Below are 54,337 nucleotides of genomic sequence, written 5' to 3'. Positions count from 1 at the left end.
TCGCCTTGCCGCCGCCGACCTTGGCGGCCAGCTTGTCCAGCGCGTTGGCGAGGTCGCCCTTGGTGCCGAGGGAGAAGGCGGCGACGGCGATGCGCGGGGTCCTGCCGGGCGTGACGGACAGGTCGCAGGCGGACCAGATCTCGTCCGGCTGCGTCGGCCCCCACTCCTGCCAGGCGCGGAGGACGTCGGCGGCCTTGGCCCACGGCCAGGAGACGTAACCGGTGACACCGTCCCCGACCCGGCGGGTGCGGAAACGGAGTTCGGTGACGACGCCGAAGTTGCCGTTGCCGGCCCCGCGCAGGGCCCAGAAGAGGTCCGGGTTGCGCTTGGCGTCGCACTCGACGGTCTTGCCGTCGGCCGTGACGAGAGTGGCGCCGGTGAGGTTGTCGCAGGTCAGGCCGTAGGCCCGGGAGAGGACGCCGTGGCCGCCGCCGAGGGTGAGGCCGGAGACGCCGACCGTGGGGCAGGAGCCCGCGGGGATGGTGACGCCGTGGGCCGCCAGGCCGGTGTAGACGTCGATGAGCTTGGCGCCGGCGCCGATGACGGCGGAGGACGAGGTGGGGGTGCGGATCGTCTTCAGCCGCGAGACGTCGAGGACCAGCCGGCCGTCACCGCTCGACCAGCCCGCGTAGCTGTGGCCGCCGTTGCGTATGGAGACCGGTATGGAGAAGCGGCGGGCGAAGGCCAGGCAGGCGGCGATGTCCTGGGTGCCCGCCACGTAGGCGACACCGGCCGGGCGCTGGCCGTCGTAGCGGGTGTTGTAGAGCTGCTTCGCGGTGCCGTAGTCGGCGTCGCCGGGACGGATGAGGCCGCCCTTGAGGCCCTTGCCCAAAGCCGTCCAGTCGGCCGCGCGCACCGTGGCGGCCCGGGCGGCGGTGCGGGTCGCGGTGCCCGCCGAGGTGGCGGGGGCGGCGGTCGCCGTGCCTCCGGCGAGACCGGGCGCGGCCCAGGCCGCCGCCGTCAGTCCCGTCGCCGCCGTCAGCAGAGTGCGCCTGTCCATGGTGCGTTCGCCCCCGTTGTTCCCGTGTGCCCTGATACCTGTTCGTCGTAGGAACAGATGATCAGGTCGGGGGGAACGGTTCCCGCCCGGCGGTCAGGGGCGGCGTGACGAAGGAGGCGGACGGGGTGGATGGGGCGGAGGGGTGGAAAGGACGGACGGGGGGAGAGGACGGACGGGACGTCTGCGGCCAGGCGGTGCCTGATGGCTCTTTGACGATGACGCGGAGCCGGATGGCGATGGCGGTGGCGTCAGCGGCGGTGGCCAGGGTGCCGTGGAAGATGCAGTCGCGCTTGTCCCGCCGGGTGGCGACGGTCCGGTGCTGTTTCGGCTCGCCTGCTTACCGGCGCAGCGTTCCACCGAGTTGCGATGGCGGTACTGCTCTTGGTCGAAGGCTGGGGGCCGGCCCCCGGCACGGCCTCGCCGAAGACGGTTGGCACGCCTGTCGGAGGGCTCGGCGATGGTCGCCTTGATGCCACGTCGTCGCGGGACGACGCGGTTGGCCCGGCCGGAGTAGGCCTTGTCGTCGGGGCCCGATCCGGGCGGGTGCGGCCCGCCGGCCTCCGTGGCCACGGTCAAAGCTCGCATCAGCGGGATGAACAGGCCGCCGGTTCATGGTGCGCGTGGCCCCTGTCGTCGGCGGCGTTGTCGGGCACGGCCTAGTGGTCGGCGTGGGCCAGGTGGGCGTCGGCGTCGGCGCGGGCGAGGGAGCGGGCCCGGCGGGCCGGACCGAGCCAGCCGCAGGTGCAGCGGGCCGTGCAGAAGGCGCCGCGTTCGCTGGTGCTGACGCGGTGGGCGGCGGCGGGGACCGGGGCCTGTGTGGGGTGCGTCTCGGACACACCACCACGCTACCGGCCCGCCGAGGCCCCGTCCGCCGGCTCCCGGGACCGTGACGGCGGCCGGGACGTGGTCGTTGGAAGAGAACGGGTTCCACCAGCGCGCGGCAGGGAGCTGACGGTCATGGCGGTGCAGGGGCACGGACGCAGGGCCGCGGTGGCCACGGCGGTGGCGGGCGGCCTCGCCCTCGGGCTGCTGATGACCGGCTGTGCCGAATCGGAGCCGGGCGCCGAGCCGCGGGACGCGTTCGGCGGTGGTGGGAGCGGAGGCGCGCGGCGGGTGGTGCGGACGGCCGACGCGAGCCGGGCGGGCCGGCCCGGAACGGCCGCCGAGACGCTGCGCGGGGTGCGGGAGGCCCTGGCCCGGGCGGGCGGCGCCCGCGTCCGCACCTCCATGGAGACGCAGAGCGGCGGGACGCGGCTGACGATCCAGGGGGTCGGCGTCTACGACTTCGCACGGCCCGTCGGAAGGCTGACGGTGCTGGTGCCCGAGGACGCCAGGGGTGCCGCCGAACACCGTCCGATCACCGAGGTGTTCACGCCGGGCGCGCTGTACATGAAGAACCGGGGCGCGGGCGTCCCCGCGGACAAGTGGGTCCGCCTGGAGACGGGGACCTTGGCCGACGGCGACCTGCTGACCGGCGGCGCGACGGATCCGCTGGCGGCGGCCGAACTGCTGGGCGGCGCCCGGGAGGTGACCTTCATGCGCGGCGAGGACGTGGACGGCGTCCCCGTCCGGCACTACTGGGGGAAGATCGATCTGGCCGAGGCGGCGCGCCGGGCGCCCGTCCGCGACCGGGCGGCGCTGGCCGCAGCGGCGAAAGGGTTCTCCTCCGGGACCGTGGCCTTCGACGCCTTCCTCGACGACGCGGGACGGCCGCGGGTCCTGCGCTACCGGTTCGGCGTGGCGGAGGGCGCGGAGGGCGCGGGGGGTGCGGAGGGTACGGGGGATGCGCGGAGGACGCAGGGTGCGGAGGGTGCGGGGAAAGGCGGCCCCTCGGCCCGTCCTTCTTCCCGGGGCGCCTCGTCCCGTCCGTCCCCCGGCGCCGGCGCGCCGATGACCGTGGTCTCCACGGTCGAACTCACCTCGTTCGGATTCACGCCCGACATCCGTCTCCCGGCATCCGGCGATATTTATGCGGGGACGGTCGCCTCACCCCGCAAATAGCGGAGCCGGGCCTGATTGGCCATGGAAATGGTCCTTCTGTGCCATGCGCGGCGTGTGTACCGATCACTAATCTGGAAACCGGACCCTCGTAAGACGCCCGGCCGGCCGACCGGCCCGAGGCCCGTACGCCCGTACCGATACGCAAGGCCCGAGGAGGTGAATCACGTGGTTTCCCGGCGCGGTTCGTCCCCCGGTCCGGATCCCGTGGCCCTCATCGAGATCGACCTCTATGGCGAGCTGATGATCGCCGCCACGGGCACGGCCGAGGATCGGCTGAGTCCGGACCGGATCGACGAGGTGCTGAGAGTCGTCCGGACCCACCCGCGCCGGCCGGCGGGGGCGGGCGACACGGACGGCTGAGGCGGGTACGGCCGAGACGGGCGCGGCCCCGATACGGGATGCCCCGCGGCCGCCGGTGGCGTCAGGACCGCAGCAGCCGCGCGATGGCCGCCGTCGCCTCGGCGACCTTGGCGTCGATCTCGTCGCCGCCCCTGACCGCCGCGTCGGCGACGCAGTGCCGCAGGTGCTCCTGGAGCAACTGGAGGGCGAAGGACTGCAGCGCCTTGGTGCCCGCGCTCACCTGGGTGAGTATGTCGATGCAGTAGACGTCTTCCTCGACCATGCGCTGGAGGCCCCTGATCTGGCCCTCGATCCTGCGCAGCCGCTTGAGGTGCTGGTCCTTCTGGTGGCTGTAACCGTGGGGCCCGTGGCTGTGAGCATTGTCGCTTCCGGCGGCTTTGGCGGCTCCGGTGGCCCCGGTGGTCCCCGTGGCTCCGGCGGCCTCGGTCGCTCCGGCGGCTCCGGGAGTGGGGCCGGGCCCGCTGTGGCAGGACGCCGCGGCCGGTTCGCCCGTGCCGGCCGCTGTGGTTCCCGTCGTGGTCATGGCGTCCTCCGTTGTCCCGCGCGTTCCGCGCCGTCGGCCGGCGCGTCGCCGTCCGTTCGGGGGCGGACCGCGGCGTGTCCCGTGATGGTGCCCGGCTTATACCCCATGGGTATACCCCCACCGGGTATATGGTAGCGAAATCCCCGGCGCACGGCCCTGAAGAGGGTGGTACCGGCTTGGTGTGCACTCTGCCCGATGGGCGACACTGAGGGAATGCCAGTTAGCTGTGGCCGGATGATGCGCCTAGCATCAACGAGACCGAATCCGCTGCACCCCGAGGATCCCACGTGCGCTTTCGTCTGACCCCCAGGGAGACGAGCTTCTACGACATGTTCGCCGCGTCCGCGGACAACATCGTCACGGGCTCCAAGCTCCTGATGGAACTGCTCGGTGCGGAGCCGTCCGCCCGGGCCGAGATCGCCGAACGGATGCGGGCAGCGGAGCACGCCGGGGACGACGCGACCCACGCGATCTTCCACCAGCTCAACTCCTCGTTCATCACGCCGTTCGACCGCGAGGACATCTACTCCCTCGCGTCCTCGCTCGACGACATCATGGACTTCATGGAAGAGGCGGTCGACCTGGTCGTCCTCTACCAGGTCGAGGAACTGCCCAAGGGCGTCGAGCAGCAGATCGAGGTCCTCGCGCGAGCCGCCGAGCTCACCGCCGAGGCCATGCCGAACCTGCGCACGATGACCAACCTCACCGAGTACTGGATCGAGGTCAACCGCCTGGAGAACCAGGCCGACCAGATCCACCGCAAGCTGCTCGCCCACCTCTTCAACGGCAAGTACGACGCCATCGAGGTGCTCAAGCTGAAGCAGATCGTGGACGTACTGGAAGAGGCGGCGGACGCGTTCGAGCACGTCGCGAACACGGTCGAAACCATCGCGGTCAAGGAGTCCTGACCTCCGGTGGATACGTTCGCACTTGTCGTGACCATCGCGGTCGCGCTCGGATTCACCTATACCAACGGCTTCCACGACTCCGCCAACGCCATCGCCACCTCGGTCTCGACGCGGGCGCTGACCCCGCGCGCGGCCCTGGCGATGGCGGCCGTGATGAACCTCGCGGGTGCCTTCCTCGGCAGCGGTGTCGCCAAGACCGTCAGCAAGGGCCTGATCGAGACGCCGGTCGGCGACAAGGGGATGGGCATCCTCTTCGCCGCGCTGATCGGCGCGGTCGCCTGGAACCTGGTCACCTGGTACTTCGGCCTGCCCTCGTCCTCCTCGCACGCCCTGTTCGGCGGCATGGTGGGCGCGGCGCTCGCGGGCGGCACGACCGTCATCTGGTCGGGCGTCGTCGAGAAGGTCGTCGTCCCGATGTTCCTCTCGCCGTTCGTCGGCCTGATCATCGGCTATCTGGTGATGGTCGTGATCATGTGGCTGTTCCGGCGGTCCAACCCGCACAAGGCCAAGCGCGGCTTCCGGATCGCCCAGACGGTCTCGGCCGCCGGCATGGCGCTCGGCCACGGTCTCCAGGACGCCCAGAAGACCATGGGCATCGTGGTGATGGCCCTGGTCATCGGCGACGTCCAGGACAAGGACGCCGCGATCCCGCTGTGGGTCAAGCTCGCCTGCGCGATCACGCTGTCGCTCGGTACGTACGCGGGCGGCTGGCGGATCATGCGGACGCTCGGCCGCCGCATCATCGAGCTGGACCCGCCGCAGGGCTTCGCCGCCGAGACGACGGCAGCCTCGGTGATGTACACCGCGTCGTTCATGTTCCACGCGCCGATCTCGACCACGCACGTCATCACCTCGGCGATCATGGGCGTGGGCTCCACCAAGGGCACGCGCGCGGTGCGCTGGGGCGTCGCGAAGAACATCGTGATGGGCTGGTTCATCACGATGCCGGCCGCGGCGGCCGTCGCCGCGGTCAGCTACTGGATCGTTCAGCTCGCGTTCGGTTAGCGCCGGCTCCGCGCTGTGACGGGCCCGCCCCCTGCCACCCAGGGGGCGGGCCCTTTTTCGCCCCGCGGCGGCACCGCCATGCAGCGCCGCGGGGCGAGTCGGTGGGTGCCCCGGTCCCTCCCCTTCGCCGTTTCCCGGGGGGTGAGCCCCCCGGACCCCCGCAACCGCGCGGTCGTCCTCAAACGCCGGACGGGCTGAGTGGTGCGCCCGGCACGAGCGGTGAAGCCGCGATACGGGGGTCCGGGGCGGAGCTCCGGGGAACGGCGAAGGGGGCCCTTGTCGGGAGGGGCCCGGGCCCCGAGGCCTCAGCCGAAGCGCCCCGAGATGTAGTCCTCCGTCGCCTGCACCGACGGGTTGGAGAAGATCCGCTCGGTGTCGTCGATCTCGACGAGCTTGCCGGGCTGGCCCACCCCCGCCAGGTTGAAGAAGGCCGTGCGGTCGGAGACGCGCGCCGCCTGCTGCATGTTGTGGGTGACGATGACGATCGTGAACCGTTCCTTCAGCTCGCCGATGAGGTCCTCGATGGCGAGCGTCGAGATCGGGTCGAGCGCCGAGCAGGGCTCGTCCATGAGCAGGACCTGCGGTTCGACGGCGATGGCGCGGGCGATGCAGAGCCGCTGCTGCTGGCCGCCGGACAGGCCCGCCCCGGGCTTGTTGAGCCGGTCCTTGACCTCCTTCCAGAGGTTGGCGCCCTTGAGGGACTTCTCGACGACCTCGTCCAGCTCGGACTTGCGGATCCGGCCGCCGTTGAGCCGGATGCCCGCGGCGACGTTCTCGTAGATGGACATGGTCGGGAAGGGGTTCGGCCGCTGGAAGACCATGCCGACCGTGCGGCGCACGGAGACCGGGTCGACACCGGAGCCGTAGAGGTTCTCGTCGTCGAGCATCACCTTGCCCTCGACGCGTCCGCCCGGGGTGACCTCGTGCATCCGGTTCAGGGTGCGCAGGAAGGTGGACTTGCCGCAGCCGGAGGGGCCGATGAAGGCGGTCACGGAACGCGGCTCGACGGTCATCGAGATGTCGTCGATGGCCTTGTGGGCGCCGTAGAAGGCGGAGAGGCCGCTGACGTCGATGCGCTTGGCCATGGGGATCACTACTTTCGGGAAATCGAACCGCGTCAGCGGCCGGCCTTGGGGGCCTTCAAGCGGGCGATGCCGCGGGCCACCAGGTTGAGGATCATGACGAAGGCGATCAGCACGAGGGCCGCCCCCCAGGCGCGGTCGTAGCTGGCGTCGTTGCCGTTGGCCCACTGCTCGTAGATGTAGTACGGCAGGGAGGACTGCGCCCCCTCGAACGGGTTGTTGTTGATCACCTGGGAGCCGAAGACCAGCAGCACGATGGGCGCGGACTCGCCGGCGACGCGGGCGACGGCGAGCATCACACCGGTGGCGATGCCGCCGACGGCCGTCGGCAGGACGACCTTGAGGATCGTCCGCCACTTGGGCACGCCCAGGGCGAGGGAGGCCTCGCGGAGCTCGTTCGGGACGAGCTTGAGCATCTCCTCGGTGGAGCGGACCACCACGGGCATCATCAGGATCGCCAGGGCCATCGCGCCGGCGAAGCCGGAGTACCCGTTGTCCAGCACGATGATCCAGAAGCTGAGGATGAACAGGCCGGCGACGATCGACGGGACGCCGGTCATCACGTCCACGAAGAACGTCACGGCCCGCGCGAGCCGGCCGCGGCCGTACTCCACCAGGTAGATGGCGGTCAGCAGGCCTACGGGCGCCGCGATGGCGGTGGCGATGCCGACCTGCTCCAGGGTGCCGATGATCGCGTGGTAGACGCCGCCGCCGGGCTGGATGGTGAGCACGCCGGCCATGGAGTGCGAGAGGAAACCGCCGTCGAGGACCTTGGAGCCGCGGGCGACGGTCTCCCAGATGAGGGAGACCAGCGGGACGACCGCGATCAGGAAGCACATCCACACCAGGCTGGTGGCGAGCCGGTCCTTGGCCTGCCGGCGGCCCTCGACCCGGGCGGCGAGCCCGTAGGTGAGGGCCACGTACAGCACCGCGGCGATCAGCCCCCACTGCACCTTGCCGTCCAGCCCGGCGCCGAGGCCGATCCCGCAGCCGGCGGCGAGGGCGAGGGCGGCGAGGGCGGCCGGGGCCCAGCGCGGCAGGCGGGGCTGGTACAGGCCGGCCGTCGGCCGGGAGACCCCGTCGGCCGCCGTGGCACGGTTCATGGTCACGTCGCTCACGAGAACTCCTTGCGGCGGGCGATGATCATCCGGGCCGCGCCGTTGACCAGCAGGGTGAGGACGAACAGGACGAGGCCGGAGGCGATGAGCGCGTCCTTGCCGGTCTCGCCGGACTCCTTGAAGCTGCTCGCGATGTTCTGGGCGAAGGTGCCGCCGCCCGGGTCGAGAAGGCTGGTGGAGATCAGGAAGCTGGGGGAGAGGACGGTCGCGACGGCCATCGTCTCGCCGAGCGCGCGGCCGAGGCCGAGCATCGAGGCGCTGATGACGCCGGAGCGGCCGAAGGGCAGGACCGCGGTCCTGATGACCTCCCAGCGGGTGGCGCCGAGCGCCAGCGCGGCCTCCTCGTGCATCTTCGGCGCCTGGCGGAAGACCTCGCGGCTGACACTGGTGACGATCGGCAGGATCATGATGGCCAGCAGGATGCCGATGGTGAACAGCGAGCGCGCGGCGCCGTCGTGGTAGGCGAGGACGCCGGTCCAGCCGAAGTACGTGTCCAGCCAGCCGTAGAGCCCGCCGAGGTGCGGGACGAGGAACAGCGCGCCCCACAGGCCGTACACGATCGACGGCACGGCGGCCAGCAGGTCGATGACGTACGACAGCGGCGCGGCCAGCTTGCGCGGCGCGTAGTGCGAGATGAACAGCGCGATGCCGACGGCCACGGGGACGGCGAGGACCATCGCGATCAGCGAGCTGACGACGGTGCCGAAGGCGAGGACCGCGATGCCGAAGACCGGCGGGTCGGCGTTGGCCTTCCAGTCGAACGTGGTGAGGAAGTTGCCCTCGTCGACGGAGAGCGCGTGGGCCGCGCGGACGGTGAGGAAGACCGCGATGGCGGCCATGATCACCAGGAGGAGGATGCCGGAGCCGCGGGAGAGCCCGAGGAAGATCCGGTCGCCGGGGCGGACGGTGGTCTTCGCCGTCCGCACCGCCGGCTGCGGCGGCTGTGCGGCCTGTGTCGTGCGCGTCGTCCGGGCGGGGGCGGGCTGTGCCGCCGAGGGGTCGGGGGTGGCCTGGCCGGGTGGCCGGTCGGCCGGTTCCGAGTTGGCTATGTCCATGTCATTCACGGAATTCTCCGGTCTGCGGGGCCGGACGCGCTGTCGCGTCCGGCCCGTGGCGCGGCGGTGCACCGGATCGTGCGGACGCCCGCGGGGAGCGGCCGCACGGGGGTTCAGGAGAGGCTCGCGACGTTCTCGCGGACCTTCTTGGCGATCTCGGCCGGCAGCGGGGCGTACCCGAGCTGCTTGAGCACGGACTGCCCGTCCTCACTGGCGATGTAGGTCAGGAAGGACTTGGTGGCCGGCAGCGTCTCGGCCTTGTTGCCCTTGTCGCCGACGATCTCGTAGGTCACCAGGGTGAGCGGGTAGGCGCCCTCGGCCTTGGTGGTGTAGTTGAGCTTGAGCGCCAGGTCCTTGCCGGTGCCGGTGATCTTGGCCTCGGCGATGGCCTTGGAGGCGTTGTCCGGGGTGGCCTCGACCGGGGCGGCGGCACCGGTGTTGATCTTCACCGTCTTGATGTTGCTGGCGGTGGCGTAGGACAGCTCGAAGTACGAGATGGCGCCCTGGACCTGCTTGACCTGCGAGGAGACGCCGGCCGAGCCGTCGGCCGCCTGGCCGCCCTTGGGGGCCCAGGCCTTCGCCGGAGCGTAGGGCCAGGAGTTGCCCGCGGCGGCCTTGAGGTACTTGGTGAAGTTGTCGGTGGTGCCGGACTCGTCCGAGCGGTGGAACGCCTGGATCTTGGTGTCCGGGAGCTTGGCGTCCTTGTTGAGCTTGGCGATCGCCTCGTCGTTCCACTTCTCGATCTTGCCGTCGAAGATCTTGGCGAGCGTCTCGGCGTCGAGGACCAGGTTGTCCACGCCCGGCAGGTTGTAGCCGATGGCGATGGGGCCGCCCACCATGGGCAGGTTGATGCCCTGGCCGCCCTTGACGACGTCCTTGGACTTGGCGACCTCCTCCGGCTTCAGCGGCGAGTCGGAGCCCGCGAAGGCGGTCTTGCCCTGGAGGAACTCCTGGATGCCGGCGCCGGACCCGGTGGCCTTGTAGTTGATCTGGATGTCCTTGCAGACGGTCATGAAGTTCTTGACCCACAGGTCCATCGCGTTCTTCTGCGCGGACGAGCCGGAGGCCAGGAGCTGGCCCTTGCCCTCGCACTTGACGTTGGACGCCGACTTGGAGGTGCCGTTGCCCCCCTGGCCGCCGTCGCCGTTGTCGTCCGAGCCGCACGCCGTGAGGACCAGGGCGCCGGAGACGGCGATGGCGCCGAAGGCGACGGCCCGGAGCCGGTTCTTGCGCTGAAGCTTCACTTTCGGGTGTTCCTTCCGGGAGCCGCCGCTGGGGCGGCGTGCGAGAAGTGGGTGGTGCGGTGTCGGGATTCTGCGGTTTCCGGTCGTGCGCGCGGAGCGGCCACACACGGGTGGTGGCCGCGCAGCCCCTGTTCTACGGCCGAAATTAAGCAGATCAGGTGAAGCCGTCGAAGGAGGGAGGTGAACGCGGGGTGAACCTCGGCGGTCAGGGCGGTGGAAGCGATCGATTCGAGCCAGCGCGGGATTCCGGACAACTGTGACGCAGATCTCTGTCCGTTCGCGCGCCCCCATGACACGATCCGTTCCGCGCGTTGCGGCATGTGAGGACGTGGCGTTCGAGTCGCGGAGGTATCCGGTGGGGCGGAACGGCGAAGCCGTTGGTGGCGTGGACAGGGACATCGCGGGGGACGGCCGGGTGAGCAGACCCGGCCCCCGGATGGCGGCACTCCGCCGGGTGGTCGTGGCGACCATGGTCGTCTGCGCCGCCGGGGCCGCGCTCCCGCAGGCCGCCTGGGCCGACCCGTCGCCGCCCCGGAAGAGCCTGGAAGAGGTCCACCAGGAGGTGGAGACCCTCTACCGCAAGGCCGAGTCGGCCACGGACGCGTACAACGCGGCGGACGAGCAGACCCGGCTCCAGGAGAAGAACGTCGGCGACCTCACCAAGCGGGTGTCCGCCGCCGAGGAGCGGGTGCGCGAACTGAAGGAGCGGGTCGGCGAGCTGGCCCGCGTCCAGTACCGCACCGGCGGCCTGGCGCCGTCCACGCAACTGTTCCTGGCCCGTTCGCCCGAGGAGTTCCTCGACGCGATCGACACCACCCGCCGGGGCCAGGACGCCACCCGCCGGCTGCTGACCGAGACCGAGTCGGCCAAGTCGGAGCTGGAGAAGTACGTCAAGGCCGCCGGCGAGCGGTGGAAGCGGCTCAAGGACGAGCGGAAGAAGAAGGACGAGGCCAAGAAGGAGATAGAGGCCCGTCTCGACGCCGCCAGGAAGCTGGAGTCGCGCCTGGAGGAGAAGGAGCGCGAGCGGCTGCGGCAGATCGAGGAGGAGAAGGCCCGGCAGGCGCAGCGGACGTGGCTCGCCTCCGACGCCCTCAAGGGCGTCTCCCTCAAGGACGCCGGCACGGCCACCGAGATCGGCCGCCGCGCCGTCGCGTTCGCCACCGCGCAGATCGGCAAGGACTACGTCTGGGGGGCCGTGGGCCCGGACACCTACGACTGCTCCGGCCTCACCTCCCGCGCCTGGGCGACGGCCGGCCTCGGGATACCGCGCACCTCGCAGGAGCAGTGGCGGCAGCTCCCCAAGGTCGACGTCCGCGACATGCGCCCCGGCGACCTGATCATCTACTTCTCGGACGCCAGCCACGTCGCGATGTACGTCGGCGACGGAATGATGGTGCACGCGCCGCGGCCCGGCCGGCAGGTGACGATGGCGGGGGCGGGCTCGATGCCGATCCTCGGCGTGGTCCGGCCGGGGGCGTGAGGCGCGCTCGGCACGGGGTGTCGGAGCGCGAGGGGGCGTACGGGCGCGCCGGAGGACGGCGGGATCGGCGAGGGTGCGCCGGCTCCGTACCTCGGTACCTGCGCACCGGGCTTCCGCCGGTCTGCTGCGCACTCGGCTTCTGCGCTTCCGCCCCCTCGTCTGCTTCCGACCCGTTTTTGCTTCCGCTTCCGGTTCCGCTTGCGCCGCCGCGGGGCCGGCGTGACCGCCGTCTCGTAACGGGCGTCACTCCGGTCGTCGGCGCCCTGCCGGCAACTCTGGTCGTGTAACGACGGTCACGTAACCCGGGTCACGTAACTACCGCCATACAGGCGGCAACACGTGAGGCGCGCCACGTAACACACGTCACGCGGCGCCCGGTTCGCGCTCCAGACCGGGCGTCGTACGGGTTTCGGGGGAGCGTGCGCTCCCCTCTCGTACGTACGTGTGCGACGTGACGTTTCTCATGACGTTTTCCTCCCGGCCCGCCCCAAAAGCGGCGTTGGCGACGGCATATGACGGAGGCGGGTGGCTCCGTACCATTCCGTTCGCCCGTGGCCTGCCGCTACTGTCGCGTCGGGCGCCGCCGTCGTACGCGGCGCCGCCCTCGGGGGTGGGGCGCCTCCCGGCGATCGCCGGGGGAGGAAGGAAACCGACGTGATGCCCGTATCCGCACCCGGCCCGGTGGCGTCCGCCGCCGGATCGTCCGACGGCGGGCTGACCCTGCTGGTCATCGAGGACGACCCGGCGGGGTCGCTCTCCATGCCCGAGATGGCCGACGAGACCGTGGTGGCCGGCAAGCCGGTCCGCATCCGCACGGCTCGCAACCTGACCGAGGCGGAGCGGCTGCTCACCCACGATGTCCAGTGCATCCTCCTCGACCTCGCCCTGCCCACCGCCGCCGGGGAGGGCGCCGGTGGCGACTCCGCCGCACCCCGCGACGAGCTGGAGACCCTGCGCCGGGTGCTGCGGCTCGCCCCACGGCACGCCGTTCTCGCGCTGACCTCCGAGAACGACGCCGAGCGGGCCGCCGAGGCGGTCCGGGTCGGCGCTCAGGACTACCTCTTCCGCGACGAGCTGGACGGCCGCGTGCTCAGCCGCGCCATCCGCTACGCCGTCGAGCGCAAGCGCGCCGACCTGGCCCAGCACCAGCTCACCGAGTCGCGGCTGCGGGCCCAGGAGAACGCCCGGCTGGAGCGCGGCCTGCTGCCCAACCCCCTGCTGGCCGGCTCCGACCTGCGGTTCGCCGCCCGCTACCGGCCGGGCCGCAGCCGCGCCCTGCTCGGCGGCGACTTCTACGACACCGTACGGACGCCCGACGGCACCGTCCACGCGATGATCGGCGACGTCTGCGGACACGGCCCGGACGAGGCCGCCCTCGGCGTCGAACTCCGGATAGCCTGGCGGGCGTTGACGCTCGCCGGAATGCACGGCGGCGAGCTGCTCGGCACCCTCCAGGAGGTCCTGGAGCACGAGCGCGCCGACGAGGAGATCTTCGCGACCCTCTGCACGCTGGACATCGCCCCCGACGGCCGCTCCGCCGCCCTCTTCCTGGCCGGCCACCCGGCCCCGCTCCTGGCCCGCCCGGGCGAGCCGCCCTGCCTGCTGCCGCAGGACGGCGGCGGCCCGGCACTCGGCCTGCTGCCGGGGGCGTGCTGGCCGCGCCTTGAGGTGGGGCTCGGCGACACCTGGAGCCTGCTGATGTACACGGACGGCCTGATCGAGGGGCGGATCGGCGAGGGCGCGCGGCGGCTCGGGCAGGAGGGGATGGTCGAGATGATCGCCCGTCAGGTGAAGGAGGGGCTGTCCGGCGAGGAACTGCTGGACGCGGCGGTCACCGAGGTCCGGGCCCTCAACGGCGAGGAACTGACGGACGATCTGGCGGTCCTGCTGCTCGACCGCTGAACCCTCCCGGGGCGCTGCCGCGCGCCGAACCCTCCCGGAGCGGAGCCGTTCAACGGCCGCCGTTGTACGGCCCGTACGGTCCGTCGGAGCTGGAGCCCCGGCGGCGCGGACCGCGCCCCGACACCTGCTTCAGCGCCGGGCGCACGTCGACGAAGTAGACGATCGTGGCCACCAGGCCCAGGATCGGCAGGAAGCCCCACACGCCCAGGAACAGGTTCACGGCGACGGTGAGGCCGAGGATGATCAGCCAGAAGCCCTTGTTCTGCTTGTCGGCGGCGCGGTAGGCGTCGTCGCGGTGGACCGCCGCGTTCAGCAAGGCGGCCACGGCGAAGACCAGCAGGCCCAGGGACACAAAGGCCCAGATCGTGTTGAATCCCTGCACCAGCATTGCCGCCCACCTCTTGTCCGTCCGTGCGACGTGTACGGTCCCGTCCGTGCTGCCCACCGTACTCGGGGAACGGCCGGAAGGCGGGGGAGGTGCCCGGATCCCGCCCGTCCCGGCGGCCTGCCTCCGGCGGCCTGCCCCGGAGGTCCGCCCCGGTGATCGGTCCCGGCGGTCCGTCCCCGGGGCCGGCACGCAGCGTCACGAGGCGTGCCGGCCCGTCATATCCGCCTCGTCCGCCCTGCTCCTCGTCCGACGCGGGCGGACTCCTGCCGGATCCGGCTACGCGTCCGACTTGGCGCCGGTGTCGTCGGACTTCTTGGCGGCGGTGGTCCGCCGGGTGCCGCTCTTCCGGGCGGCGGGCTTGGCGTCGTCCTTGGCGTCCTTGACGTCCTTGGAGTCTTTCTCGCCCTTGGCGTCCTTCCCGTCCTCGGCGGCCTGGTCGTCCTTGCCGCTCCCGTCGGCCCGGGCGTCCTTCTCGTTCTTCCCGCTCTTGTCGCTCTTGGCGCTGCCGTCGTCCCCGGACGGCTCGGTGGCCACCGGGATCTCGGCGACCTCGGCCGCCTGCTCGCCGCGCCAGGTACGCACGGCCTCCCGGCCGCGCTCGGCCAGCTTCTCGAAGGTCTCGCCGCCCCGGGCGGCCAGCCCGACCGCCTGCCCGACGCCCTGGAGCGCCAGGTCCTGGGCGGTCTGCCCGAGCTTCTTCAGATCGCCGTCGAGGGAGCCGACGATCTCGCCGACCTTGGCCGTGACCTGGGCCTGGGCCTCCTTGGCCTGCTTGCTCACCCGGCCGCCGAGGTCCTTCGGGTCGGTCTTCCGCAGCTTCTCCAGCCGCTCGGGAGCCTCGGCGACCACCTGTCCGAGCTTCTCGGCGGCGAGGTCGGCGGCACCGGCCGCCGCATAGGCCGTGTCGGTGGCCGCCTTGCGGATGTCCTGGGTGGTGATGGCCATGCGATGGGTCTCCCGTCTCGCGATACGGCCGGCCCCGGAAGGGGTCAGCCGGAGGGCTTGCTGTCGTCGTCCTTCGTCGGCCCGTTCTCCCTGCGGAACGAGTCGTAGATGTCCAGCAGGACCTGCTTCTGCCGCTCGGTGATCGAGGGGTCGGCGAGGATCACGCTGCGCACCTCCGTCTCCTCCCGGGCCCGCTCGTCGAGGATCCCGGCCTGCACGTACAGCGTCTCCGCCGAGATCCGCAGCGCCTTCGCCAGTTGCTGCAGGATCTCCGCGCTCGGCTTCCGCAGGCCGCGCTCGATCTGACTGAGGTAGGGGTTGGACACTCCCGCCGCGTCGGCGAGCTGACGCAGCGTCAACTGTGCGTTGCGCCGCTGCTCGCGCAGGTACTCGCCGAGGTTGCCGACGTTGAGCGATCCCATGCGGCCGATGCTGCCCCATGCTGCTAACTTTTGCAAGCGGCTGCTTGCAGGAGTTGCGCCGGGGTGGGGTGCGGGCCCTGTGACTCGCAGCGATAGTTGTCACCTCGCAGCGTTAACTGTCACTGTGGCCAGACATATCGGTAAGCCGCTACGTCGCTTAGCAACACCTTCGATGGCAGAGCGCGCCAGGCACATCCGCTGACCAGCACGTACACGATGGCTGCGATCAGGCATGTTCGCCGTTCCGCCACCCTGTAGCCGCACCCGGTTCGGCGGGATCAACGGCTTCGCGATCTCCCACAACCTGTCCGGAACGCTCCAACTCCACGTACCCCGCCCCATGCCCGGCTCAGCGGCCGCCCCTCACCGCATAGGACACGGCCTTTGGGCCCGACTCACGAGTTATCGCGCTGTTCCTTCCTCCGGCACACCGTGGAGGGTGCGGTGGTACGCGAGTGCCTCCCTGTCGATCCGGTGTTCCGGTGTCTCACGGAGCACTCCGAGTACCGTGCTGTCTGCCCTGCTCACGACCGTGAGGTCGTCGTTGATGACCAACGTTCCTGCGTCCATGAGTACATGGCAGTTGGGGCACAAGCACAGGAGGTTGTCGATTGCGTCTGCACCTCCGTGAGGCCTCCCCAACGAGCGGATGTGCGCAGCTTCGGCGTATGCGCGGCCAGCCCGTAGCTCGAGGCGGACTCCGCAGACCTGGCACGTGAAGTCGTGGATCTGTTTGACGAGGTTGGCAATGGCCGTGCTGCGGACGACACGCTGGATTGAGAGGGGCGATCGCATACCGCCGGCCACCCCCGACTCCTCGACATCGTCGAGCTGCGGAAGGTTCTCTACACCCTGCTCGGCAGGCGCCCGCCGAACGAGGCGGAATCGCCACACGCGTCGGGTGTCCGGCCCCTGCTCGGACCAGTAATCCTCAACCGTGTAGAGCCCGTCGTAGCGATAAGCCCGGGCGCCGGAGGTGTCCGTGATCCCACGTACCACACGGACGGGGGCTCGAGTGGACGCACTCGTCGCTAGCGCGGCGTTGCCACGGGTAAGTTGCTGATCACCCATCGCCCCCTCGCCGGTGTAGACGATGACGTCACCGTGGTCCTCATCGCTGGTGTGCTCGCCGCCGAGGATGACCGACTCGGCGCCAAGCCTCTCGCTGCCCGCAATGCCGGCCATCAACTGCCGGTGGACACCCGCCCGGACTAGGGCTCTGCGATCGTCGAACCGACGCCCCGGCAGGATGCCCGGCACCGGGCCGATCCCGGCGAAGGAGGGTGGCGTGTCTGCGGCCGGACCCGACTGACCACCTGGCAGGGCCGTCGCCAACTCCCGCACCCGGGCGCGTTCCTCCTTGCGCGCCGTGCGCGCCCGGAACAGGGCTTCCCGGAGCCCCTCCGTACGCGGGGCCCCGCGTACGGCCAGCTCATCCGCCTCGTTGCCGGTTCCGGTCGCAGAGGCCAGCCCGATGAGAAGCTGGTCCAGTCGTTCCGGTGTCGGGAGGGTTCGCCCGCCGAGGTAGGAGTCCAGGGTGCGGGCGCTCACCTCGCAATGGCGCGCCACCGTTTCGGTGGCTGGGCTGCCGCATTCATTCCAGACCGCACGCAGTTCCTCGGCGAAGTCGGCCTCTTCCGGTGTACGGCGTGGAGTGGCAACGCCCATCAGGCGCGATTCCTCCGCAATGGCTTCCTCGGCTGCGCGTCGGCGCTCGTGCCACCGGACCCGTTCCGCCGCAGTGCCGCCCACCCATGCGTCGACGATCAGGTCCAGCGTCTGCACGCTTGGCAGGCGGGTACCACTCAGCGCCGAGTAGACCGCCGTCCTCGACGCGCCGCGCGTGACCGCCGCGTCGACTGTTCCACCCGCTCTTTCGCGGAGCTCACGAAGGGCTCGCGCGAAGGTAGCCAGGGGCCCGTCACCCTTCACAGGGAGAGTCCGGGCCACACTTTCACTGTGATATGCATCACATAACCCTCTCTCCAGCAAGTGATGTGGATCACAAGGAACCTGCCGACACCTAGTCTGACCTGCGGTAACTCTAATGTACCTCAGTCCCGCGATGTTTTCTGCGGGTAAGCAGGTCTGGAAGGTCTGCAATCGTTGCGTCAACGGCCGAGTCTGCTGCTCCGCAACGAGCGACGGCTCCCTGCGCCAACAGGAAGCCGTCTTTGCCCGTAGTCCCCATCTATAGGTACGGAGAACTACATGTCTGAGGGTACGGGGAATGCTCTGCCCGGCGAAGCGGGCCAGGTTATGGGCGAAGCCTTCGGCGCGGAGCCACTGCGGCGCTCCACCCGCTGGCTGGCTCCCGCCGGCATGGCGATGACGAGCACCGGGGCACTCGCCGCCGGGTTCCAGGGCAACATGACCGTGGCCGCGATGTCGGCGGCTCCGGGCTTGATCTTGGGCTCGTTCTTCTTCTTCGGGGTGGTCTGCCCGGCAGTCTGGTCTCGGAAGCCTCAGCGTCAGAAGGCTGCCCTCGAGGTGATGGCCTCACTCCTCGGGTGGCCGTCTCCGCGACGGAGCGCGACCCGACGCCGGGGTTCGGCCCGTTAATCCGCAAGGCCTCGTCAGGGGACAAACGGGTCATCGAATCGACATCGATGTGACCACAGCACCGCAGCCCGGCCACTGCTCAGCGCCCTCCTTGTCTGCCGGATCATGCTCGTCAGAAAACCGCTGGCGGGCCTCCGGCCGTAGCGGATCTTCGGAAGTGGTGACAACTTGGCTGCGAGACGCGCACTGGTGACAAGTACCGCGAGCATTCAGTGACAACTGTCGCTGCGAAACCGATCACGGGTGCCTGGTCGAACCGGCGCTGCGGTGACAGTTGTCGCTGCGAGTCACAGGGCCCTTGACGGGCGGCACTCGGACGGCAGTCCGTCCTTCCGAGCGGGGGCCGCGGCCCGCGCCGCGACCCGCGCAGCGTCGGCGAGCCGCCGCAGCGAGCGGTGCGGCGATGACCTGCCGGTCCCGTCGGCACCATCAGCCTCGGTGACCCCGGTCAGCGGGCCCAGAGGCACGGCGGGCGTCGCGGTGAGCGGTGGGGCTCGGGCGGTGAGGGCGGCGATCAGGGGCTTCTGGCGTGCGAAGGGGGCGGTCGGCGGCCCGGCGAGCGCCGTCCGTCAGGCCTCCTGGCCCTCGGGGGCGGGAACCAGTTTGCGGACGGTCATCGGTTCCGCGAGGACCTCGTCCAGTACCTGGACCACGTGCCGGAAGTGCGGGGTGGCGAAGTGCTCGGCGAGCGCCTCGGGGCTCGTCCACTGTTCGACGACCACCATGCGGGCGGGGTCGTTGGGGTCGGCGTAGGGGCGGTAGGCGAGGCAGCCGGGTTCTTCGAGGGACGGTTCGATCATGGCCTCCAGGGCGGTGCGGAGGCGGTCCTCCCGTCCGGGGGCGGCCAGGCATTCGGCGACGACGAAGAGGGGCATGGCGGGTCTCCTTGGGCGGCGAGCGGCGAGCGGCGAGCGGCGAGCGGCGAGTGGTGAGCGGGGTGCGGTGGGCGGGGGTGACGTGGTCAGGGGCGGGACGGGCCGGTGCCGGCGCCCGTCGTGACGATGGCGTCGGCGATCTCCTCCAGGTCGGCCGGCGTCAGTTCGACCGACGCTCCGCCGATCCAGCCGTCGATCTGCCCGGGCGTGCGGGCCCCGACGATGGCGCCGGTGATCCCGGGCCAGGACAGTACCCAGGCGAGGGCGGTCTCCGCGACCGTGGCGCCGTGCCGGGCGGCCACGGGGCGCAGTGCGTCGGCCAGCCGGAGGTTGGCGGCCAGGCCGGTGGTGAAGTCGTGGTGGCCGGTCCGCCAGTCGTCGGCGGGGAGGTGCGCGACGCGCTCGGCGGTGAACGCGCCGGTGAGCAGGCCGGACTGGAGCGGGGAGTAGGCGATCACGCCGGTCCCGTGGGCGTGTGCCCAGGCGATCTCGGCCGCGGCGGACCGGTTGACGGCGGAGAACGGCGGCTGGACGACGTCGACGTGGGCGATGCGCTCGGCCGCCGCCAGTTGCTCGGCCGAGTGGTTGGACAGGCCGATCGCCCGGACCTTTCCCTCGGCCTTCAGGTCGGCCATGACCTGCCAGTATTCCTCGAGGGGGGTGGCGTTGGGCGAGACGGCGCCGAAGCCGCCGCCCGCGTACTCCAGTGACTCGCCGGTGTCCGGGTAGTGCACCTGGTAGAGGTCGACGTGGTCGACGCCGAGCCGGCGCAGCGAGTCCTCCAGCTCCCGGCGGACACTGGCCGGCTTCATGATCCGGCGCGGCGCGGCCTCCGGGTGCTCCGGGTCCCAGACCAGGCCGGCCTTGGTGAAGAGGTACGGGCGGTCGGCCGCCGGCAGTCCGGCGACGGCCTTGCCGACCAACTCCTCGGCGTGACCGAGCCCGTAGACCGCGGCGGTGTCGATCCAGTTGACGCCCGAGGTGACCGCGTGCCGGATCGCGGCGACCGACTCGGCGTCGTCGGTGGCGCCCCAGCCGAAGCGCCAGCCGGGGCCGGCCACCACCCAGGAGCCGAAGCCGAGGCGGGTGATGTCCATGCCGGTGGTGCCCAGGGGGAGGGTGGGGAGGTGCATGCGGGTTCTCCTCGAACGGGATGTCGTGACGGACGTGTTCCGATGCCGTTCACTCTGGCCGTCGGGTCACGCCCCACCCAGTGGCAGCCGGTGCCTGGGCACGGCGTGACCAGGATCGGACGGCGACACCCGGCGGCGGGGGCGGAATACTCGCCGCATGGCACTGGACAGACGCGCGGAGTTGGGCGAGTTCCTGCGATCCCGGCGGGCCCGGCTGCGGCCCGCGGAGCTGGGGCTCACGGACTACGGCGGGCGGCGACGCGTTCCCGGCCTGCGCAGGGAGGAACTGGCCCGGCTGGCCGGGGTGAGCGTCGACCACTACGTCCGCCTGGAGCAGGGGCGCACCCTGCACTTCTCCGAGGCGGTCCTGGACGCGGTGGCCCGCGCCCTGCGCCTGGATCCCGTGGAGCGCGAACACCTGTACCGCCTGGCGCGGCCCTGGTCCGACACCGGCGGGCCGGACGGGCCGGCGCCGGCCCAGCGCGTACGGCCGGGGCTGCGCAGGCTGCTGGACTCGGCGGAGGACGTGCCGGCGTACGTCGTGGGGCGCAACACCGACGTCCTGGCCTGGAACCGGCTCGCGGCGGCGCTGATCACGGACTTCGGCGCGCTGCCGCCGCGGCAGCGGAACCTGGCCCGCCTGGTCTTCCTGGACGAGGGCGTGCGCGGCCTGTACGCCGACTGGCGCGGCAAGGCGGACGACGTGGCCGCCTACCTCCGGCTCGACGCGGGACGGCACCCGGACGACCCGGAGACCGCGGCGCTGATCGCCGAACTCTCCGCCGCGAGCTCGGAGTTCCGCGAGGCCTGGGCCGAGCACCGGCTCAAGGACAAGACACACGGGCGGTACCGCTACCTGCACCCGGCCGTCGGCGAACTCGACCTGGGCTTCGAGGCGTTCCGGCTCCCCGACGACCCGGACCAGGCGCTGGTCTGCCACACGGTGGAGGAGGGCTCGCCGTCCCAGACGGCGCTGCGACTGCTGGCGGTGTGGGCCCGGGAGAGCCTGCCGGCCGGACGGTGAGGGACGAGTGGGGAGGCGTCGGTCGAGGACGTGCGTGCCTTCGCCCCTGCGGGCTCACCCGCTGCCTCACTCCTTCCCGACGTTCGCCCTGCCTCCTTCCCGACGTTCGCCCTGCCTCCTTCCCGACGTTCGCCCTGCCTCCTTCCCGACGTTCGCCCTGCCTCCTTCCCGACGTTCGCCCCGCGTGAGGCCACCGGTGCTGGTGGTGCGCGCGGGGCGGCGTCCGTTCAGGCCCCCGCCCCCGCCACCGCCACCATCAGCGCCGGCGCCGGCGTCCCGGCCGCGAGCGCGAAGTAGACGCCGGGGAACGTGATGTGGTGGAAGTGGAAGACGCGGGCGCGGAAGTGGGTGATCAGGGCGCCCGTGTGGAAAAGGGCGAGTCCGACGGCCGCAGCGGTCGTCAGGGAGCGGACGCCGAGGAGGCCGAGGAGGAGGCCGCCGGCGCCGGCCGCTTTCAGCGTGGCGCGGTCACGGACCAGCCGGACGAGCGGCCCAGCGGCCGACGCGATCGTCAACGAGTACGGCGTCGCACGCGCCCCGAGTCCGCCGCCCACTGCTACCCGCGGACCGGGGTGGTCACCGTCTCGTCGGCGGGGTCGCGCCCGGCGGGGTGGGGGTGGCGTGGACGCCTGACGACGATGGGGACGCGGCGGTGGAGGAGCTCGTACGGTGCTGCTGGGAGGCGGGGGTGGGTAGCCCCGGGGGCAGTCCCCGTGTCCCCTTTCAGGCGGGGGACGGGCCTGAGCCGTCCCGTCCCGGGAAGAACTCGGCGCTCTGTACGTACTCCATCGCCCGTACGAACTCCGGTTGCACGGCGCGTCGTTCCTTCTCCTCCTCGGTCGGGTCCTCGACCCGGGTCTGGATCCAGTACAGGTTTCCCAGCGGATCGCGTACCCGTCCCACCCGGTCGCCGAAGAACAGGTGGGTGACCTCCGTGACCGACGTGCCGCCGGCCTCGACGGCGCGGCGGTGTGTGGCGTCGGCGTCCTCGACGTAGAGGCGGAGGAAGCCGGGGGTGGGCGGCCAGTCGGGGCGGGCGTCGAACATCATCACCACCGAGTCGCCGATCCGCACCTCCGCGTGGGCGACGCGGCCGTCCGGGCCGGTCAGGCAGGCGAGTTCGGTGGCGTCGAAGGCGCGCTTCATGAAGTCGACCAGCCGTACCGTGTCCGTCGAGACGATCCACGGGGTGACGGTGGCGTAGCCGGGGGGAACGGGGGCGACGGCCATGGGAGCGCCTCCTGGTGACGGGATCTCGGGTCTTGTGACGGCACGTTAGAGGCGATGTAGGTCGGATTCCGTCCGCGATGGGCCGTTGTCCACGGCCCGCTTCCCCGAGGGCCGGTCCGGTCCGGTGGGGTCCGCTTCCACGGCTTCCGTCCCCGCCGCCCGTGCCCCCGCTCGCGCCTCCGCCCGTGCCCTCGCCGCCGTCCGGGTCCGCGCGCCCAACGCCACGGCGACCGCGAGCGCGACCGCGGAGAGCGCCGCCGCGCCGGCCAGCACGCCGTACAGGCCCTCGGTGACGGCTTCGCCCACCGCCGTCCGTACGGTCCCGGGCAGGGCCGCCAGTGATGCGGGGGAGAGGCTGTCGCCCTCGGTCAGCCGCCCGGCCGTCGGGGTGCCGAGGTGTGCCGCGAGGGAGTCGTTCATGCGGCCGGCGTAGACGGCGCCCAGGACGGCGGTGCCCAGGCTGCCGCCGATGGTGCGCAGGAGGGTGACGGTCCCCGTGGCGGCACCCATGTCGCGCGGGGCGGCGGAGGCCATCGTGGCGAGGGTGGCGGCCTGTGTGACGGTGCCCAGACCGGCGCCGAAGACGGCCGTCAGGCCGGAGGCGACGGGCAGCGGGGTGTCCGCGTCCAGGAGGAACAGCAGGAGCGTGCCGGCGAGCGTCAGTCCTGCGCCCGCCGCGGGGAGAAGGCGTTCGTACCGGATCTTCCCGGTGAGGCGGCCGACCGTGAGCTGCGCGGTCAGCATGCCGAGCATCAGGGGGAGCAGCAGCATGCCGCCCCCGGTGGACGACGCCCCGCGCGCGAGCTGGAGATACTGCGGGAGGTAGCTGATGACGGCGAGCATGACGGCGCCGGACAGGAAGCTGAGGATCTGTGCCGCGGTGAAGGAGCGGTCACGGAACAGCCGGAGTGGGATGACCGGTTCCGCCGCCCGCCGCTCGGCCCGGACGAAGCAGGCGAGGGCCGCGGCGGCGATCGCGCCGAGCACGGCGGCCTCCGGGGACAGCCAGGGGTGCCGGGTCCCGGCCTGGCTGCCGAGCAGGGTGAGGGCCAGGATGCCGGTGGTCAGGAGGGTGATGCCGGCGACGTCGATGCGGGCCTTGACGCGTTCCGTGCGCAGCCGCACGCCGGCGGCGGTGGCCAGCAGGACTACCGCCCCCACCGGCAGGTTGACGTAGAACGCCCAGCGCCAGCCGACGTGGTCGGTGAGGAACCCGCCGAGCAGCGGGCCGCCGACGAAGGCCACTGGCATCATGACGGCGATCATCGACTGTGCGCGGCCGCGGTCCTCCGGTCCCACGAGCACCCCGATGACGGAGAGCGCGCCGACCATCAGGCCGCCGCCGCCCAGCCCCTGGAGGGCGCGGAAGGCGATGAGCTGGTCCATGTCCTGGGCCAGGCCGGACAGGGCGGAACCGGCCAGGAACACGACGACGGAGGCGAGGTAGGCGCCCTTGCGGCCGTAGAGGTCGCCGAGTTTGCCCCAGACCGGGGTGGCCGCGGAGGCGGTGAGCAGGTAGGCGGTGACCACCCAGGAGAGGTGGCCGACGCCGCCGAGGTCGCCGACGACGGTGGGCAGGGCGGCGCTGAGGATCTGGCCGTCGAGCGCGGAGAGGAAGATGCCGAGCATCAGCCCGAAGACGCCGAGACGGGGGAACGGCCGGCGCGCGGGCTCCGGTCCGTCCGCCGAGGGGTGGCTCATGAGGGTTCCCTTGGGACGAGCGTGGTGGCGCCCGCGGGACGCGGGCGGGCGGGTGGTCCGGACGGGCCGTCCGGGTGCGGCAGGCCCGGACTCCGGGCGAGCCGGACGAATCAGGCGACGGTGTACGGGGTCTTGCGCCGGGCGTCCCGCAAGGCGTGTCCCCACCAGGCGAGTTGGTCGAGCTGCGCCTTCGCCGCCGCGTCGGCGCTCGGGTCGGTGAGGCGGCCGTCCGCGGTGAAGGGGCCGTCGGAGAGCCGGAAGCTCACGGTCTCCCGCAGGGTGGCGGCGTTGAGCTCGGCCAGGACGAGCCGCAGTTGTTCGACGGCACGCAGGCCCCCGGAGCGGCCGCCGTAGGAGACGAAGGTGACCGGCTTGGCGTGCCACTCGCGGTGGTGCCAGTCGATGGCGTTCTTCAGGGCGGCGGGGAAGCTGCGGTTGTACTCCGGCGTCACGAGGATGAAGCCGTCGGCGGCGGCCAGCCGGGGCGAGACGGCGGCGAGGAGTTCCGCGGACCCCTCGGGGGCGGGGCCGCCGAAGGCGGGGAAGACGGTGGGCAGGGGCGTGTCGACGAGGTCGACCAGGTCGGCCTCCATGTCGTCGCGCCCGGCGAGGTGGTCCGTCACCCATCCGGCGATGAGGGGCCCGACACGGCCTTCCCGCGTGCTTCCGCAGATCACGGCGATGCGCAGGGGGTCGGTGGCGGAAGGGGAGGACGAAGGTGTGGTGTACGTCGTATCCATAGCGATACAACGTACACATCGACGTGTACGTCGTCTACTGTTGATACGTTGTACACGGCAATCGGGGGGCGGAGCGGAAACGGAGCGGGCTGATGTCAGACGAGACCGGAGAGAACGGCACCGGACGGCGCGCGAAGAGCGGCAGGGGGGAGGGCGGCGCCCCCCGGCCCGGGCTCTGGGAACGGCTCGACCGGCCCGCGCCCGCCCCGCGGTCCGCGACGCTCACCCCGCGGCGGATCGCCGCCGCCGCGGTGGCCATCGCCGACGCGGAGGGGCTCGAAGCCGTGACGATGCGCCGGCTCGCCACCGATCTCGGGGTGGCTCCCATGGCCGCCTACCGCTATGTGGACGGCAAGGACGAACTCGTCGCCCTGATGGTCGACTTCGTGCAGGGCGAGGCGGCGCTCCCCGACGCCGCGGAGGACTGGCGGGCGGCCATGCGCGCGGTCGGCCTGCGCACCCGCTCCCTGATGCTCGCCCACCCCTGGATGTCCAGGGTCGATCACCCGTCCCTCACACCCCACGAGTTCGCCGTCTCCGAACGGGTCCTGACCGCACTCGACGGCCTCGGCCTGGACGCCGACACGATGATGGCCGTCTTCCACACCGTCACCGCGTACGCGAACGGTGCCGTCGACGCCGAGATCGGTCTGCTGCGGATGATGCGCAAGCGGGGCTGGACCACCGGCGAGGAGACGAGGGAGGGCCTGGCCCCGGAGATGACCTGGCTCATGAACACCGGGCGGTACCCCGCGACCCGCCGCTACCTGGCCGAGGCCCAGCGCAAGGACGACGCGGCCTGGCGGTTCGAACTCGGCCTGGACTGCGTGCTCGACGGCATCGCCGCCCGGCTGGGCATCTGAGCCGCCCGCCCGGGCGGCCGGGGGCCGGCCCCGGGTCAGGCCGCCGTGCCGGCCGGCGCGTCCGGCGGCAGGACGCGGCGGGCGCCCCAGGCGCCGAGCGGGGCGAGGGCGGCGTTCAGGTCGCGGCCGTCCTCGGTCAGCGAGTACTCGACCTTGGGCGGCACGGTCTCGTGCACCCGCCGGTGGACGATGCCGTCCGTCTCCAGCTCGCGGAGCTGTTGGGTGAGCACCTTCTCGCTCACCCCCGGCAGGGACCGCCGCAGCGCCCCGAACCGGCGGGGCGCGTCCCGGAGTTCCCAGAGGATGAGCACCTTCCACTTGCCTTCGATCACGTGCATGGCGGCGTCGATCGGGCAGTGGTACGGCGTCAGCTTGGTCATGCCCCCATCGTGCCGCAACGCTCCCGCGGCCGCGCCGGTCGGACGGCGTACGGGCCGATCAGGCAGGGTGTGCGCCGGTCGGACGGCGGACTCGGGTCAGACGCCGTACGGGCGCGCCGCCCGGGCCTCGCGGAGCGAGACGGCCCACCAGGTGAGCTGGTCGAGCAGCACCTTGGCCGCCCCGGCCGCCCGGTGTCCCGCCTCCTCGTCGAGGTGGCGGCCGGAGGCGTCGAACGCGCCCCAGGGGCTGTGGAAGCTGACGGTCTCGCGGATGGTGACGGCGTGCAGCTCCGCCAGGACCGGCCGCAGGTGCTCGACCGCCCGCAGACCGCCGGACAGCCCGCCGTAGGAGACGAACGCCACCGGCTTGGCCCGCCACGGGGTCGCGTGCCAGTCGATCAGCGCCTTCAGCGAGGCCGGGTAGCTGTGGTTGTACTCGGGGGTGACGATGGCGAACGCGTCGGCCCGTTCCAGCCGTGGCGACACCGCGGCGAGCAGCTCCGCGTCCTCCGGGTCCGGGCGGGGGCTCAGCCGGGCCGGGAGCGGGAGTTCGGCGAGGTCGAGGACGTCGACGTCGATGTCGTCGCGCTCGGCGAGCCGGGCGCCGAACCAGTCGGCGACGGTCGGGCCGAAGCGGCCGTCGCGGGTGGAGGCGACGATGACGGCGAGGCGGTAGGGGACGTGCGACACGGCTGTTTCTCCGGGCGATGAGGGTGAACGAGGGGGTGGGCCCGGCGTCGTGGGTACAGCGGGGGCGACGGGGCACTGAGGGTGAGCTTGAACCCTCAAGCTTGCTTGAGGTCAAGCCGCGCCCGCGGCGCCCCTCCTTCGTCAGAAGACGTCGGGGCACCAGGGCCGGCGCGGCGTCCGCAGCAGCAGGTCCGCCCGCGCGGCGGCGCCCGGCCGCTCTTCGGTGACGGCCCCGGCCGCCGCCAGCCGCACTGCCGACTCGTCGCCGAGGTACAGGCGGGCCAACTCGCCCGCCCCCAGCGTGAGATTGGCGTCCCGCGAGGTGGACGAGCAGACGGCTCCTTCCGGCCCGGCCTCCAGCAGGTACCGTCCGGCGGCGTACCCGTCAGGGTCGGCGACCTCCAGGACGAGCGAGCCCTCGGTGGCGTACGTCCGTGCCTCCAGCAGGGCCGGCACGTCGAGCGGACGCAGCCACATGAAGTCCGCCTGGGCCGTGATCCGGGCGGCCCGCGGGTCCGGCAGCAGCAGCGGCAGGATGTCGTCGGGCGCGCGGTCGCCGGTGGTGACGGAGGTGATCCAGTCGACGGAGAGCAGGTAGTGCCACAGGGCGCGCTCGGCGGCCGGTGAGACGGCGACGAGGTCGCGCACGACCGCCTTGTTCTCCGGCTGCTTGGCGGTCCACCGCTCCTCGGCGCCGTAGGTGAGCAGGCCGTCCACGCGTCCCTCCGGCGACCGGTAGAGGACGTGGAACGGTTCCTTCCAGCCCGTCGGAAGGGGAAGGTCGCCGGTGGCGAACCGCCACCACCGCTCGGTGCGGTCGACCACGCCGTGGCGCTGGGCACGCAGCCGTTCGTGCAGGGCGGGGCCGAGCTCGCGGACGGCGGCGCCGTCCGCGAAGTCCACCCGCCCGCCGCACCCGGGACCCGCGTACCGCCGGTCCAGCCCGGTGCGGGCGATGTGCACCTCCCAGGCGGTGGTCGAGGTGGCCGCGCCGAAGCCGAACCGCCCGTAGATCGGGTACTCGGCCGCGATCAGGGTCGCGGCGGCGTCCCCGCGCTCCTTGGCGGCGGCCAGGTCACGCGCCGTCATCCGGCTGAGCACCCCGCGCCTGCGGTGCGTGGGGGAGACGGTGACGTTGGTGATCGCGCTCACGGCGAGCGGCGCGCCGCCGGGCACCGTCAGCCGCTGAGGATGGCTGCGGAACGTGCCGACGCAGCGCCCGGCGTCGAAGGCGCCCTGGGTACGGGTGAGGTCCATGCCCGCCGCGCGCACCTCCACCTCGTCCTTGTCGGGCGTCGGTGAGACGAGGAAACCCGTGCGCATGGCGGTGACCCAGGAGCTCAGGTCGCCGTCGTCGATCGTCCGTATGTCAAGTGCCATACGGCGTACGGTAGGCGGCCGCCGCGGCGGAGCGCCCCTGATTTTCGGGGCGCCCCGGTGGTCCCTCGCCTGCGGTCAGAACGCCGCGCGGATCTCCCCGACGCGCTCGCCGCCGCCCAGCAGCGGAGTGTCGGCGATCCGGTCGAGGACGGGCGCCTCCACGCCCATCAGCCGCAGCGCGCGGGCCAGCACCGGACCGAGGGTCCGCAGCGCACCGTCGTCGATCTTGAAGGCCAGGGCCCGGCCGTCCGGCAGTGCCACCGCCTGGACCGCCTCCGCGCCCATCTTCGACAGGGCGCCCGGCACCTCGCGCATCAGCCAGGTGTCGGGGCGCCGGGTGCCGGCCACGTACTCCGGGTGGGCGCGCATCGCGTCCGCCACCCGCCGCTCCGGCGTACCGGACTCGGCGAGCACGAAGTGGCGGAAGGCGCGGGCGAGGCCGGTGAGGGAGACGGCCATCAGGGGTGCCCCGCAACCGTCCGTGCCGACGTGGGCGACACGCTCGCCGCTCGCCTCCTCGACGGCGCGCAGGGCCAGCCGCTGGAGGGGGTGGTCCGGGTCCAGGTACGAATCCACCGGCCAGCCGTTGGCGGCGGACACGGCGATCATGGCGGCGTGCTTGCCGGAGCAGTTCATGGTGACCCGGTCCCGGACCCGGCCCGCGGCCAGGTAGGACTCCGCCTCGACGGGGTCCAGCGGCAGGTCCGGCGGCGTCCGCAGGTCACCCTCGGTGAGCCCGAACTCGGCCAGCATGGTGCGCACCAGATCCAGGTGGAACGCCTCGCCCGAATGGCTGGCCGCCGCGAGCGCCAGCCGCTCCCCGGAGAGGTCCAGGCCTGCCCGGAGGACGGCCGCGGCCTGCATCGGCTTGTTGGCGGACCGCGGGAAGACGGGCGCGGAGGGGTCGCCCAGCGCCAGCTCCACGCTGCCGTCCGCCGCCAGCAGCACCAGCGAGCCCCGGTGCCGGCCCTCGACGAAACCGGACCGGACCACCTCGGCGAGGACCGGGCGGGCCGTGCCGTCGTCCTCCTGGGGTATCTCGGGCAGGGAAGGGGTCGGGGTGGTGCTCATGGGACGGGCCTTCCGGGGGCGGGGACCGCCCCCGGTGGTGTCACGGGAGCAGGTCGTCTACTTGCGCTTCTCCTTCACGGTACCTGCGTGCGATCTCGGCACCGCAATCGTCCGCCGTCCGCTGGAGCTGCCGGCGGCGCTCGGAGACGTGCCGCTCGTACGCGGCGAGCCGGGAGAGCCCCGCGCGCAGCTCGGCGTCCGTCCGGGCGCCCAGGTCCGACAGGCCGACCTCGCCCAGCATGTCCTCCGCCAGCCGCCGGTACTCCTCGGCGTGCGGCGTGCCCAGTGTCACGTGGCGGGCGGAGGCGCGGGGGGCGGACGGGTCGTCCGTGAGGATCTCCGACAGCCGGTCCACCAGCAGCCGGCGGTCGGCCGCCGGGGTGCCGGGCGCCGCCCGGCGCTCCAGCTCGGCCCGGAGGATGTCGATGCGGCCCTGGAGCAGCCGCCGGACGTAGCTGAGGTCGGCCTCCTCCCGCCGGGCCTCCTTGCGCACCGCCCGCAGCTCCGTGAGGCGCAGCTCGCCGAGCTGCCGTACGGGAACGTCCGCGAGCCGCCCGGACCGCTGGCTCGGCGGCCTCGCGTGCAGACTGTCCACGGCGTCCCCGGCTTCCGATGCCTTCGCCCTGAGCGCCTCGAGGGTTTTCTCGGGCGTCTTCTCGGGTGTCTTCCCAGGCGTCTTCTCGAGCGTCTTGAGGTGGTCCTCGATCGGTGTGGTCATGCGGCTCCGTCCCCTCGCGCCGGGTGCGTACGGAACGCTGTGCCCGCATATCGCACCGCCTGCACGCATCGTGCCACTGTGCCCCGCCCGGCCGCAGGCCGTCTCCACCCGAACGGCCCCGAACGGGGGCCGGGCATCATGGACGCCATGCGAGCCGTGGTGCAGAGAGTGAACGGGGCGTCCGTCGTCGTGGACGGCCGGACGGTCGGCGAGATCGTCGGCGAGGGGCTGTGCGTGCTGGTCGGGGTGACCCACGACGACACCCCCGAGAAGGCGGCCCGACTCGCCGGCAAGCTGTGGTCCCTCCGGATCCTCGCCGACGAGAAGTCCTGCTCCGACGTGGGCGCGCCGCTGCTCGTGATCTCCCAGTTCACGCTTTACGGTGACGCGCGGAAGGGGCGGCGGCCCACCTGGAACGCGGCTGCTCCGGGCCGCGTGGCCGAGCCCCTGGTCGACGAGGTGGTCGCTCGGTTGCGGGAGTTGGGGGCTTCGGTGGAGACCGGGGTGTTCGGTGCGGACATGAAGGTGTCGTTGACGAACGACGGGCCGTTCACGGTGCTGCTGGAGGTGTGAGGGGGGAGGCCCCGGTCCCTCCCCCAGAGGGGGCACCCCCACTTCACCGTTTCCTTCGGGGGCTGCGCCCCCGCACCCCCGAAACCGCGCTCCGCGCGGTTGTCCTCAAACGCCGGACCGGCTGTATCAGCCCGTCCGGCGTTTGAGGACGAGCGGCGGAGCCGCGAACAGCGGGTCTGGGGCGCAGCCCCAGGAAGCGGCGAAGTGGGGGTGCCCCCTCTGGGGGAGGGACCGGGGCACCCTACGGCTCGACCACGACCTCCTGCGCCGCCGCCGTCCCCTCTCCCACGATCAGCGCCGCGTCCACCGGAACATTGCGCTTGACGAGCGCAAGCGCGATGGGCCCGAGCTCATGGTGCCGCACGGCAGTCGTCACGAACCCGAGCTGCCGCCCCTCAGGCCCGTCGGAAGCGAGCCGCACCGGTGCCCCGTGCCCGGGCAGATGGACCTCGCTCCCGTCCAGGTGCAGGAAGACGAGACGACGTGGCGGCTTGCCCAGGTTCTGGACCCGCGCCACGGTCTCCTGCCCCCGGTAGCACCCCTTCTGCAGATGAACGGCCGTGCCGATGAGCCCGAGCTCGTGGGGGATCGTCCGGTGGTCGGTCTCCAGCCCGAGCCGCGGCCGGTGGGCCTCGACGCGGAGGGCCTCCAGGGCGAGGGTGCCCGCGGCGGGCCCGTGGTCGGCCGCGAACTCCTCCAGTCGCTCGCGCGGCAGGAACAGGTCGCGCCCGTGGGGCGTCTCGCGGACGACGACGCCGTCGGGGGCCCCGGCGATGGAGCCGGCGGGCAGGTGGACGACGGCGATGTCGTCGGTGCGGTCGGCGACCTCGACGCGGTAGAAGAACTTCATGCTCTCCAGGTAGGCGATCAGCGCCTCCTGGGTGCCGGGTTCCACGTGCGCCCAGACGGTCGTGCCGTCGTCGACGAGGGAGAGGGCGTGCTCGATGTGGCCGTTGGCGGTGAGGATCAGCGCCTCGGTGGCCTGCCCGGGCGGCAGCTCGCTGACGTGCTGGGTGAGCAGCAGGTGCAGCCAGCTCAGCCGGTCGTCGCCGGAGACGGTGACCACACCCCGGTGGGAGAGGTCGACGAACCCGGACCCGTCGGCGAGCGCGCGCTGCTCGCGGAACGGGTCGCCGTAGTGCGCGGCGACGCCTTCGTCCGGGCCCTCGGCGGGGACGGCGCCGGGCAGCGACAGCAGAGGGCTCTTGGATTGACGCAGCATGCGCCCAGCCTACGACCCGCGCGGGCGGGGACGGATGCCCCGTACGGCCCGCCCTGCGATCCGTACGGCCCGCCCTACGGTGCGTCCGGGTCCTTTTCCTTCGTGCTCTTCCCGGCGGAGCAGGAGCCGCACCGGCCGAAGATCGCGAAGTGCTTCATGTCGGTGTCGAAGCCGAACTCCGCGCGGAGCCGCTCGGTGAAGTCGGCGGCCACCGACAGGTCGGCCTCGATGACCCCGGTGCAGTCCCGGCAGACCAGGTGGAGGTGGTCGTGCCGGTCCGCGAGGTGGTACGTGGGGGCGCCGTGGCCGAGGTGGGCGTGGCTGACCAGGCCGAGCTCCTCCAAAAGCTCCAGCGTCCGGTAGACGGTGGAGATGTTGACGCCGCCGGCCGTCTTGCGGACCTCGGTGAGGATGTCGTCCGGGGTCGCGTGCTCCAGCCGGTCGACCGCTTCCAGTACGAGCTGGCGCTGGGGCGTCAGCCGGTAGCCGCGCTTGCGGAGATCGCTCTGCCAGTCGGTGTCCACCACTCCTCCAGTCTAGGCGGGGTCAGTCTTCGCGGACCCCCTTCAGGTAGCCGGCCAGGGCCGCGACGGCGTCCGGGTTGCGCGGGCTCTCCACCAGGTCGACGTAGTCGAGGACGAAGATCCGCTTGTTCTTCACGGCCGGGACGTCGGCCAGCGGCGGATAGGAGAGCAGGAACTTCCGCTTCTCCTCGGCGCTGACGTCGCCGTAGTTGTTGACGACGATGACGTCGGGCCGCCGGTCGACCACCGTCTCCCAGCCGACCGTCGTCCAGGTGTCCTTCAGGTCGCTCATCACGTGGTCGCCGCCGGCCTTGGTGATGATGTCGTGCGGCCCCGCGTAGGCGCCCGCGGTCACCGGCTTGTCGCGGCCGTCGTCGTAGAGGAAGACCTTGGGCCGCTTGCCGTCCGCGGGGATCGCGGCCTGCGCGTCCGCGACCTTCTTCTTGAACCCGGCGACGAGTTTCGCCGCCCGGTCCTCGACGTCGAAGATCTTCCCCAGGGTGGTGAGATCGGTGTAGAGCGCCTCCAGCGGCGGCATCACGCCCCGCTCCTTGCCGCCGCCGCTGCGGCAGGACTCGGTGAGCACGTACGAGCCGATCCCCAGCTTCTTCAGCGCGGCGGGGGTGAAGCCGTCGCCCTCGCCGAAGCCGTAGTTCCAGCCGGCGAAGACGAGGTCGGCCCTGGCGTCGAGGACCATCTCCTTGTTGATCTGCTTGGTGGACAGCCGCTTGACCTTGTCGTAGCCGTCCTTCCACGGGATGTCGTCGGCGCGGCTCGTCTTGTAGGCGGGCGCCACGTAGCCGGCCATGTGGTCCTCCAGGCCGAGGGCGAACATGATCTCCGCGATGCCCACGTCGTTGGTCACCACCCGTCGCGGCGCCTTGTCGTACACCGTCTTCACCCCGCAGTTCTCGATGGTGACGGGGTAGTGGCCGGACGCCGGGGACTTCTTCGCGTCGTCGGGCTTCTCCTCGTCCACCCGGGCGCCGCAGCCCGCCAGGGCGAGGGCTGCGGTCAGGCAGAGGAGGGCGCGGGCGGTTCGCATGGCGGGGCTCCTGAGGAAGGGGATCACCGGGGCAGGCGGTCGAAGAGGAGTTGCGGGACACCGGACACCGGGTGGGGCACCCGGTGCGCCCGGACGCCGAAGACGTCGGCCAGCAGCCCGGACGTCAGCACCTCGTCCGGCGGCCCGGAGGCGACGAGCCGGCCGCCGTGGACGACGTACAGGACGTCGCAGTGGGTCGCGGCGAGGTTGAGGTCGTGCAGCGCGGCGAGCACGGTGAGCCCGGAGTCCCGTACCAGCGCGAGGACTTCGAGCTGCTGGCTGATGTCGAGGTGGTTCGTCGGCTCGTCCAGGACCAGCACCCTCGGCCGCTGGGCCAGGGCGCGCGCGATCAGGACGCGCTGCTTCTCGCCGCCGGAGAGGGTCAGGAAGCCGCGGTCGGTGAGGTGCCCGGCGCCGACCCGTTCCAGGGCCGTCGCGCAGGCCTCGGTGTCCTCGCGGGTGGTGCGGCCGGCCGCCCGCTGGTGCGGCAGCCGGCCCATCGCGACGACCTCGGCGACCGTGAAGTCGAACTCGCTGCCCGACTCCTGCGGCAGCGCCGCCAGCCGCCGGGCACTCTCGCGGGCGGTGAGCCCGCGCAGGTCGTCGCCGTCCAGCAGCACCCGGCCGTGCGTCGGCCGCAGCGCGCGGTAGACGCACCGCAGCAGCGTCGACTTGCCGCTGCCGTTGGGGCCGACGACGCCCACGAACTGCCCGCTCCCGGCCCGCAGTGACACGTCCCGGACCAGTCGGGCGCCGGCCACCTCGACCGACAGGTCCTCGATGTCGACCCGCATCAGGCACCTCCGAAGGTGTAGCCGCGCCGGCGCATCAGCAGGATGAAACAGGGCACGCCGATCAGCGCCGTGATCACTCCGACCGGCAGTTCGACGGGCGACAGCAGCAGCCGTGAGACGACGTCCACCCACACCAGCAGCACCGCGCCCAGCAGCGGCGCGACGGCGAGGACCCGGCGGTGGTCGGCACCGACCAGCATCCGGGTGGCGTGCGGGACCATCAGCCCGACGAAGCCGATGGCACCGCTGACGGCCACCACCGCACCGGTGACGGCCGCGACCACGACGAACAGCACCCGGCGCCGCCGCTCGGGGTCGACGCCCAGCGCGGACGACGTCTCGTCGCCCATGGCCAGCACGTTCAGACCGCGCGCCGACCACAGCAGGTAGCCCAGCCCCAGCAGCACGGCACCGGCCGCGATCGGCACGGACTGCCAGCTCGCCCCGCCCAGGCTGCCGAGCAGCCACATCATCGCCGAGCGGGCGGCGTCGCCCCGGTCCGCGCTGAAGACCATCAGGGTGGTGATCGCGGAGAAGCCGTAGTACATGGCGGTCCCGACCAGGACCAGCCGCAGCGGTGTCATCCCGTGCCCGGTACCGCGGGCCGCCGCGTAGACCAGGGCCATGGAGGCGAGCGCGGAGAGGAACGCGGCGGTGGACAGCGCCCAGACGCCGAGCGAGCCGAGCACGCCGAAGAGGAGCACCGCGTTGGCGCCGACGGCCGCGCCGGAGGAGATGCCCAGCACGAACGGATCGGCGAGCGCGTTGCGGACCAGCGCCTGCGTGGCCACGCCGACGGCGGCCAGCCCGGCGCCGACCACGGCCGCCAGCAGGGCGCGCGGGAAGCGCAGCTCCCAGACGATGGTGTAGGCGGAGACCTCGTCCGCCCCGATCCTGCCGCCGGTGAGCCCCGCGCCGAGGTAGTGGAGGACGCGCCCCCAGCCGATACCGGAGGAGCCGAGGGCGACGCAGCAGAGGAGCGAGCCGAGGAGGGCCACGGCCAGTCCGGCGATCAGGGGTGGCAGCGGGATCCGCCGCGCCGGTGCGGTGGTGCCGGGACCGGGCGGGGCGGGGGCGGTGATCGCCAAGGGGGACACCTTCGGCTCGGGCCGTGGGCCCGGGCAGGCGTGCCCGTAGGAGCCCCGCCGCGCCGCGGGGGGCCTCCCCTCGCAGACCACGGCGAGTTGTCAGGAGCTGACGCCGCCGCGGGTGATCGGGCTCGCAGAACGGGTGCTCTGCCTACCGTTGCGGGTCAGCGCCGGACTTCGACCGGACTTCCCCCGCGGGGCGCTTGGTGCGTACGACAGCCGCGGGCTACGGCTGCTCGGGGTTGTACGGGGTGCCGTCCGGGCGGAAGAAGGAGACGCCGTCCGGCAGGTCGTCCGGCAGGTTCCGCGCCCACTCCTCCAGCTCGGCGACGCCGGCCGTCTTCTTGAGCTGCGCGGACATGTACGGCCGCAGCGGCACCTCGGGGGTGGCCTTCTCGCCGACCCACATCAGGTCGCCCTTGACGTACCCGTAGAGGCGCTTGCCACCGGAGTACGGGCCGGACGCCGCGGTCCGGGCGACCGCGTCGGTGACGATGTCGATCTGCGGCTTCTTGTCGGCGAGCTCGCCGTACCAGACCTCGACGACGCCCTGGTCGCGGATCATGACGACCTCGATCTTGCGGTCCTTGTCGATCCGCCAGTAGCCGCTCTCGGTCTCCAGCGGACGGACCTTGTTCCCCTCGGCGTCGAGCACCCAACTGTGCGAGACGTACTCCAGGAAGTCCCGGCCGTCGTGGGTGAAGGTGACTTCCTGCCCGAAGTTGCACTTCTCGGAGCCCGGGAAGTCGGCGACGCCCGCCCCCTCCCACTTGCCGAGGAGGAAGACGAGGGGCACCAGGTCCCGGTGGAGGTCGGACGGAATCTCGATCATGGGCTCAGCTCAGACGATCTGTAGGGGGTGGTCGGGGAGGCTCAGCGCTGGCCCTGGTACAGCTTCTTCCAGGTCAGCCCGGCGAACGCGAGAACGCCGACGGCGACCAGGACCAGCAGGGTGGTGAAGACTGCCTCAAGCACGAGCGCGCTCCTCGGTCGGAGTGAGGGGTTACGGACCTGCGACGAGTCTAGTCGGCCCGGTCCGGGACGGCGGTGTGAGGTGGTACGGGCTGTGCGGGGTTCCCGGAACGGGCGCCCGGCCTAGAGTGATCCCATGCGGAAGAAGCTCGTGATCAAGGTGACGGCGGGCGCGGACGCGCCCGAGCGGTGCTCGCAGGCGTTCACGGTGGCGGCCGTCGCCGTCGCGAGCGGCGTCGAGGTCTCGCTGTGGCTGACGGGGGAGTCGTCCTGGTTCGCCCTGCCGGGCCGGGCGGCGGAGTTCGCACTGCCGCACGCGGCGCCGCTGCCGGAGCTGATCGACGGCATCCGGGCCGGCGGGGGCATGATCACCGTCTGCACGCAGTGCGCGGCGCGGCGGGACATCGAGGAGAAGGACCTGATCGAGGGCGCGCGCATCGCCGGGGCCCAGGTCTTCGTCGGCGAGATCATGGCGGACGGGGTGCAGGCGCTGGTCTACTGACCGCCGCCTGCCGGCGGCCCCGGACCTCCTGCCGGCCGCTCCGGCGGCGCGCACCGGCCGTCCTGCCGGCGCTTACTGGCCGTCCCGCTGGTCGTCCCGGCGGCGGCGGTCGTCCAGCTCGTTCCACCAGCGGTCGGACTCGGGGTCGCCCGTCTCCTCGTCCCACCAGCGGTCGTCGGGGCCCCGGCGGTTGGCCACGATGGCCGCCACCGGGGGGATGACCATCGCGAACAGGCACATGCCGATCGCGGCGGGCACCGACCACAGCCGCACGACGGCCCAGGCCAGGACGAACATCCCGACGCACGTGCCCATCATGGCGAAGTACAGGTGGCGCCGCCGCGCGTACATGCTTCAACGGTACGGCGGGGGCCGGACGCCGTACAGCGCGCGCGGCCCGTCCGGGGGCGCGCCGAGGGTGCGCCGGAGGGCCGCACCCCGCCATCAGGTCGTCCAAACCCCGGGGTGCGGCCCTCCGGCCGTCCGGCGCGCGAGGGCGCCGTGCTCAGTGGGCGTCGCCCCTATACGGCGATCGCCACCTCCGCCAGCCCGCCCTGCCGGGCGACGACGGTACGGTCGGCGGTCGCGCCCGGGACGAGCGCGCGGACCGTCCAGGTGCCCTCCGCCGCGTAGAAGCGGAACTGCCCGGTCGCGGAGGTGGGGACCTCCGCGGTGAACTCGCCGTCGCCGTCCAGCAGGCGCACGTACCCGGTGACGGGCACCCCGTCACGGGTCACGGAACCCTGGATGGTGGTCTCGCCCGGCTTGGCCGTCGAGGCGTCGGGGCCGCCGGCCTTGGCTCCACACATGCTGCGTACCTTTCCTCGTTCGTGCTGTCGTCGGGCGGATCAGTTGGCGCCGAGCTCGATCGGCACGCCGACGAGGGAGCCGTACTCGGTCCACGAGCCGTCGTAGTTGCGGACGTTGGGCTGTCCGAGCAGCTCGTGCAGGACGAACCAGGTGTGCGCCGACCGCTCGCCGATCCGGCAGTACGCGATGGTGTCCTTCGACAGGTCCACGCCCGCGCCCTCGTAGACGGCCCGGAGTTCGTCGTCCGACTTGAACGTGCCGTCGTCGTTGGCCGCCTTGGACCAGGGGATGTTGCGCGCCGTCGGGACGTGGCCCGGGCGCTGCGACTGCTCCTGCGGGAGGTGGGCGGGGGCGAGCAGCTTGCCGCTGAACTCGTCGGGGGACCGGACGTCGACCAGGTTCAGGCTGCCGATCGCGGCCACCACGTCGTCCCGGAACGCGCGGATCGAGGCGTCCTGCGGCTTGGCCTTGTACTCCGTGCGGGGCCGCCGCGGGACCTCGGCGACCAGGTCGCGGGAGTCCAGCTCCCACTTCTTGCGGCCGCCGTCGAGGAGCCGGACGTCCTCGTGGCCGTAGAGCTTGAAGTACCAATAGGCGTAGGCCGCGAACCAGTTGTTGTTGCCGCCGTAGAGGACGACCGTGTCGTCGTTGGCGATGCCCTTCTCGGACAGCAGCTTCTCGAAGCCCGCCTGGTCCACGAAGTCCCGGCGGACGGGGGCCTGGAGGTCCGTCCGCCAGTCGATCCGGACGGCGGACTTGATGTGGTTCTTGTCGTAGGCCGAGGTGTCCTCGTCGACCTCGACGATGACGGTCTTGGGGTCGCCTGCGTCGATGCGGGCCTGGACCCAGTCGGCGTCCACCAGGACGTCACTGCGGCTCATGCTGTTCTCCTCCGGGGCAGTTGCGAGGTACGCCGACGGGGCGCCGGGCGCCGGCGTCGGCGGTGATGCGGGAGGGAGGCCGGAGCGGCCGGCCGAAGAGGGGACGGGGCCCCTGTCAGGCACGGCGACACAGCATGGCGGCCACGCGGCACAGGTCGACTGCCCGCCGCTTGGTGAGATCCGCCTGTCGCCTCATGGTGCGATCGTAGGGATCCGGTGGGAGGGGTGTCACCGGTGTGTCGCTATGTGAGACAAATTGTCTCGCATTTCAGTCCGCCCGGCGTTTGAGGACGAGCGGCGGAGCCGCGAAAGGGGGTCTGGGGCGCAGCCCCAGGAATCGGCGAAGTGGGGGTGCCCCCTCCGGGGGAGGGGCTGGGGCTCATCCCGCCAGGCGGACACCCGTCCCACCCAGTGTGATCTCCACACCCTTCTCGTTCGTCTCGACCTTCGTGAGCTTGATCCCCCGGGGCAACCCGGTGATCTCCCGCTCGAAATCCGTCTTCGACCGGATCAGCCCCTCCAGTCCCGGCAGATCCGAAGGGACCTTCTCCGCGTGCACCCGCACCCGCGTGTCGCCCACCAGGCTCACCGTGGAGACCACACTCCGCTTCACCACGCCCATCGGCAGCGGGATGCTGCCGGTCACCTTCACCCGGCTGGTGCCGGACGCGTCCTTGCCGCCATAGCCCACGGTGATCCCCTGACCGGCGATGCGGCTCAGGTCCTCGTAGGAGATGTGGGCCGTGCCCGAGGCCCGGTCGGCGACGGCGGAGGTGAAGCTGCTGTCGACACGGACGCCGTGCAGGGTCGCGTCGAAGTCGCTCACCCGGATCGTCTTGTCGCCCGTGCCGGCCGTCACGCCGCCGTCGAGCGAGACCTCGACCTCGTCCAGCTTGGAGTCCGCCACCTGGGTCAGGAACGGGAAGCCCTTGATGGAGACGTCGGGTGTGCCGGACATGTTCTGGCTGCTGCGTATCTTGTCCGCCGCTTCGTTCTCCGCGTACCAGACCGCCACGCGGTCGGCGGCGACGAAGAGGCCGCCCAGGACCACGACGACGATCAACAGGGTGCGTATGGCGCGCATCGGGTGACGTTCCCCCAGGGTCGGTTCGGGCCTTGCCGTTCCGGCGAGCCTACCCAGCCGGTCCTCAGGGCAATGTGGTCATGACGACCTTGAAGACGGAGACGGGCCGCCCCCGGTTCTCCGGGGACGGCCCGCCGTGACGGGACACACGGCCCGCCGGCCGCTCGGCACGGCTCAGAACAGCGCCCGGCCCACCACGTAGACCGCCGGGGCGGCGAGCGCCAGCGGCAGCGCGACGCCCGCGGTCATGTGCACGAAGCGCGACGGGTAGTCGTAGCTGGCCACCCGCAGGCCGACCAGCGCGCAGACGCCGGCCGCCAGCCCCAGCAGGGCGGCGGAGCCCCCGGTGTGCGTCAACTGGCCGCCGAGCACGCCCGCGCCCGCCGCCGCGAGCAGCGCGACGACCGGGGAGGCCATCGACGGCAGCGGCAGCGCCCGGGCCAGGACCGCCACGGCCACCGCGATGCCGCCGACCACCACCGCGTCGCGGTCCGCGGCGAGGTGCCCGGCCGCGAGGACCGCGAGGACGGTCGAACCGCCGGCCGTCGTCAGCCCGTACAACCGCTCGTCCGGCGAGGCGTGGCTGCGCAACTGGAGCACGACCACCAGCAGCAGCCAGACGCCGAGCGTGCCCAGCAGCACCGTGGGAGCCCGCTCGGCCTTGACGGCCAGCAGCCCGGCGTCGGCGACCAGGCCGCCCAGGAACGCCAGCGCGATGCCCTGCCGGGCGGGCCACATGCCGTTGAGCCGGAACCAACCCGCCGCGGTCACCGCCTGGAGCAGCACCACCGGGACGGCCAGTGCCGCCTGGCCCAGGGGCGCGGCGAGGGCCACCAGCGCGGCCAGCACGGCCGTCAGCAGCGCGGGCCGGAAACCGGGCGACAGGATCTGCGGCCGGCCCTCCGCCCTGGCCTTCTCCGCGGCCGTCATCGGCCGCTCCGGCTCCCCGGCCGCGGCCGGCGCCGGGACGGGCGCCGTCTCCGGCCGGCCGCCGGGGTCCGTCGCCGGCGCGGCGGCCGGCGCGGCCCGCCGGTGCCCGGACCAGCCCGGGGCGCCCGTCTCCGGCCCCGGGGCACCGGCCCAGGCGGGGGCCTGGGACCGGTCGTGGGCCCGGTCGGGGGACTGCGTCCCGTACGACGGCTCCGCCACCGGCAGTTGCTGCTGCCAGGCCTGCGTCTCCCAGGTCTGCGCCTGCCACGTCTGCGTCGGCTGGTCGTCGGCGGGGGCCCAGCCCTGCTGCCCGCCGGCCGTGGGCCAGGCCGCCCCACTCTGCGCCGGCTGCTGCGCCTGGGCCTGCGGGTGCTGCGCCTGCGGCCGATGCGGCTGCGCCTGCGGCTGCTGTTGATGCGGCTGCGGCTGCGGCTGCTGCGGGGGGTACGCGTAGCCGTACGCGCCGCCGCCCGTCGTGCCGTCGCCGGCGCGCGGGTCGTAGGCGGCGTATCCGTCGTGGCCGGCGTATCCGCCGTGGCCGCCGTGACCGTCATGGCCGGCGTCGCCGTGGTGCCCGGCACCCTCCTGCCGGCCCTGTGCGTCGTACGCGTCGTACCCGGCGTACGGGTCCCGCGGCTGGTACGGGTCGTGGTACTGGTCGCTCATCGTGCCCTCATCGTGCCGGTGTCACCCTCCTGCGAAGGGCGGGAGCACTTCGACCGTGCCGCCCTCGGCCAGTTGGACCGTGGTGTGCGCGCGGGTGCCGACCGGGTCGCCGTCCACGAGGAAGGAGCAGCGCGCGAGGACCCGCGCGAACTCCGGGCGTTCCGCGTGCCGCTCCCGGGCGGCGGCCAGGGCGTCGGCGAGCGTCGGCGCCGCGTAGGGCTCCTCGGCCGTGCCGGCGGCGGCCTTCGCCGCGGCCCAGTACCGGATCGTGCCCGTCGGCACCGTCCGGTCCCGCGGCCCCGGTCGTGCCGTGTCCGCGATCGCCACGGCCACCCCGCTTTCACGTTTCGGTTCCTGTGTCGGCTGCGTCATCGCCGCTTCTTCCGTCTCCATGATGACGGGTACCGGCCCGCCCCCGGCCCCCGGCCGCGAAATCCGGGCGGAATCTCCGGGAGATCCCGGAGGCGATCTCAGGGGATTCCCCCCGGCACGGTACGGAAACCCGGGGAAATCCCGGGGAGCGGGCGACCCGTGGGCCCACCGGGAACGGTAACGGGGGAAACCGGGGAAACCCGGGGGAAAAAACCAGGGGATCGCACGAACGGCGGTCGCATAGGCTTCTCATGTGCTGGTACGCCTACTTCGAGCTCGACTGAAGAGCTACTCCCGCCCCTTGGCGCTGGTAGTGCTCCTTCAGCTCGTCCAAACGCTCGCGACGCTCTATCTGCCCACGCTCAACGCCGACATCATCGACAAGGGTGTGGTGAAGGGCGATACCGGCTACATCCTCACCACCGGCGGGGTGATGGCCGCGGTGGCCCTCGTGCAGTTGGTCTGCTCGCTCGGCGCGGTGTACGTCGGCGCGCGGATCGCGATGGCCGTCGGCCGTGACCTGCGCGCGGAGGTCTTCGACCGGGTGCAGTCCTTCTCCGCCCGCGAGGTGGGCAGGTTCGGGGCGCCCTCCCTGATCACGCGCACCACCAACGACGTCCAGCAGGTCCAGATGCTGGTCCTGATGTCGTTCACGCTGATGGTGGCCGCGCCCATCATGTGCGTCGGCGGCATCCTGATGGCCCTCAAGCAGGACGTGCCGCTGTCCGGACTGCTGTTGGCCATCGTGCCCGTGCTCGGTGTCGTCGTCGCGCTGATCGTCCGGCGGCTGCGCCCGGTGTTCAAGGACGTGCAGGAGCGCATCGACACCGTCAACCGCGTCCTCCGCGAGCAGATCGCCGGCATCCGCGTCATCCGCGCGTTCGTCCGGGACAAGCACGAGCGCGAGCGCTTCCACGAGGCCAACACCGCCCTCATGGACGTCTCGCTGCGCTCCGGCCGGCTGGCGTCCGTCATGTTCCCGGCCGTGATGCTGATCGTGAACGTGGCCTCGGTCGCCGTGCTGTGGTTCGGCGGGCACCGCATCGACGGCGGCGACATGGAGATCGGCGCCCTCACCGCGTTCCTCAGCTACCTGATGCAGATCCTGATGGCGATCATGATGGCCACCTTCATGTTCATGATGGTGCCGCGTGCCGAGGTCTGCGCCGAGCGGATCCACGAGGTGCTGAGCACCGAGTCCAGCGTGGTGCCGCCCACCGCGCCGGTCACCGAGCTGCGCGGCCGCGGCCACCTCGAACTGCGTGGCGCCGGGTTCCGCTACCCGGGCGCCGAGGAGCCCGTGCTCAGGAACGTCTCCCTGGTCGCGCGGCCCGGCGAGGTCACCGCCGTCATCGGCTCCACCGGCAGCGGCAAGTCCACGCTGCTCGGGCTGATACCCCGGCTCTTCGACGCCACCGAGGGCGAGGTCCTGATCGGCGGCGTGAACGTGCGCGAGGCCGACCCCGCCCTCATCGCCCGCACGGTGGGCCTGGTCCCGCAGAAGCCCTACCTCTTCTCCGGCACCATCGCCTCCAACCTCCGCTACGGGCGGCCCGACGCGACCGACGAGGAGCTGTGGGCCGCGCTGGAGACGGCGCAGGCCCGGGAGTTCGTCGAGGCGATGGAGGGCGGGCTCGAGGCACCCGTCGCCCAGGGCGGCTCCAATGTCTCCGGGGGGCAGCGCCAGCGCCTGGCCATCGCCCGCGCCCTGGTCCGCAGACCCGGCATCTACCTGTTCGACGACTCGTTCTCCGCGCTCGACTACGCCACCGACGCCCGGCTGCGGGCGGCGCTGTCCCGGGAGACCGAGGACGCCACCGTCCTCGTCGTCGCCCAGCGCGTCTCCACCATCCGGGACGCCGACCGGATCGTCGTCCTGGACGAGGGCCGCGTCGTCGGCACCGGAACCCATACCGAGCTGATGGCGTCGAACGAGACCTACCGGGAGATCGTGCTGTCCCAGCTCACCGAGGAGGAGGCCGCGTGAGCACCCCGGCGCAGTCCCAGCAGGCGACGGGACCGGAGGAGCGGCCGGAGTCCGGCGGTGCCCCGGGCACCCCGTCCGCCGGCCCGTCCCTGGAGAAGTCCCCCGGCGGGGAACCCGGCGCGACGTCCGGCACGCAGCCGGGCACGCCCCCGGGGAAGGACGCCCCGGCCCGGCGGGGGCCCGCGCCCGCGTCCGGCATCGCCCGCTTCATGGGCGGCCAGCCGACCGAGAAGTCCGCCGACTTCAAGGGCTCCAGCCGCCGCCTGTTCGCCCGCATGGGCCCCGAGAAGCCCATGCTCTGGGCGGTGCTGCTGCTCGGCCTGGCCAGTGTCGCGCTGACGGTGGCCGGTCCCAAGGTGCTCGGCCACGCCACCGACCTGATCTTCGCCGGTGTCGTCGGACAGCAGATGGCGGCCGGCACCACCAAGGCCCAGGCCCTGGACGCCCTGCGCCGCGGCGGACACGGCAACGTCGCGGACGTCCTGTCCGGCGTCGACTTCACCCCCGGCCAGGGCATCGACTTCGGCGCGGTCGGCACGGTGCTGCTGTGGGTGCTGCTGATCTACGTCGCCGCGTCCGTGTTCGGGCTCGTCCAGGCGCGGGTCGTCACCGCCGCCATCCAGCGCACCGTCTTCCGGCTGCGCCAGGACGTCGAGGAGAAGCTGGGGCGGCTGCCGCTGAGCTACTTCGACAAGCAGCAGCGCGGCGAGATTCTCTCCCGGGCCACCAACGACATCGACAACATCGCCCAGACCTTCCAGCAGACCCTGAGCCAGATGATGGGCTCGCTGCTGACCATGGTCGGCGTGCTCGCGGTGATGTTCTGGATCTCCTGGCTGCTGGCCCTCGTCGCGCTGATCACCGTCCCCGTCTCGATATACGTCGTCACCGCCGTCGGAAAGCGCGCACAGCCGCAGTTCGTGGCCCAGTGGGCGTCGACGGGCCGGCTCAACGGCCACATCGAGGAGATGTACACGGGCCACTCGCTGGTCAAGGTCTTCGGCCGGCAGGAGGAGTCCGCGGCGGCCTTCCGCAAGGAGAACGAGGAGCTCTACCGGGCCGGTTTCAAGGCGCAGTTCATATCCGGTGTCATCCAGCCCGCGATGATGTTCGTCGGAAACCTCAACTACGTCCTGGTCGCCGTCGTCGGCGGTCTGCGGGTGGCGAGCGGCTCCCTGTCGATCGGTGACGTGCAGGCGTTCGTCCAGTACTCGCGCCAGTTCAGCCAGCCGCTGACCCAGGTCGCCTCGATGGCCAACCTCGTCCAGTCCGGCGTCGCGTCCGCCGAGCGCGTCTTCGAACTGCTCGACGCCGAGGAGCAGTCGCCGGACGGTGACGAGCGCGAGCTCGGCCGCGTCCGGGGCGAGGTCGCGTTCGAGAACGTCTCCTTCCGCTACGACCCGGACAAGCCGCTCATCGAGGACCTCTCCCTCACCGTCCGGCCCGGCCAGACCGTGGCCATCGTCGGCCCCACCGGCGCCGGCAAGACCACCCTGGTCAACCTGCTGATGCGCTTCTACGAGGTGGGCGGCGGCCGGATCACCCTCGACGGCACCGACGTCGCGACCCTCTCCCGCGAGGAGCTGCGCTCCCACATCGGCATGGTCCTCCAGGACACCTGGCTGTTCGGCGGCACGATCGCGGACAACATCGCGTACGGCGCCGACGGCGCCACGGCGGAGCGCATCGTCGAGGCGGCCAAGGCCACCCACGTCGACCGCTTCGTCCGGACCCTGCCCGACGGCTACGACACGGTGATCGACGAGGAAGGCGGCAACGTCAGCGTCGGCGAGAAGCAACTGATCACCATCGCGCGGGCGTTCCTCGCCGAGCCGGAGATCCTCATCCTGGACGAGGCCACCAGCTCCGTCGACACCCGCACCGAGGTCCTCATCCAGCAGGCCATGGCCGAGCTGCGCTCCGGCCGCACCAGCTTCGTGATCGCCCACCGGCTGTCGACGATCCGCGACGCGGACGTGATCCTGGTGATGGAGTCCGGGCGGATCGTGGAGCAGGGGGATCACGAGTCGCTGCTGGCGGCGGACGGCGCTTATGCGCGCCTGTACGCCGCGCAGTTCGCGCAGCCGGTGGCGGAGGAGGCGTAGGGAGCCCCGGACCCTCCCCCAGAGGGGGCACCCCCACCTTCGCCGATTCCTGGGGGCGAGCCCCCAGCCCCCTGTGATCGCGGCTTCGCCGCTTGTCCTCAAACGCCGGACGGGCTGAATACACCGGGCGGGCTGAATACAGGGGGTGCGGGGGTGCGCCCCGCAGGAAACGGTGAAAGGGCGGGGCTGGGGCTCTACCCCTCGACCACCCACCGGGCGATCCGCCGCATCAGCCCGTCCGGAGCAGCCGCTTCCGCATGGCCGAACCCAGGTTCGATCCACAGTTCCGTGTTCGCCGGATCCGCGGCCGCCGCCAGCGACCGCGGGTGATCGAGCGGAAAGTACGCGTCCCGATCGCCGTGCACGATCAACACCCGCCGAGGCCCGATCAACCGCACCGCCGCCACCGGCGGCACCGGCACCGGGTCCCACTCGGCGGGGTGCACCCGCGTCCGCAGCGCCCACCGGGCCACCGCCCGGCCGGCCGGGCGCGTCACCGCCCAGTGCAGCCGCCGCATCGGGGCCGTCCCCCGGTAGAACCAGCGGGCGGGCGCGCTCACCGACACCACCATGTCGGCGTATGCCTCCGTGCGCCCCTCGTGCTCTCGGCCGGTCCCCGGCGAGTACAGGCCACCATGGCGCAGTGCCACGGATCCGCCCATCGAGAATCCGACCGTCGCCACCCGCTCGTACCCCAGCCGCCTGGCCCAGTTCACGGCCGCGGCCAGATCCAGGACCTCCCGGTCGCCGACCGTGGAGTGTCCACCCGAACGGCCGTGCCCCCGGAACGAGAACGTGATCACGGCCGTGTGCTGGGCGAACACCTTCGCTGCCCGGCGTAGCGCGGGCCGGTCCAGGGCCCCCGTGAAACCGTGCGCGAGCACGACGGCGGGGGGCCGCGGGCCCTTCCCGGACGGCGGCGGTCCGGGCTGGTGGGCGGCCTCCACCGGCACTCCGTCGGCTGTCAAGAGGACGATGCGATGACCACCCGAAGTGATCGACGAAACACAAGGTCGGGCAAAGTCGTCGGCGCCCGGGAAAGTCATGTGGGCTATTCTGCTGCGCAGAGAGGATCCGGGCAGAGTCGCCCCCGGGTCCTTTTGTGCATTCGGACGTGCGCCCCGCGGACGACCGGGCGCACGCGTGCTTCCGGGCGCGCACCCGCACACTCCCCCAGCACCACGCCTGGGTGGTACCCCCGTCGCAGGGACCGAGGAGGAACCGACGCCATGGGCGAGCGAAGCGCGCACGACAGGAACGGCAGGACCGACGGCAGGCCGGGGGAGAGGACGGACAACGGGGCGGGTGACCGTCGATGAGCTCCCTTCTGCTGCTGACCAACGCCCTCCAGCCCTCCGCCGAGGTGCTGCCCGCGCTCGGACTGCTGCTGCACAGCGTCCGCGTCGCCCCCGCCGAGGGCCCCGCGCTCGTGGACGTGCCGGGCGCCGACGTCATACTGATCGACGGCCGGCGGGACCTCCCGCACATCCGCAGCCTCTGCCAGTTGCTGCGCTCCACCGGCCCCGGCTGCCCGCTGCTCCTCGTCGTCACCGAGGGCGGCCTGGCCGCCGTCACCGCCGACTGGGGCGTGGACGACGTCCTCCTCGACACCGCCGGCCCCGCCGAGGTGGAGGCCCGGCTGCGGCTGGCCATGGGCCGGCAGCAGATCTCGACGGACGACAGCCCCATGGAGATCCGCACCGGCGACCTGTCCGTGGACGAGGCGACGTACAGCGCCAAGCTCAAGGGGCGGGTGCTGGACCTCACCTTCAAGGAGTTCGAGCTGCTGAAGTACCTGGCCCAGCACCCGGGCCGGGTCTTCACCCGGGCGCAGCTCCTCCAGGAGGTGTGGGGGTACGACTACTTCGGCGGCACCCGGACCGTGGACGTCCACGTCCGGCGGCTGCGCGCGAAGCTGGGACCCGAGCACGAGTCGCTGATCGGGACCGTCCGGAACGTCGGTTACCGGTTCGTACTGCCGGAGAAACCGGACAAGAGCGAGAAGACGGACACCCCCGCGCCGGCGGCCGAACGGATGGCGGAGCCGCCCGCGCGGACCCCCGCCGCGGAGGCGCCGTCCCCCGGCCGAACAAAGAGTCCGCGACCGGCCAAACGGTAGGTGGACCCGCGTAGACTGCCGCGCGTGGCCAAGGTGACGCGGGACGATGTGGCGAGACTGGCGGGGACATCCACCGCGGTGGTCAGCTACGTCATCAACAACGGACCGCGCCCGGTGGCACCGGCGACGCGGGAGCGGGTGCTGGCCGCGATCAAGGAGCTCGGCTACCGGCCGGACCGGGTGGCCCAGGCGATGGCCTCCCGCCGGACGGACCTCATAGGCCTGATCGTCCCGGACGCCCGCCAGCCCTTCTTCGCGGAGATGGCGCACGCGGTCGAACAGGCCGCGGCCGAGCGCGGCAAGATGGTCCTGGTCGGCAACTCCGACTACCTCGACGAACGCGAAGTGCACTACCTGCGGGCCTTCCTGGGCATGCGGGTCTCCGGCCTCATCCTGATCAGCCAGGGCCCCAGCGAGCACGCCGCCATAGAGATCGACGCGTGGGACGCCCGCGTGGTCCTCATGCACCGCCGCCCCGACGCCATCGACGACGTCGCCGTGGTGACGGACGACATCGGCGGCGCCCAGCTCGCCACCCGCCACCTCCTGGAGCACGGCCACCCCTACGTCGCCTGCCTCGGCGGCACCGAGCACACCCCGGCCGTCGGCGACCCGGTCACCGACCACGTCGAGGGCTGGCGCCGGGCCATGCGCGAGGCCGGCAAGCCCACCGAGGGCCGGCTCTTCCACGCCCCCTACAACCGCTACGACGCCTACAAGGTGGCCCTGGACCTGCTGTCCGGCCCCGACCGCCCGCCCGCCGTAGTCTGCGCCACCGACGACCAGGCCATCGGCGTGCTGCGCGCCGCCCGGGAGTTGCGCATCGACGTCCCCGGCGAGCTGGCCGTCGCCGGCTTCGACGACGTCAAGGAGGCCGCGCTCACCGACCCGCCGCTCACCACGGTGGCCTCCGACCGGCAGGCGATGGCCCGCTCGGCCGTCGACCTGGTGCTGGACGACGGTCTGCGGTTCGCGGGCACGCGGCGGGAGCGGTTGAAGCAGTTCCCCTCGGCGCTGGTCGTCCGGCGGTCGTGTGGCTGCGGCGGCGAGTAGACCGGCGAGCGGACGACGGCCCGGCCCCCGGCTCCGGAGCGGCCACCACCGGAGGGTGTGCCGTCGCTTCCGCCGTCCGTGAGGCGGCGACGGTCTCGGCCGTGGCCACTGTCGCCTCCCCTCCTTCCGAAGCCCGAACCCGAGTCCGAGCCCGACTCCGAGCCCGGGTCTCGGGCTGAGTTCCAGCCCGAGCCCGCTCCCGGGGCCGAGTCCCGGGCCGCGCTCCAGCCCGAGCCCGATGCCTCGCATCCCCGGTCGTGACCGCCGGGGCCAAGGCACCTGACACGGCCGCCGCCGCCACCGCCGCCACCGTCGGCGAGGTCGCCATGAGCGCCGGTGCCCCCCTCCCGTCCCCTTCACGGTCGCAGCCGTGCCTGGACGAGGGCCTGTGAGCCGTCCGTGCGCCACGCCGGCCGGGAAGCGTCCAGCCGGTCCGTGGTCTCCTTCGGCAGCCCTACGGCGACCTCGGACTTCAGCGTGCGCAGGGCCACGAGCGAGCCGGGCACGCCCGCCACGGCGTCGGAGAACGGGCGGTCGGCCGGCCAGGCGCGGTCGCCGACCAGGCGCCGGTAGTTGAGGTCGCCCTTGAAAACGCACAGGGCGGCCCCGGCGAGGGTGGCACGGAGATCGGCGGGCACGCTGTCGAAGCCGAGGGGCGAACAGTGGAAGGCGTGGGTGGTCTGCCGGAGCCGGCCCGTGGCGGCGGCGTCGTGGAGGCGCCGGGCCGCCCTGCCCGCCTCGTTCCGGAAGGCGGCCATGCGGACCAGGCAGTCGCGGACGTCCGAGGCCGTGGCGTCGGAGACGTAGTACGGCCGCGGTTTGACGTGCAGGACCACGGACGTCGCACGTCCGGTCGTCAGCAGGTGGTCCGCGAGGAGGAGGTCGGCGAGGAGCTCCCGGCCCGCGTTGTCGAGCACCATGTGGACGGCGCCCGGCGGGCGCCGGCTGACGTGTCTCCACAGCGCCTCGACGTCGTCCGAGAGGAGCGGGCCGCCGGGGCCGCCCCCGGCGCCGGTGGAGTCACCGTCCGCGGGGTCGGTGACCGCCTGGACCAACCGGAATCCGAGGTCGGCGCGGTTGCCGTGGAGGGAGGCCAGGACCAGCGCGCGGAACGCCTCGTCGGGCGGCGCGTCGGCCAGTGCGTCGAGCCAGGCGGTCTCGGACTCCAGCCCCGGGTCGGCCAGTTCGGCGTTTTTCATGGGCGCGAACGGATCGACGCCCTGCCACGGCCCGGGGGAGAAGTGGTCGACGCACTCCAGCAGGCGCAGGTAGAAATAGCTCTCCGCCCAGAGGAACGGTGCCTCGCTCCACGGCCGGCCGTAGTGGCGCCGGTCCCGGGCCGTCCACGGGGCGACGGCGGCCGTCTCCGGCGACGGCGGCCGGATCTTGCCCGTACGCGACTCGTCCAGCAGGGCCTCCAGGCGGCCTCGCTGCTCCGGACCGTACGGATTGCCCTCGCACAGCCGGCGGACGAGAGCCGGGTGCCGTTCGTGGAAGACACCCCAGCCGTACCCGCCGGGATCGGCGATGCCGTAGGCGGGGGCCGTGCCGCTCGTGTCCGTCGTCGTCGCCGTGGTCCTCATCGCCGCCATCGTCCTCACTCCTTGATCACTGCGAGCGGGTCGGGCCCGGCCGTTCCGGGGCGTCCCCTGCACTCTCCGCAACATCAGGATGCCCCTCGTCACGCGCTGTATCGCCCGTTCGGACCATGACGGAACCCTGTCAGGGGCGCTCAGGGTCGCGTATGCGCCCCGCGGCCGCCCGGCCTCCGGGACCCTCGTCCGGACCGCACACCCTTCTGGCGAGCTTCTCAGGGCGCACTCAGACTGTTCTCATGAACAGGGAGGACAGTCATACATATGACGACGGAGAACCCCCGCCCGAGCGGACACCAGCACCCTGAGTCCCCCCGCGCCTACCCCGCCCCGCCGGCGCACCCGCCGCAGGGACCGGTGAGCACGCCGGACGGCTCCACCGTCTGGCCCGGCGACCCCTACGGGAGCGGCGCGTACGCCACCGGCGTCCCCCGCCTCGGCCACGGCGGCCAGGGCGGCCCCGGCGGCCACGGAGGGCACCACAACAGCCCCAACGGACCCCTCGGCCCCACAGGCCCCGGCGGTTTTGGCGGGCACGGCGGTTTCGGCGGGCACGGCGGCCACGCCGGTTTCGGCTCCCCCGAGCCGCCCCGCCGCCGCCGAGGCGCCCGTACCCTCATCGCGACCTGCGCCCTCGTCGCCGCCCTGGTCGGCGGCGGGTCCGCCGCGCTGGTCTCCGGGCTGACGGGCGGTGGGGGCGACACGAGCCGGCCGACCCCGGTGCAGAACGCGGCCAGCCGCAGCGCGGGCGTCACCGCCGTGGCGCAGGCCGCCGGCCCCGGCATCGTGGAGATCAAGGCGGCCACCTCCGGCGGCCGGTCCACCGGCTCCGGCGTGATCATCAGTGCGAGCGGCGAGGTGATCACCAACAACCACGTCATCGCCGGCGCGGACACCGTCCAGGTCACCCTGCACGACGGCACCACCAAGAACGCCAAGGTCGTCGGCACCGACCCCGGCAAGGACCTCGCCCTGATCCGGATCGAGGGGGCGAGCGGCCTCAAGCCGGCCAGGCTCGGCGACTCCAGCAAGATCCAGGTCGGCGACCAGGTCGTCGCCATCGGTTCGCCCGAGGGCCTGACCGGCACCGTCACCAGCGGCATCGTGTCCGCCCTCAACCGCGAGGTCACCGTCCCCAAGGAGCAGGGCGGCGGCGGCCGGCAGCGCGACAACGGACCGCGGTGGCCGTTCGAGTTCGGCGGTGAGCAGTACAACGGCGACACCGGATCGTCCAAGACCACCTACAAGGCGATCCAGACCGACGCCTCCCTCAACCCGGGGAACTCGGGCGGTGCCCTCATCAACATGAACGGCGAGATCGTCGGCATCAACTCCGCGATGTTCGCGCCCGGGTCGGGCGGTGGCGGCGGTTCGTCCGACTCCGCCGGCAGCGTCGGCCTCGGCTTCGCCATCCCGGTCAACGACGTCAAGGCCGACCTCGCCGGCCTGCGCGCGGGCGGCAGCGGTGACTGAGCCGCGGGACCGCGGGGGCCGCGTGGGAAGCTGAGGTGCCGGCGGACCGGCCGCCGGCCGCCGGGGTGACCGCCGAGCCGGGGCGGCCGCCGCAGAAGCCGAGGCGCCCGCCGAAAGAACACGTGAGGAACGTCGATGAGCTCCGCCGACCCGTCCGCGTCCACGACCGCGCACGCACCCGCGTCCGCCCGCATCCTGGTCGTCGACGACGAGCCCGCCGTCCGGGAGGCGCTGCGCCGCAGCCTCGCCTTCGAGGGCTACGGCACCGAACTGGCCGTCGACGGCCTGGACGCACTCGCCAAGGTCACGGCGTACGAGCCCGAACTGATCGTCCTCGACGTGCTCATGCCGCGCATGGACGGACTCACCGCGGCCCGCCGGCTGCGCGCCGCCGGCGTCACCACGCCCATCCTCATGCTCACCGCCCGCGACACCGTCGGCGACCGCGTCACCGGCCTCGACGCCGGCGCGGACGACTACCTCGTCAAGCCGTTCGAACTCGACGAGCTGTTCGCCCGCATCCGCGCCCTGCTCCGCCGCAGCGCCTACACCGCTCCCGCCGCGCCCGAGGAGACGCACGTCCTCACCTTCGCCGACCTGCGCATGGACCCGGACACCCGGGAGGTCACCCGCGGTACCCGCCATGTCGAGCTCACCCGTACCGAGTTCACCCTCCTTGAACTCTTCCTCGCCCACCCCCGCCAGGTGCTCACCCGTGAGCAGATCCTCAAGCACGTCTGGGGTTTCGAGTTCGAGCCCTCCTCCAACTCCCTGGACGTCTACGTGATGTACCTGCGCCGCAAGACGGAGGCCGGTGGCGAGCCGCGGCTGGTCCACACCGTGCGCGGCGTCGGTTACGTGCTCCGGGCGGACGGCGGCGACCGGGTTCACGGCGCCGAGCGGGTGCACGGTGCGGACGGGGCTCCCGGTGCGGACCGGGCTCCCGGTGCCGGCCGGGCGGACGGCGCGGAATGATCAGCCGTTTCCGCCGGCTCCCCCTCCGTTCCCGGCTCGCCCTGCTGACGGCCGCGGCCGTCGCCGTCGCCGTCGCGGTGGCCGCCGGAGCCTGCTGGATACTGACCAAGGAGCAGCTCGAACAGCAGCGGGACACCACGCTCAGCCGCCAGAAGGTGGCCGACGACTACGTCCAGGGGCTGCTCGACCGGTGCGGCACCCGCGTCCCCGACAAGCTCGTCTCCCCCTCCCCGTACACGATCCAGGCCGTCACCGCCGACGGCGTCGTCTGTACGCAGCTCGGCCGGTCCCCGGTCCGGGTCAAGGTGGAGGACCTGGCCGTGGCCACCGGGCAGTTGGACGACACCCTGCACGACGCCCGTGCCGACGACGGCACCGAGATGCGCGTGGCCACGACGCGGGTGGCCTCCGGGCTCGCCGTGATGATCGCCCAGCCGGTGAGCGACATCGACCGGCCCATGAACGCGCTCGCCATCGTCCTCGTCGTCACCGCGGGGGTCGGGGTGCTCGGCGCGGCGGCCATCGGGCTCGTCATCGCCCGTGCGGCCCTCCGCCCGGTGGACCAGCTCACCGGCGCCGTCGAGCACATCGCCAGGACCGAGGACCTGGCCGTCCGCATTCCCGCCGAGGGCGAGGACGAGATCGCGCGGCTCTCCCGGTCCTTCAACTCCATGACGGCCGCGCTCGCGTCCTCCCGCGACCGTCAGCAGCAGCTCATCGCCGACGCCGGCCACGAGCTGCGCACCCCGCTCACCTCCCTGCGCACCAACATCGACCTCCTCGTCCGCAGCGAGGAGACCGGGCGCGCCATCCCGCCCGAGGACCGCAAGGCGCTGCTCGGCAGCGTCAAGGCGCAGATGACCGAACTGGCCGATCTCATCGGCGACCTGCAGGAGCTCTCGCGCCCCGACAGCGCGCCGGGGTCCGCTCCCGTCCAGGTCGTCGGACTGCACGAGGCGGCGGCGCGGGCCGTCGAGCGCGCCCGGTTGCGCGCGACGGGGCTCACGGTGACGGCGGAGCTCGACCCCTGGTACGTCCGCGCCGAGGCGCCCGCGCTGGAGCGCGCGATCGTCAACCTGCTGGACAACGCGGTGAAGTTCAGCCCGCCCGGCGGAGTGGTCGAGGTGCGGCTGTCCGGTGGCGAGCTGACCGTACGCGATCACGGCCCGGGCATCCCCGCCGAGGAACTCCCGCACGTCTTCGACCGTTTCTGGCGCTCCCCGTCGGCTCGTGGCCTGCCCGGCAGCGGCCTCGGCCTCTCCATCGTCGCCCGTACCGTCCGCCGCGCCGGTGGCGAGGTCGGTCTCCGCCCGGCGGAGGGCGGGGGCACGGTCGCCGTCGTCCGGCTGCCCGGGGCGGCGACGGAGCCGCCGGCGGACGTGCCGGGGGCCGTGCCGGGGGTGTGAGGCGCGGCGGCGACTGCCGCGCCGTGGCGCCGTGCGCGGCATCTCCCGTCTGTCAGGAACCCTTGACACGCCCTGCTTGTCAGGCCAACCTGACGGCATGACGGATGTGGGCAAGCCGGCCGACCTGGTCGGCCAAGTCACCGACAAAGACCCGGCCGTGGGCATGGGTGCCGTGGTCGCGCTGCGTCGTCTCCTGGAGGAGCTCGAACGACTCCATGTCGACAACGCCCGTGATCAGGGCTGGACATGGCAGCGGATCGCGGAGGCGCTGCGGGTGAGCAGGCAGTCCGTCCACGAGAAGCACGCGGGCAGGCGCAAGGCCGAAGGCAAGGAGAGCTGAGTGTTCGAGCATTTCACCGAC

The 54,337-nt window shown here is 72.4% G+C and carries 56 protein-coding genes and 2 pseudogenes (2 of these 58 only partly in view); 19 read left to right on the top strand and 39 right to left on the bottom strand.

The features are described from left to right. The 3 genes and pseudogenes from ACZ6X9_RS05635 to ACZ6X9_RS05625 all read right to left on the bottom strand — a co-directional run. On the bottom strand, window positions 1-1,000 hold the 5' portion of the coding sequence (locus ACZ6X9_RS05635) for an FAD-binding oxidoreductase (protein WP_469776585.1). The gene continues 569 nt to the left of window position 1, outside the view; the window shows 1,000 of its 1,569 coding nt (coding positions 1-1,000); the start codon lies at window positions 998-1,000; its stop codon lies off the left edge, out of view. A gap of 289 nt (window positions 1,001-1,289) precedes the next feature. Beyond that, a pseudogene (locus ACZ6X9_RS05630) lies at window positions 1,290-1,555 on the bottom strand (IS5/IS1182 family transposase); the annotation flags it as partial. A 101-nt stretch (window positions 1,556-1,656) separates the two neighbouring features. Continuing rightward, a complete protein-coding gene (locus tag ACZ6X9_RS05625) occupies window positions 1,657-1,836 on the bottom strand; it encodes a hypothetical protein (protein ID WP_469776584.1) in 180 nt (59 codons plus the stop codon). A 121-nt stretch (window positions 1,837-1,957) separates the two neighbouring features. Here ACZ6X9_RS05625 and ACZ6X9_RS05620 point away from each other — a divergent pair, with 121 nt between their 5' ends. Together ACZ6X9_RS05620 and ACZ6X9_RS05615 are read left to right on the top strand one after the other, a co-directional pair. Next, window positions 1,958-3,001 (top strand): hypothetical protein, encoded by a 1,044-nt coding sequence (locus tag ACZ6X9_RS05620; RefSeq protein ID WP_469776583.1) that lies wholly within the window; start codon window positions 1,958-1,960, stop codon window positions 2,999-3,001. A gap of 165 nt (window positions 3,002-3,166) precedes the next feature. Then, window positions 3,167-3,361, top strand: coding sequence for a hypothetical protein (locus ACZ6X9_RS05615; protein WP_469776582.1), 195 nt, complete (start codon window positions 3,167-3,169; stop codon window positions 3,359-3,361). A 61-nt stretch (window positions 3,362-3,422) separates the two neighbouring features. On the opposite strand, the gene ACZ6X9_RS05610 is transcribed toward ACZ6X9_RS05615, so the two are convergent. Continuing rightward, window positions 3,423-3,884 carry a metal-sensitive transcriptional regulator gene (locus ACZ6X9_RS05610; protein WP_469776581.1) on the bottom strand — a complete coding sequence of 154 codons (462 nt, stop codon included), beginning with the start codon at window positions 3,882-3,884 and terminating at the stop codon, window positions 3,423-3,425. A gap of 287 nt (window positions 3,885-4,171) precedes the next feature. Here ACZ6X9_RS05610 and ACZ6X9_RS05605 point away from each other — a divergent pair, with 287 nt between their 5' ends. Both ACZ6X9_RS05605 and ACZ6X9_RS05600 read left to right on the top strand, forming a co-directional pair. Beyond that, a complete protein-coding gene (locus tag ACZ6X9_RS05605) occupies window positions 4,172-4,792 on the top strand; it encodes a DUF47 domain-containing protein (protein ID WP_469776580.1) in 621 nt (206 codons plus the stop codon). A 6-nt stretch (window positions 4,793-4,798) separates the two neighbouring features. Then, window positions 4,799-5,797: an inorganic phosphate transporter gene (locus ACZ6X9_RS05600; RefSeq protein WP_469776579.1), complete on the top strand. Its 999-nt coding sequence runs from the start codon at window positions 4,799-4,801 to the stop codon at window positions 5,795-5,797. Between the two features lie 305 nt (window positions 5,798-6,102). Here the strand turns inward: ACZ6X9_RS05600 and pstB are convergent, their stop codons facing one another. The 4 genes from pstB to pstS all read right to left on the bottom strand — a co-directional run bounded on the left by pstB (window position 6,103) and on the right by pstS (window position 10,296). Then, window positions 6,103-6,882, bottom strand: coding sequence for a phosphate ABC transporter ATP-binding protein PstB (gene pstB, locus ACZ6X9_RS05595; protein ID WP_469776578.1), 780 nt, complete (start codon window positions 6,880-6,882; stop codon window positions 6,103-6,105). Window positions 6,883-6,914: 32 nt separating this feature from the next. Next, window positions 6,915-7,982, bottom strand: coding sequence for a phosphate ABC transporter permease PstA (pstA, locus tag ACZ6X9_RS05590; protein ID WP_469776668.1), 1,068 nt, complete (start codon window positions 7,980-7,982; stop codon window positions 6,915-6,917). A gap of 11 nt (window positions 7,983-7,993) precedes the next feature. Further along, window positions 7,994-9,052, bottom strand: a complete 1,059-nt coding sequence (pstC, locus tag ACZ6X9_RS05585; protein ID WP_469776577.1) for a phosphate ABC transporter permease subunit PstC — start codon at window positions 9,050-9,052, stop codon at window positions 7,994-7,996. Window positions 9,053-9,165: 113 nt separating this feature from the next. Then, on the bottom strand, window positions 9,166-10,296 hold the full coding sequence (pstS, locus tag ACZ6X9_RS05580; protein WP_469776576.1) for a phosphate ABC transporter substrate-binding protein PstS: 1,131 nt from the start codon (window positions 10,294-10,296) through the stop codon (window positions 9,166-9,168). 436 nt (window positions 10,297-10,732) lie between these two features. On the opposite strand from pstS, the gene ACZ6X9_RS05575 reads away from it, so the two are divergent. Beyond that, the gene (locus ACZ6X9_RS05575) at window positions 10,733-11,776 is read left to right on the top strand and encodes a C40 family peptidase (protein WP_469776667.1); all 1,044 of its coding nucleotides are present in this window, start codon (window positions 10,733-10,735) and stop codon (window positions 11,774-11,776) included. Between the two features lie 657 nt (window positions 11,777-12,433). Next, window positions 12,434-13,678, top strand: coding sequence for a PP2C family protein-serine/threonine phosphatase (locus ACZ6X9_RS05570; RefSeq protein ID WP_469776575.1), 1,245 nt, complete (start codon window positions 12,434-12,436; stop codon window positions 13,676-13,678). 49 nt (window positions 13,679-13,727) lie between these two features. Here the strand turns inward: ACZ6X9_RS05570 and ACZ6X9_RS05565 are convergent, their stop codons facing one another. The 7 genes and pseudogenes from ACZ6X9_RS05565 to ACZ6X9_RS05535 all read right to left on the bottom strand — a co-directional run bounded on the left by ACZ6X9_RS05565 (window position 13,728) and on the right by ACZ6X9_RS05535 (window position 20,003). Beyond that, on the bottom strand, window positions 13,728-14,066 hold the full coding sequence (locus ACZ6X9_RS05565) for a DUF2516 family protein (protein WP_469776574.1): 339 nt from the start codon (window positions 14,064-14,066) through the stop codon (window positions 13,728-13,730). Window positions 14,067-14,342: 276 nt separating this feature from the next. Beyond that, complete coding sequence (locus ACZ6X9_RS05560) at window positions 14,343-15,011, bottom strand: hypothetical protein (protein WP_469776573.1); 669 nt, start codon at window positions 15,009-15,011, stop codon at window positions 14,343-14,345. A 44-nt stretch (window positions 15,012-15,055) separates the two neighbouring features. Beyond that, window positions 15,056-15,433, bottom strand: coding sequence for a helix-turn-helix domain-containing protein (locus tag ACZ6X9_RS05555; RefSeq protein WP_469776572.1), 378 nt, complete (start codon window positions 15,431-15,433; stop codon window positions 15,056-15,058). Window positions 15,434-15,570: 137 nt separating this feature from the next. Then, window positions 15,571-15,775 (bottom strand): annotated as a pseudogene (locus tag ACZ6X9_RS05550) (transposase); the annotation flags it as partial. A 60-nt stretch (window positions 15,776-15,835) separates the two neighbouring features. Beyond that, complete coding sequence (locus ACZ6X9_RS05545) at window positions 15,836-17,218, bottom strand: YDG/SRA domain-containing protein (protein WP_469776571.1); 1,383 nt, start codon at window positions 17,216-17,218, stop codon at window positions 15,836-15,838. Between the two features lie 1,346 nt (window positions 17,219-18,564). Beyond that, entirely contained in the window at window positions 18,565-18,870 is a 306-nt protein-coding gene (locus ACZ6X9_RS05540) for a putative quinol monooxygenase (protein WP_469776570.1), read from the bottom strand. An 86-nt stretch (window positions 18,871-18,956) separates the two neighbouring features. Beyond that, on the bottom strand, window positions 18,957-20,003 hold the full coding sequence (locus ACZ6X9_RS05535) for an aldo/keto reductase (protein ID WP_469776569.1): 1,047 nt from the start codon (window positions 20,001-20,003) through the stop codon (window positions 18,957-18,959). A 157-nt stretch (window positions 20,004-20,160) separates the two neighbouring features. On the opposite strand from ACZ6X9_RS05535, the gene ACZ6X9_RS05530 reads away from it, so the two are divergent. Then, the gene (locus ACZ6X9_RS05530; protein ID WP_469776568.1) at window positions 20,161-21,027 is read left to right on the top strand and encodes a helix-turn-helix transcriptional regulator; all 867 of its coding nucleotides are present in this window, start codon (window positions 20,161-20,163) and stop codon (window positions 21,025-21,027) included. Between the two features lie 227 nt (window positions 21,028-21,254). On the opposite strand, the gene ACZ6X9_RS05525 is transcribed toward ACZ6X9_RS05530, so the two are convergent. The 4 genes from ACZ6X9_RS05525 to ACZ6X9_RS05510 all read right to left on the bottom strand — a co-directional run bounded on the left by ACZ6X9_RS05525 (window position 21,255) and on the right by ACZ6X9_RS05510 (window position 24,698). Continuing rightward, window positions 21,255-21,542, bottom strand: coding sequence for a DoxX family protein (locus tag ACZ6X9_RS05525; protein ID WP_469776567.1), 288 nt, complete (start codon window positions 21,540-21,542; stop codon window positions 21,255-21,257). A 208-nt stretch (window positions 21,543-21,750) separates the two neighbouring features. Continuing rightward, entirely contained in the window at window positions 21,751-22,257 is a 507-nt protein-coding gene (locus ACZ6X9_RS05520) for a VOC family protein (protein ID WP_469776566.1), read from the bottom strand. Between the two features lie 45 nt (window positions 22,258-22,302). Next, a complete protein-coding gene (locus ACZ6X9_RS05515) occupies window positions 22,303-23,958 on the bottom strand; it encodes a DHA2 family efflux MFS transporter permease subunit (protein ID WP_469776565.1) in 1,656 nt (551 codons plus the stop codon). A gap of 110 nt (window positions 23,959-24,068) precedes the next feature. After that, window positions 24,069-24,698, bottom strand: coding sequence for an NADPH-dependent FMN reductase (locus tag ACZ6X9_RS05510; RefSeq protein ID WP_469776564.1), 630 nt, complete (start codon window positions 24,696-24,698; stop codon window positions 24,069-24,071). Window positions 24,699-24,790: 92 nt separating this feature from the next. Here ACZ6X9_RS05510 and ACZ6X9_RS05505 point away from each other — a divergent pair, with 92 nt between their 5' ends. Continuing rightward, complete coding sequence (locus tag ACZ6X9_RS05505) at window positions 24,791-25,561, top strand: TetR/AcrR family transcriptional regulator (RefSeq protein WP_469776563.1); 771 nt, start codon at window positions 24,791-24,793, stop codon at window positions 25,559-25,561. A 35-nt stretch (window positions 25,562-25,596) separates the two neighbouring features. Here the strand turns inward: ACZ6X9_RS05505 and ACZ6X9_RS05500 are convergent, their stop codons facing one another. The 5 genes from ACZ6X9_RS05500 to ACZ6X9_RS05480 form a co-directional block, all read right to left on the bottom strand. Then, the gene (locus ACZ6X9_RS05500; protein WP_469776562.1) at window positions 25,597-25,941 is read right to left on the bottom strand and encodes a winged helix-turn-helix transcriptional regulator; all 345 of its coding nucleotides are present in this window, start codon (window positions 25,939-25,941) and stop codon (window positions 25,597-25,599) included. A 96-nt stretch (window positions 25,942-26,037) separates the two neighbouring features. After that, window positions 26,038-26,631: an NADPH-dependent FMN reductase gene (locus ACZ6X9_RS05495; protein ID WP_469776561.1), complete on the bottom strand. Its 594-nt coding sequence runs from the start codon at window positions 26,629-26,631 to the stop codon at window positions 26,038-26,040. A 141-nt stretch (window positions 26,632-26,772) separates the two neighbouring features. Continuing rightward, a complete protein-coding gene (locus tag ACZ6X9_RS05490; RefSeq protein WP_469776560.1) occupies window positions 26,773-28,011 on the bottom strand; it encodes a GNAT family N-acetyltransferase in 1,239 nt (412 codons plus the stop codon). A 75-nt stretch (window positions 28,012-28,086) separates the two neighbouring features. Next, a complete protein-coding gene (locus ACZ6X9_RS05485) occupies window positions 28,087-29,082 on the bottom strand; it encodes an asparaginase (protein ID WP_469776559.1) in 996 nt (331 codons plus the stop codon). Between the two features lie 40 nt (window positions 29,083-29,122). Continuing rightward, window positions 29,123-29,800, bottom strand: coding sequence for an RsiG family protein (locus ACZ6X9_RS05480; protein WP_469776558.1), 678 nt, complete (start codon window positions 29,798-29,800; stop codon window positions 29,123-29,125). 147 nt (window positions 29,801-29,947) lie between these two features. On the opposite strand from ACZ6X9_RS05480, the gene dtd reads away from it, so the two are divergent. Further along, on the top strand, window positions 29,948-30,373 hold the full coding sequence (dtd, locus tag ACZ6X9_RS05475; RefSeq protein WP_469776666.1) for a D-aminoacyl-tRNA deacylase: 426 nt from the start codon (window positions 29,948-29,950) through the stop codon (window positions 30,371-30,373). A gap of 241 nt (window positions 30,374-30,614) precedes the next feature. Here the strand turns inward: dtd and ygfZ are convergent, their stop codons facing one another. The 6 genes from ygfZ to ACZ6X9_RS05445 all read right to left on the bottom strand — a co-directional run bounded on the left by ygfZ (window position 30,615) and on the right by ACZ6X9_RS05445 (window position 35,878). Further along, window positions 30,615-31,595 (bottom strand): CAF17-like 4Fe-4S cluster assembly/insertion protein YgfZ, encoded by a 981-nt coding sequence (gene ygfZ, locus ACZ6X9_RS05470; protein ID WP_469776557.1) that lies wholly within the window; start codon window positions 31,593-31,595, stop codon window positions 30,615-30,617. Between the two features lie 74 nt (window positions 31,596-31,669). Beyond that, a complete protein-coding gene (locus ACZ6X9_RS05465; protein WP_469776556.1) occupies window positions 31,670-32,122 on the bottom strand; it encodes a Fur family transcriptional regulator in 453 nt (150 codons plus the stop codon). Window positions 32,123-32,141: 19 nt separating this feature from the next. Next, window positions 32,142-33,164: an ABC transporter substrate-binding protein gene (locus ACZ6X9_RS05460; protein WP_469776555.1), complete on the bottom strand. Its 1,023-nt coding sequence runs from the start codon at window positions 33,162-33,164 to the stop codon at window positions 32,142-32,144. 23 nt (window positions 33,165-33,187) lie between these two features. After that, window positions 33,188-33,958, bottom strand: coding sequence for an ABC transporter ATP-binding protein (locus ACZ6X9_RS05455; RefSeq protein ID WP_469776554.1), 771 nt, complete (start codon window positions 33,956-33,958; stop codon window positions 33,188-33,190). Further along, window positions 33,958-35,046 (bottom strand): FecCD family ABC transporter permease, encoded by a 1,089-nt coding sequence (locus ACZ6X9_RS05450; RefSeq protein WP_469776553.1) that lies wholly within the window; start codon window positions 35,044-35,046, stop codon window positions 33,958-33,960. The genes ACZ6X9_RS05455 and ACZ6X9_RS05450 overlap by 1 nt, the downstream gene beginning before the upstream one ends. A 226-nt stretch (window positions 35,047-35,272) precedes the next feature. Further along, on the bottom strand, window positions 35,273-35,878 hold the full coding sequence (locus tag ACZ6X9_RS05445) for a heme-binding beta-barrel domain-containing protein (protein WP_469776552.1): 606 nt from the start codon (window positions 35,876-35,878) through the stop codon (window positions 35,273-35,275). A gap of 276 nt (window positions 35,879-36,154) precedes the next feature. Here ACZ6X9_RS05445 and ACZ6X9_RS05440 point away from each other — a divergent pair, with 276 nt between their 5' ends. Then, the gene (locus ACZ6X9_RS05440; RefSeq protein ID WP_469776551.1) at window positions 36,155-36,520 is read left to right on the top strand and encodes a DsrE family protein; all 366 of its coding nucleotides are present in this window, start codon (window positions 36,155-36,157) and stop codon (window positions 36,518-36,520) included. Window positions 36,521-36,592: 72 nt separating this feature from the next. Here ACZ6X9_RS05440 and ACZ6X9_RS05435 read toward each other — a convergent pair whose 3' ends face one another. The 7 genes from ACZ6X9_RS05435 to ACZ6X9_RS05405 form a co-directional block, all read right to left on the bottom strand. Continuing rightward, a complete protein-coding gene (locus tag ACZ6X9_RS05435; RefSeq protein WP_469776550.1) occupies window positions 36,593-36,871 on the bottom strand; it encodes a DUF3099 domain-containing protein in 279 nt (92 codons plus the stop codon). Between the two features lie 170 nt (window positions 36,872-37,041). Further along, on the bottom strand, window positions 37,042-37,329 hold the full coding sequence (locus tag ACZ6X9_RS05430) for a DUF1416 domain-containing protein (protein ID WP_469776549.1): 288 nt from the start codon (window positions 37,327-37,329) through the stop codon (window positions 37,042-37,044). Window positions 37,330-37,368: 39 nt separating this feature from the next. Then, a complete protein-coding gene (locus ACZ6X9_RS05425) occupies window positions 37,369-38,211 on the bottom strand; it encodes a sulfurtransferase (protein ID WP_469776548.1) in 843 nt (280 codons plus the stop codon). 115 nt (window positions 38,212-38,326) lie between these two features. Then, the gene (locus tag ACZ6X9_RS05420; protein WP_398278107.1) at window positions 38,327-38,407 is read right to left on the bottom strand and encodes a putative leader peptide; all 81 of its coding nucleotides are present in this window, start codon (window positions 38,405-38,407) and stop codon (window positions 38,327-38,329) included. A 183-nt stretch (window positions 38,408-38,590) separates the two neighbouring features. After that, window positions 38,591-39,295, bottom strand: a complete 705-nt coding sequence (locus ACZ6X9_RS05415; protein WP_469776547.1) for an LmeA family phospholipid-binding protein — start codon at window positions 39,293-39,295, stop codon at window positions 38,591-38,593. Window positions 39,296-39,469: 174 nt separating this feature from the next. Then, the gene (locus ACZ6X9_RS05410) at window positions 39,470-40,891 is read right to left on the bottom strand and encodes a hypothetical protein (protein ID WP_469776546.1); all 1,422 of its coding nucleotides are present in this window, start codon (window positions 40,889-40,891) and stop codon (window positions 39,470-39,472) included. A 21-nt stretch (window positions 40,892-40,912) separates the two neighbouring features. Beyond that, window positions 40,913-41,173: a MoaD/ThiS family protein gene (locus ACZ6X9_RS05405; protein ID WP_040891105.1), complete on the bottom strand. Its 261-nt coding sequence runs from the start codon at window positions 41,171-41,173 to the stop codon at window positions 40,913-40,915. Window positions 41,174-41,516: 343 nt separating this feature from the next. On the opposite strand from ACZ6X9_RS05405, the gene ACZ6X9_RS05400 reads away from it, so the two are divergent. Both ACZ6X9_RS05400 and ACZ6X9_RS05395 read left to right on the top strand, forming a co-directional pair. Continuing rightward, window positions 41,517-43,250: an ABC transporter ATP-binding protein gene (locus tag ACZ6X9_RS05400; RefSeq protein WP_469776545.1), complete on the top strand. Its 1,734-nt coding sequence runs from the start codon at window positions 41,517-41,519 to the stop codon at window positions 43,248-43,250. Between the two features lie 209 nt (window positions 43,251-43,459). Then, window positions 43,460-45,355, top strand: coding sequence for an ABC transporter ATP-binding protein (locus ACZ6X9_RS05395; RefSeq protein WP_469776665.1), 1,896 nt, complete (start codon window positions 43,460-43,462; stop codon window positions 45,353-45,355). Window positions 45,356-45,549: 194 nt separating this feature from the next. On the opposite strand, the gene ACZ6X9_RS05390 is transcribed toward ACZ6X9_RS05395, so the two are convergent. Beyond that, entirely contained in the window at window positions 45,550-46,401 is an 852-nt protein-coding gene (locus ACZ6X9_RS05390) for an alpha/beta hydrolase family protein (protein WP_469776544.1), read from the bottom strand. A gap of 269 nt (window positions 46,402-46,670) precedes the next feature. Here ACZ6X9_RS05390 and ACZ6X9_RS05385 point away from each other — a divergent pair, with 269 nt between their 5' ends. Together ACZ6X9_RS05385 and ACZ6X9_RS05380 are read left to right on the top strand one after the other, a co-directional pair. Beyond that, complete coding sequence (locus tag ACZ6X9_RS05385; RefSeq protein WP_469776543.1) at window positions 46,671-47,474, top strand: response regulator transcription factor; 804 nt, start codon at window positions 46,671-46,673, stop codon at window positions 47,472-47,474. 24 nt (window positions 47,475-47,498) lie between these two features. Beyond that, window positions 47,499-48,527 (top strand): LacI family DNA-binding transcriptional regulator, encoded by a 1,029-nt coding sequence (locus ACZ6X9_RS05380; RefSeq protein WP_469776542.1) that lies wholly within the window; start codon window positions 47,499-47,501, stop codon window positions 48,525-48,527. A gap of 356 nt (window positions 48,528-48,883) precedes the next feature. On the opposite strand, the gene ACZ6X9_RS05375 is transcribed toward ACZ6X9_RS05380, so the two are convergent. Next, on the bottom strand, window positions 48,884-50,119 hold the full coding sequence (locus ACZ6X9_RS05375) for a damage-control phosphatase ARMT1 family protein (protein ID WP_469776541.1): 1,236 nt from the start codon (window positions 50,117-50,119) through the stop codon (window positions 48,884-48,886). 267 nt (window positions 50,120-50,386) lie between these two features. Between ACZ6X9_RS05375 and ACZ6X9_RS05370 the strand changes: the two genes are divergently transcribed. The 5 genes from ACZ6X9_RS05370 to ACZ6X9_RS05350 form a co-directional block, all read left to right on the top strand. Further along, window positions 50,387-51,595 (top strand): S1C family serine protease, encoded by a 1,209-nt coding sequence (locus tag ACZ6X9_RS05370; protein ID WP_469776540.1) that lies wholly within the window; start codon window positions 50,387-50,389, stop codon window positions 51,593-51,595. Between the two features lie 135 nt (window positions 51,596-51,730). Beyond that, on the top strand, window positions 51,731-52,570 hold the full coding sequence (locus ACZ6X9_RS05365; RefSeq protein WP_469776539.1) for a response regulator transcription factor: 840 nt from the start codon (window positions 51,731-51,733) through the stop codon (window positions 52,568-52,570). After that, window positions 52,567-53,976 carry a sensor histidine kinase gene (locus ACZ6X9_RS05360; protein ID WP_469776538.1) on the top strand — a complete coding sequence of 470 codons (1,410 nt, stop codon included), beginning with the start codon at window positions 52,567-52,569 and terminating at the stop codon, window positions 53,974-53,976. Before ACZ6X9_RS05365 ends, ACZ6X9_RS05360 begins: the two co-directional genes overlap by 4 nt. A 97-nt stretch (window positions 53,977-54,073) precedes the next feature. Beyond that, on the top strand, window positions 54,074-54,316 hold the full coding sequence (locus tag ACZ6X9_RS05355) for a helix-turn-helix domain-containing protein (protein ID WP_469776537.1): 243 nt from the start codon (window positions 54,074-54,076) through the stop codon (window positions 54,314-54,316). Continuing rightward, on the top strand, window positions 54,317-54,337 hold the 5' portion of the coding sequence (locus ACZ6X9_RS05350) for a Clp protease N-terminal domain-containing protein (RefSeq protein ID WP_469776536.1). It continues 528 nt past the right edge of the window; only the first 21 of its 549 coding nucleotides appear in the window; the start codon lies at window positions 54,317-54,319; its stop codon lies off the right edge, out of view.

The organism is Streptomyces sp. NPDC052910, from assembly GCF_055585605.1.
This window is presented reverse-complemented; position numbering and strand designations above follow the sequence as displayed.

What these genes read in the sequence shown, in the direction of transcription:
- ACZ6X9_RS05385 (WP_469776543.1), top strand. Translation starts at nt 46,671, where the DNA reads ATGAGCTCCCTTCTGCTGCTGACCAACGCCCTCCAGCCCTCCGCCGAG.
- ACZ6X9_RS05575 (WP_469776667.1), top strand. Translation starts at nt 10,733, where the DNA reads ATGGCGGCACTCCGCCGGGTGGTCGTGGCGACCATGGTCGTCTGCGCC.
- ACZ6X9_RS05500 (WP_469776562.1), bottom strand. Translation starts at nt 25,941, where the DNA reads ATGACCAAGCTGACGCCGTACCACTGCCCGATCGACGCCGCCATGCAC.
- ACZ6X9_RS05365 (WP_469776539.1), top strand. Translation starts at nt 51,731, where the DNA reads ATGAGCTCCGCCGACCCGTCCGCGTCCACGACCGCGCACGCACCCGCG.
- pstB (WP_469776578.1), bottom strand. Translation starts at nt 6,882, where the DNA reads ATGGCCAAGCGCATCGACGTCAGCGGCCTCTCCGCCTTCTACGGCGCC.
- ACZ6X9_RS05430 (WP_469776549.1), bottom strand. Translation starts at nt 37,329, where the DNA reads ATGTGTGGAGCCAAGGCCGGCGGCCCCGACGCCTCGACGGCCAAGCCG.
- ACZ6X9_RS05420 (WP_398278107.1), bottom strand. Translation starts at nt 38,407, where the DNA reads ATGAGGCGACAGGCGGATCTCACCAAGCGGCGGGCAGTCGACCTGTGC.
- ACZ6X9_RS05565 (WP_469776574.1), bottom strand. Translation starts at nt 14,066, where the DNA reads ATGCTGGTGCAGGGATTCAACACGATCTGGGCCTTTGTGTCCCTGGGC.
- ACZ6X9_RS05570 (WP_469776575.1), top strand. Translation starts at nt 12,434, where the DNA reads ATGCCCGTATCCGCACCCGGCCCGGTGGCGTCCGCCGCCGGATCGTCC.
- ACZ6X9_RS05555 (WP_469776572.1), bottom strand. Translation starts at nt 15,433, where the DNA reads ATGGGATCGCTCAACGTCGGCAACCTCGGCGAGTACCTGCGCGAGCAG.
- ACZ6X9_RS05415 (WP_469776547.1), bottom strand. Translation starts at nt 39,295, where the DNA reads ATGCGCGCCATACGCACCCTGTTGATCGTCGTCGTGGTCCTGGGCGGC.
- ACZ6X9_RS05395 (WP_469776665.1), top strand. Translation starts at nt 43,460, where the DNA reads ATGGGCGGCCAGCCGACCGAGAAGTCCGCCGACTTCAAGGGCTCCAGC.
- ACZ6X9_RS05480 (WP_469776558.1), bottom strand. Translation starts at nt 29,800, where the DNA reads ATGACCACACCGATCGAGGACCACCTCAAGACGCTCGAGAAGACGCCT.
- ACZ6X9_RS05455 (WP_469776554.1), bottom strand. Translation starts at nt 33,958, where the DNA reads ATGCGGGTCGACATCGAGGACCTGTCGGTCGAGGTGGCCGGCGCCCGA.
- ACZ6X9_RS05505 (WP_469776563.1), top strand. Translation starts at nt 24,791, where the DNA reads ATGTCAGACGAGACCGGAGAGAACGGCACCGGACGGCGCGCGAAGAGC.
- ACZ6X9_RS05485 (WP_469776559.1), bottom strand. Translation starts at nt 29,082, where the DNA reads ATGAGCACCACCCCGACCCCTTCCCTGCCCGAGATACCCCAGGAGGAC.
- ACZ6X9_RS05520 (WP_469776566.1), bottom strand. Translation starts at nt 22,257, where the DNA reads ATGGCCGTCGCCCCCGTTCCCCCCGGCTACGCCACCGTCACCCCGTGG.
- ACZ6X9_RS05460 (WP_469776555.1), bottom strand. Translation starts at nt 33,164, where the DNA reads ATGCGAACCGCCCGCGCCCTCCTCTGCCTGACCGCAGCCCTCGCCCTG.
- ACZ6X9_RS05440 (WP_469776551.1), top strand. Translation starts at nt 36,155, where the DNA reads ATGCGGAAGAAGCTCGTGATCAAGGTGACGGCGGGCGCGGACGCGCCC.
- ACZ6X9_RS05535 (WP_469776569.1), bottom strand. Translation starts at nt 20,003, where the DNA reads ATGCACCTCCCCACCCTCCCCCTGGGCACCACCGGCATGGACATCACC.
- dtd (WP_469776666.1), top strand. Translation starts at nt 29,948, where the DNA reads ATGCGAGCCGTGGTGCAGAGAGTGAACGGGGCGTCCGTCGTCGTGGAC.
- ygfZ (WP_469776557.1), bottom strand. Translation starts at nt 31,595, where the DNA reads ATGCTGCGTCAATCCAAGAGCCCTCTGCTGTCGCTGCCCGGCGCCGTC.
- ACZ6X9_RS05610 (WP_469776581.1), bottom strand. Translation starts at nt 3,884, where the DNA reads ATGACCACGACGGGAACCACAGCGGCCGGCACGGGCGAACCGGCCGCG.
- ACZ6X9_RS05355 (WP_469776537.1), top strand. Translation starts at nt 54,074, where the DNA reads ATGACGGATGTGGGCAAGCCGGCCGACCTGGTCGGCCAAGTCACCGAC.
- ACZ6X9_RS05410 (WP_469776546.1), bottom strand. Translation starts at nt 40,891, where the DNA reads ATGAGCGACCAGTACCACGACCCGTACCAGCCGCGGGACCCGTACGCC.
- ACZ6X9_RS05445 (WP_469776552.1), bottom strand. Translation starts at nt 35,878, where the DNA reads ATGATCGAGATTCCGTCCGACCTCCACCGGGACCTGGTGCCCCTCGTC.
- ACZ6X9_RS05390 (WP_469776544.1), bottom strand. Translation starts at nt 46,401, where the DNA reads ATGACTTTCCCGGGCGCCGACGACTTTGCCCGACCTTGTGTTTCGTCG.
- ACZ6X9_RS05435 (WP_469776550.1), bottom strand. Translation starts at nt 36,871, where the DNA reads ATGTACGCGCGGCGGCGCCACCTGTACTTCGCCATGATGGGCACGTGC.
- pstA (WP_469776668.1), bottom strand. Translation starts at nt 7,982, where the DNA reads ATGAACCGTGCCACGGCGGCCGACGGGGTCTCCCGGCCGACGGCCGGC.
- ACZ6X9_RS05375 (WP_469776541.1), bottom strand. Translation starts at nt 50,119, where the DNA reads ATGGCGGCGATGAGGACCACGGCGACGACGACGGACACGAGCGGCACG.
- ACZ6X9_RS05620 (WP_469776583.1), top strand. Translation starts at nt 1,958, where the DNA reads ATGGCGGTGCAGGGGCACGGACGCAGGGCCGCGGTGGCCACGGCGGTG.
- ACZ6X9_RS05490 (WP_469776560.1), bottom strand. Translation starts at nt 28,011, where the DNA reads ATGGCACTTGACATACGGACGATCGACGACGGCGACCTGAGCTCCTGG.
- ACZ6X9_RS05370 (WP_469776540.1), top strand. Translation starts at nt 50,387, where the DNA reads ATGACGACGGAGAACCCCCGCCCGAGCGGACACCAGCACCCTGAGTCC.
- ACZ6X9_RS05560 (WP_469776573.1), bottom strand. Translation starts at nt 15,011, where the DNA reads ATGGCCATCACCACCCAGGACATCCGCAAGGCGGCCACCGACACGGCC.
- ACZ6X9_RS05515 (WP_469776565.1), bottom strand. Translation starts at nt 23,958, where the DNA reads ATGAGCCACCCCTCGGCGGACGGACCGGAGCCCGCGCGCCGGCCGTTC.
- ACZ6X9_RS05425 (WP_469776548.1), bottom strand. Translation starts at nt 38,211, where the DNA reads ATGAGCCGCAGTGACGTCCTGGTGGACGCCGACTGGGTCCAGGCCCGC.
- ACZ6X9_RS05530 (WP_469776568.1), top strand. Translation starts at nt 20,161, where the DNA reads ATGGCACTGGACAGACGCGCGGAGTTGGGCGAGTTCCTGCGATCCCGG.
- pstC (WP_469776577.1), bottom strand. Translation starts at nt 9,052, where the DNA reads ATGGACATAGCCAACTCGGAACCGGCCGACCGGCCACCCGGCCAGGCC.
- ACZ6X9_RS05540 (WP_469776570.1), bottom strand. Translation starts at nt 18,870, where the DNA reads ATGCCCCTCTTCGTCGTCGCCGAATGCCTGGCCGCCCCCGGACGGGAG.
- ACZ6X9_RS05360 (WP_469776538.1), top strand. Translation starts at nt 52,567, where the DNA reads ATGATCAGCCGTTTCCGCCGGCTCCCCCTCCGTTCCCGGCTCGCCCTG.
- ACZ6X9_RS05510 (WP_469776564.1), bottom strand. Translation starts at nt 24,698, where the DNA reads ATGGATACGACGTACACCACACCTTCGTCCTCCCCTTCCGCCACCGAC.